Origin of the sequence: Paenibacillus sp. RC84, from assembly GCF_041260495.1 — a bacterium.
Classification (GTDB): Bacteria; Bacillota; Bacilli; order Paenibacillales; family NBRC-103111; genus Paenibacillus_F.
In genome coordinates this window covers 224,811-281,094 of the sequence record NZ_JBGBYL010000011.1, presented here as the reverse complement: position 1 = coordinate 281,094, position 56,284 = coordinate 224,811, and the positions used below count along the sequence as shown (strand labels likewise).

Below are 56,284 nucleotides of genomic sequence, written 5' to 3'. Positions count from 1 at the left end.
AATCGTTCATCTTGGATTTGATTCCGTTGATCATGCCATTAATAATGTCTTTGCCCCATTGGAGTGCTTGGTTGGGTAGATCCTTGATAAAGTCAATCGCCGCTTGCATACCTTCAACTACGGCTGTTTTAACGTTCCCTATTACGCTGCTGATGCCGTCCCGAAGGGAGTTAAACATGTCGATTCCATATTGCTTCAACTTGCCAGGCAACTCGGAAAAGAACTGAAGCATTGCATTCCACTCGTTTCGGATCCAATCGACCGTTTTCTTAACAATGGAACTAACAGTCTCGTAAAAGGTATTCCACGCTGTTGAAGCCGCATTATATATTGCGTCCCAAGCGGTTTTAAGGAAGTTGGTTACGGCAGTAATGACCGTAGTAACAACCGTTTTTATTTCGTTGAAGACTGTTTTGACATAGCCGCCTATCGCTTGGAGTGACCCTGAGAACACAAGCTTTATTGCCTCCCAGATCCGACCAAAAGCATCCTTCAGATTGTTCCAAATCTGTTCAGCATGGCTGCTCATATCTTCGAAATTCCCGGTCACGAGGTCTAAAATTAGCAAGATCGCTCCAAGGAAGATGTTCTTGATAATGTCCCAAACCGCCGTAAAATACATTTTGATTCCCTCAAAGATTTTTGATAAGCCCTCTTTCATGTTGTTGAATAAGGTCATAGCCCGGTCTACAAAGAAGTTTACAATTGCCATAACAGCACTAGACAAGGCATTCCAGACGGCTTCGGCTACGGACTTGATCCCGTTCCATGTGGCCGTTAGGAAGTCTCTTAACCCGTTCCAAAGGTTCATGAAGAAAGTTTTTATTCCATTCCAGATTTCTTGTGTGGTGTTCGTCATTGCCGCCCAGGTATCGCTGAAGAACTGCTTTAGCCCTTCCCAAACTGATATTGAGACGGACTTTATCCCTTCCCAGAGCCCAATAAAAAACTCCTTTATTGGCCCCCAATTTGTGATCACCAAGTAAGCCCCGGCAGCCAAAGCAGCCACAATCCCAACAATAATACCGATTGGCGCCGCCACTACAGACAGAGCAGCAAATCCGGCAGAGATCATTGGAATCATGCCGACAATCATTAGAATTGGACCAGCTATTAAAGCCAACGCTCCAGCAATAGCTGCGGACACAGCAATAACCGTTTGTGTGGTTGGTGAAAGTCCATTGAATGCGTCAGTTACTTTCCCCAAGCCTTCCGCCAAAGATTTAAGCATGGGAAGAAAGGCATTTCCGATTGAGATCATAGCCGTTTCAAATGACCCACTGAGCTGTTCAACGGCCCCCTTTAAGTTGTTCATCTTCTCAGCGGCAACTTGTTCAGACGTAACTTTCTTCATGGCGTCCGCCATCGCGTTAACGCCGTCAGCTCCCTCTTTATAAAGGATGTTGGCGGCACGGATAGCATCGGAGCCAAACATGACCTCAAGCGCATGAAGCCTTTGAGCATCGTTCAGTCCGGAAAGACTTGTCTTTAGCAATTCGGCTATCTCAGACATTGATTTAATGCTTCCTGTAGAATCGAAAAAAGCAGATTGCGTGAAGCTCAATTGCCTTTCCAACGCTTCCAACTCTTCGTCGCAATCCTTGTTCCATTTCTTGACGCCCATCATTTGTTGCACATATTTTCGCAGGGCATCACCAACGCCATCCACGGTATTAGACATGGGTTTCATGCCCTTTTCCCGTAAAAATTCGATTGCTTTGGTCGTGTCATAGGTGATCAACCCCAGCCGGTCAAATTCGTTAGTCTGGGCGCGCGTGCTTGGCTGTAGATTCATGATCATAGTTTTAAGAGATGTACCTGCGTCTGATCCTTTCAAGCCGTTCTGAGCGAAAACTGCGAGGGCATCCGAGGTATCCATGAAGCTTAATCCCGCTCCCGCCGCAACCGCTGATACTGCCGATAAACCAAATTTGAGTTCACCAACACTTGTAGCCGAAGCATTCGCTGCTCCGGCCAGTATATCTGCTGCATCCATGACTGAAAGGTTATCGTCTCTGAAAGCATTGAGCGCTGTTGATGCAATTTCAGCAGCGTCAGCCAGTTCCAATTCACCGGCGGTTGCAAGTGACAAAGCCCCGCTCAAACCGCCACTTAAGATTTGTTCAGTTGAGACACCGGCTTTTACGAGTTCTTCAATACCCTTGGCGGCTTCAGTCGCTGAATATTTCGTGTCCGCCCCCATTTGGATAGCAAGCTTTTGAAGTTCTCCGCCGAACTTCACAATCTCATCAGGAGCCATGACCGCTTTCACGTTACTCATCGCCTGTTCAAAATCTGCCGCTTTAGAGACAGCGCCGCCTAAACCTACCGCGATCCCCGCTCCAGCCGCTGTAATTCCCACACCGGCCTTTTTAATCACATCGAAGCTGTTGCCAATGGAGAGCTTTGCTTGGTCGAAAGACTCCTGATAATCTTTTCCCAGCTTTGCAACAAGAGAAGAATGCGACTTCAGTTCAGCGGAGGTTTGTTTCAGTTCCGTGTCCATCTTGTTCAGTTCAGCTTGAGCTTTGTTCAGCTTGACTTCAAGGTCCTGGGTAGCCTTAGCGTCTGTCCCTTTTGCTGCTGCTGACTTATCGTAGGCCGACTGCAGGGCATCCACTTTCTGCTTCTGGAGCTCCATTTGCTTTGTCAGGGAGTCAGCTTTAAGCTTTAAACCTTCCGTACTGTTGCCGAAATCTCCAAGCTTGGTAGCCGCAACTTGGAATTCACTCTGAACCACTTTGAGTTGCCGGTTTAAGCCAGACACTCCGTTTTGGAATCCCGTCCCGTCCAGCCCGACGCGGACAACTAGATTACCTACCTCTTCTTGTGCCATCACCTCACCCCCTACAGCACCTGATCAATGTAACCTAGCTGTTCTTTTGGTGAACTCTTATAAGCAAGCAGCTCAAAATAAAAAAGGATGTCCATGCGGTCGATCTCAGGCATGGTCCATCCTTGTTCAAAAAGAGAAATATACAGCTCATATATAAATTCAAGAGGATCGGCATCCTCAATTATACGTTTGGGTCCTGCAAAGGCTCCGTTGCTTTGTTAGTTTTGTTAATGACGCCGGATATGCTATTTGAAATAACCGGCACCAGTTCGGTAGACTCGACACCTGCGTAAAGCTCGTCTACCGTAAACTGGCCGCCGTAGAGATCAACAACAAACTGCACAAGCTCATCCAACGTCTCGGCGTCAAGGTCATTGATCTTGTTGGATTTCATGAGTTCCAGTGCCCGGCGGAGCATCAGACCGCTGATGAATGGTGCGACGAAAATCTTGTCGGCACCCTTGATTTTTAAAGTAAGTTGCATGTTATCTACTCCCATCAGGATAATTTGGCGTACAAACTGCGATACGTAAAGGTAAATGTGTCATTGACTGCAAGCGGCCCGACATTTAGAACAAAATAACGCCATGTCGACGAGCTAATCGTTAATGGATTGCCGTTCTTGGTCGCAGCAATGATATCTGACAATCGGAATATTGGTTTTGACAAAGCGAGTCCTGACCCAAGGCCTACCGTAATCGAAACGCCAGTCGGTTGAGTTGTTGCGTCGCATTGAATGGAATTAATTTTAGAAAAAGCCACATTGCTTGCAATCGTGTAATTGGCCCCGGCAGCTAGGCCAGTTTTTGCAGCAAACGTAACAATATCCTGAAGGAGCAATCCTTTGGCGTCATAACCCGTTATGGTCACAGTGCATGCCGCTATATCTACAGCCGCTGCGTTGGTGTTTTTAAGCGATACATTCAAGGTCCTTGGAATATCAGGCTGTGCGGTTGGAGTAAGAGCCGTTGATACAAGGGCCGTTTCCCCCAAGATGTTCGTCGTACCCGGAGCTATAGTCACCTTAAGAGTTTCCGTATTGGTGCCAAACCCCTTAATTGTTTTACGTTCCTCCGGCACACCGAAAATTTCCCCGAATGTCTTGAATTCAACCCCGTTGTCATAAGCGTATTGGCAGAATTGTTCTGTCGTAACTTTTATCTGATCGTCAAATTCATGTCCGTACACCACAACCCACGAGTGAGTGGCCAGAAGCCACCGGATATACTCATTTTCTGAGAAGGAATCAATTTTATCGAACAGAAACGACATTTGTGGACGGCCGCCGAACTGATCAATAAAAGGCTGCTTCGTAGATAAGGTTTCAGACACGAAAATATTCCGATACGCTCGAAACATGTCCCTGATTTTAAGATTCATCCTGCCATCGGTGTAATGCCGGGGGATGATCAAAAAATTGTATCCCGGCCCAAGTCCATGTGACTGAAGGTAATTGACGGAATAGGTCAGATCAAAATCTAACTCATCATCGGAGTATTCGGGAATTCGTTCTGTATGTGTGAATGTATGAGAAACCAGCTCGGCTCCCCGGTTGTACACCTCACGAAGCTGATTGAGCGACATGTACGTTGAGGTGTTTACATCGGTGTATCCGGCAATAACTCCGATACTCCCGCGATACCCATACTTACCAAGCATGCGCGGCATGTCCATTTGGCTCAACAATGCATCGTCAAGCTGATAACTAAAGGTGGGTTTCATGGCGACCGGCGTGCGTCTGATGTTGTCCAATCGGAAGCTTACTACCTTCCCAGGTGCCGGAGTAATTTTAATGGCTATGCGCTTGATTTGCTTTAATTCCGCTAACCCGCCGGTGCCAGAAATAGAATTATAAGAAGCCGGGGAAACCACAACGTTATGCCAGTGATTAGCCGTATACGTGCGGTTAACAATGCTTGTACCGTAAACTGGCGCAGTTGATGGATTCGCTTGCACGCACTGAAAATACATCGATGGAGAGAGCGAGTTGTATACGATATAGCGGATCTCTGCAAAATCCGACAGACTACCTTCTAGCTTGAGCCAAAAATCCAAGTTGAAGTGGTAAAAGTCGGTTGGGTGCGGTAAATCATAATTCAAAAGAACGGAGGTTCCCGCCGTGGATGTATACCTATGGCAATTTGCCCCGGTAATATAGTCACTGGTGACCAGTTCCCTTGTACCACCCGATACTGTCCAGCCGGTAAAGTCTTCGCAGTCGTTAATCACTTCAGGTGGAACGTTCAATTTCCGGTTCGTATACTTAACGCCATCGCTCTCACGGAATCGATATTCAAGGTGGTTAAAATTATCGATGTGAGTATCAACGGAGCTTCGGCTTACTTTGACAAAATTAATTGCTCTTTGGCTACCGGCAGTATTGCCTTGCATATTGCAATCCAGGTATCCGCCACGGATTACAATGCCGCTATTCCCGTTTACCTGATCGTCATTTGCAAAAAGAAACGCATCTGCATTCACTCCACTCGCGAGTTTTACAGTTGCGTTCCCAATCAATTCAACTTCCGTATTCGATTTAATCGCAATTCCTGCTGTAGAAGATTTGATATAAGTGCCGTTAAGCAAAACCACACGTCCACCGGCACCTTCATTCATGGCTTGCTGGATGGTTGTTTGATCGTTAGTCCCTGTGCAAACATAATCGGCGGTTAGCTTCAGCGGATTGGGGGAGTCAGTGGCAGCTACTACAATCGCTTCACGCTTGACCGGTCCGCTTCCACCTCCACCTCCTTTTGTTGGGGCTGGCCTAAACGATAACATACGAGACGCCCTCCCCTGCAATCGAGGCATCAAGGTAAAGCAGACTCGCGTTCGATACGGCAATATTTACGCTGTCCAGCGGCCCCAATTCAGCTCCAAACTTCGAACTGGATACATCAGCACCCCCAATGTAAATGAAGCCTGTATTGCCCCTTCTGGCGATAATCATGACTTCTCTGCACGGCACATTCGGAAACTTGATTCTGGTTCCAGGCGTGGAGACGTTGAGCAGTCCACTTTCTAAGGAATCGCTCCCCTTTATCTGGGTATAAGTTGCCCCACCAGATCCATGCAACGGTTCGAATTGCCCCGCTGCCGGATTGTAATACTGTGGTACCGGTAAAGCATCCTTATCACGGGCGAGTTGACTAGCATTAACTGCCATTGTATTCACCACCATTTTTTATTTTGTGAGAACGGTCTCCCTGTCAGATGCGGATTGTCTGGGATGGGGACAAGAAGACCGTTACGGGTTTGGGACCGTACCATGAGGATCGTAAACTTGGCTGAACCATGTATCACCGGCTGTAAATCCACTTACATCTTCATCACCCATGACTTGCCAGATATTGTCGTACTCACGCTTTACAAATTTCGCTTTTACCTTTGGCGTTTGGAACGATGGTTTGTCTTCCATCGTCTTAAATTCCTGTTCAGGCAGCTCGAATCGTCCTTTATAGAGCCAAACAAAGCGATAGTGGCCGTTTGTTTTTTTGGATTTAAAACCAATTGCCAGATAAGGTGCGGTATCATCTGCGTTTTTAATCAGTACTCCTTTGGACAGGGTGTGTCCAAGAACTTCGGCTTGGATCTCTAGCGGAAGGTCCTTGACTTCAAACTCCACTTCAATTTCTCCGAGCGCCGTTGCCGTTTCGGAGGGCCCGTCATCTGCATAAAGGGTTTCAGTATTCATTTTCGGTGATATCTTAGCCATAATCGAACCGGCAATCCTTTTCGGAGTCTCATAAACAGCCCCGCTATCGTCGTCCTTGGTCAATTTGGCAAAATGTAGGTTATTTAAGCCTACTTGTACTCCCGCCATCGTCAAACCTCCCTTGTCGTCGTGTATCTCATCGCCTTGTGATATATTTTTGTGTCAGCTTCGTATAGGTCTGCGGTTGAGGTTCGTTTAAATCCGATTTGCTTCATGGTGCGGTCCACCTCAGGAGCAATTTTTGATGTACTTCCCTTGCTCCATACATCGACTTGTACAAGGATTTCGCTCGCACTCTCCGTGTCGTCCGCATACTGACTGCCAAAGTTGCTCATTTCGAAAAATGTGATCCTGGGAAACTCATCTGCATTGGGAGCAACCAATTGATAGATCCGCTCGCCCCCCAGCAAAGCAGTAAGCGCAGCGTTATTCCTCAGCGCTTCGAGTATTTCGGGCTTTACGTCGATCATAAGCCAAGCCCACTCCTTACCACCCGCTTCATAGCCTCCAAGACACGTCCCTGTGATTCAGCCGCGGCAGGCCCCATAAAAGGATGGGCTGGCATCTTGGAGGTTCCGAATTCATGAAACTTTCCATAAAAAAACTCTGAGTTATCACCCAGAGTCGGCCCAACTTCTATGATTTTCATACCCTGCCGCCTTTTAACTTCACCCACAATAATATTGTAGGCCAAGTGGTCTTTACTTGCACTGCTTCGGGGTGCACGTTTGCTAGCCGCATCCTGGATAATCTCCGCACCCGAGAGTAGAGCTTCGTTTTCAATGGCGGAGGCTTTCCGGCCCATCAATTGCAGCCGGTTAAGGAGTTGATCCATACCATCTAACTGCATATCAGCCATTACCGGCTACCTCCTTGCACATCAAATGCAACTCTTTGTGACGCTCGAATGGGTCAATAGGCGGGGACTGAACCTCAAGTATACGCCCGTTATAAAGCACCCGCATATCAGCTGTGACGCCCTGACGATAGCGGATACGGACCTTTATCGTGCTCTCAGCATTTGCAGCAGCCGCAGCAAAATATTCCCGGCCTCTTAGCGGCTCAATTGCGGCAGAAACGGACGCAAAGTCTATCCAATTAACTAACGGAAGACCCTCGTCGTCGCTGCCTGTTTCCTTCTTTTGCAGGGTAATTCGATGCCTTAGAGCGCCAGAATTCATTTCTTCTCGTCCTTCTCAAGCTTTTCAAGAGCTTCGAGCGCGTTTTCCTTGCCCCGGACCTTCTCACCATTTGGCAGTTCGAAGTTGCCGCCGCCGACATGCTTTAGGCGGTCATCGCTAGGATCGCCTTTTATCTCGTCGCCGAGATGCCCAAGTGTTTGAAGCCGCTTGGCCCAAGCAGGGTCCTTCGTCTCGTATTCCGATTCAGCCGGATAGTATTCGTTCGTTTGATAGTCGATAAACTCTTCCAGCACAGAGTATTTCATGTTGCCACCTCACTTTAATTGTAAAATCAGGCTTTCCAGCGTGACGTTGAGCTTGTCGATCTTCATGGCCGGGTCCCTGTTCTCGAAATACAACGCGACATAAACCATGACCGCGAGTTTATACCGCGCTTGATTGGATTCAGGGATGCCGCCATTTAGCAAATATTCCTTTGCAGCCAACACCAAAAAAGCGAGAATGTCATCATCCTCACTGCCGTCGATACGGAGATATTTCTTCAGCTCATCCAGAGTAAGTTCCATATTTCATTAAGGCGTTGGTGCTGGAACGACCTTAGCGATGCGGAAAGCGGATTTCAGCAGGATTTGTTGGTCGAACCAAGCTGTTAAAACGAAGAGGTAATCGCCTGTTTTAACATCCTTGTCCGTCTCGTAAATTGGTTCCCCGTCATAGTTGAGCTGTGCCTTTCCAAAAGCACCAACGATCGGGTTAACTGCCGAATCAGAAAACTCAATTGGCTTTCCAAAGACACGCTCAGGTGCCGCCTCGTAAAAAGAACCGTTAGGGCCAGCTAGATCTTTGACCATCGAGATAAAATCGGTGTATCTCATGGTGATACTTGCAACTTCGCGATAATCTTCGTGAAGAGCAGCAAGAGCATTAATGATAGCATCATACATGGTTTTACCTGGGACCTGGGCAATTGCATTTTGTGTGGAATAGAAGCTCATGTGCTCCTCACCGGTTTTAGGAGTTACGGTGAAGGAAACCTTTTTTTCCTTAGCTGCAAGACCGGAACGTAGCGCATCCTCAACATAATTCACAAGGTCAAGGTCTGACCCGTGCATAACCGTATCAGAGATGGGGGCAAATACTTTAAATTTATGGCGTCCAAATGTTACTTTGTCACCGCTGAGTTTAAGCTCCTTTGCCATCATTTCATCCGTGATAAAGTCATCATCGTCAAGCGTAAAGGCGATCTTAGGAAGCTCCAGCCCTTTAATATTTGAAGTGCGGATAAGTTTGCGAAGTGGATTTTTGACAAGAGGTTCCGAGATGAGCTCATTTGTCATAGTTGTCGGCAAAAACTTATCTCCGCCTGTTGGATTGTTACCCGGGAGCGCTCGAAGAGCATTTTGTGCGTCTTGGGAGATGGGCCGCCCTTGGATCGTAGCCCGGATAAATTCCGCTTTAGCCGCAACAAGTTTTTCTTTATCATTTACCGCAAAGGCTGCCGGGTTATCGCGATTAAGCTTTGCTTGCTGTTCCTGCTCAGTCCGATCATGCTGCTCTTTCAGAAGGCTAAAACGTTCTTGCAGATCGTTTTTTTGGTTCTTCAGTTCGTTGATCTCAGTCATTGCAACTGCCGGATTAGCCAGCTTATCAAGCAACTGATTTTCAACCGCTTTGAGCTGATCACCAACCGTAGAGAGCTTTGCCTTAATATCATAGAGCGTGCCGCCACTGGCGAAGTTTTGAATGTCCAATTTCAGATAGAGCGTGCCGCCACTGGCGAAGTTTTGAATGTCCAATTTCAGACGGAATTGTTTTTTCATAGGGTTACATACCTCCCAGGATTTGATCTAACGTAAGGATGTTGGTTTTCGATTCTTCGATCAGCTTTTGTCGATCTTCTTGGCTCATTGCAGCCGATTCCGGCTTTTTAAGAGTTTGAATAAGCGACTCGGGAACGTTTGAGAACTTGGCAAGAATGTCCATGTCAGAGCATGCGGCAAGCTCTTTCGCTTCAACGATCACGTCACATAAACCATAATCAAAGCATTCTTGAGCTGTAAGCCAGGTTTCAGCCTCCAAGATTTCGACTAACTTTTCTCGGCTCAAAGATTCACCCGTTTTGCTAAGATAAGCCTCGATCAAGCTTTCTGTCCTTTTTTCAAGATCATCTGCTGTCTTTCGAAAGTCAGATGCATTTCCCATCGCTATTGTCCAAGGTAGATGTAGCATCATCATGGTGTTTTTTGGCATATAGATGGTGTCGCCGGCCATAGCAATTGTTGATGCAATACTAGCTGCCACTCCATCGACATAAACGTTCACATGAGCTTTATGTCGCTTGAGAATCGTGTGAATAGCTTGACCCTGTGCTACTTCACCGCCGGGAGAATTGATGTAAACGTTCAGTATCCGAATATCTCCCAAGGCTTGAAGGTCCTGATTAAAACTCTGGGCTGTGGTTTCGCTATCTTCCCATTTCGAAGAAGTAATCTCCCCATAAACGTACAATTCGCCAACGTTATTAACTGCATTTCGGAATTCCCAGAACCGTTTCTTCACTCGGTTTTCACCCCCTTCCTCTGCTCGACAGGTGTATCAATCGGGTAAAGGTCGCCGCTGATATAAAGTTTCTCGCCGCCCTCTTCAGGAGGCAGCTCTTCCCACGCTCGCGCTTCATTCGGCTTGAAAACCCCGGACCGAATCATTTTGAAATAGAACTCGCCGCGTGTTTGTGTGTCACCACGCAAAAGAGCGCCAAGATTGAACTTTAAATAAAGTCCTCTTTGGCGCTCTTGAGCGGTTAGCAGTTTTCGATTAAATTCCTGTTCATATTGCCTTACGATCGGAAGCAAGGTTCCTTGCACAAATTCAAGGGATAGCTGCTCCATGCTGCTAAAGCTTGATCCTTCGGTTTCCCCAACCATGTGCAGCGGCATGTTGAATACTGTTGCCACGCGGGATTTTGTTACCTTCTCGACCTCAAATACCTTAGTATCAAGGAAATTGCGATCAATTGGAGTGATTTCCGTACCAGTCTCCTGTATCAGGACGCCCCCGTTATCCCGGTAGAAGCTACGGAAGTTGTCCAGTATTTCTTTCTTCTTTTCTGGACTAAGGTTAGTCGCCATCTTGAGGATGAAGCTCGCCGTAATGGACATATCCATCTGATCCAGGCTAAATTTACGCACTTTGCTGTCAAAATCGACCGTATTGGCAAGCACGTCGATGGGATTTATACCCTTGTAGCCGGTTGTATGGATGTGCTTAACGTGGATCATGTCCATGTTGTGAACGAAATAAATTCCCTTGTCTCCGTTGATCTCATACCAAAGGTCCAGTGTGTCCTTTTCGATTACCGGCTCCACCTTGGCCGGGTCCAGGATCACAAGAGCTTCGACCTGATAGCGTGAGTCGTACTTTTTGAGCGCGTATCCATTACCATAGCTGTCCCGGTGTACCTCAAGCGTCCGAATAAAGTCAAAACTGGTCATATTACCATTTGGCGCATTGGAAATCAGATCGGAAATCGGGGTGCTAACGGGCTTGAAGTCCTTGTACAGCTTTAAAGGTAAGGTCCCCATCGCATTCGAGAGTCTTGAGATTGCGGCGAAAATCGTTTCATTGTTTGCAAGAGCGTTGCCACCACGTCCGATAAAGATGTTTTTAGGCGAAAACCACTTAGCAAAACCGCCGTAGTCAGAGGCTTTGTTCCGGACTAAATCCCAAAACATTCGTATTCGCTGCCGTAATTTGATTGCCATCACCTCCCCAGCAAGCTGCTCATTGATACATACTCGACTTTACCGGTCGGAGCCGGTACGGAAATTTTCTTCATGACTTCTACGTGAGCATTAATAAAGGCCGCGAAACCGTCAATTTTACGGTAGCGACCCTGTTTTTTTGGCAACCTGTCACGCTTCGGATCGTTGCCAAGCTTCACGTTATTTACATACCACCTAAATAGCCGATTCCTATTGAATATCACCTTGCCGTCAATAAACAGTTCTTTTGCATCGTCAACAGCCGGCCCTAGTGTGAGTTGCCCTTGCCGCACAACTTCCATTTCAAACCCGTAAGCTCTGAGCGCTTCGACGAGCTGGAATGCCTTGGCCGGGTCATACATGATTTTTTCGATTGAGAAGCGTTTTGACTGCTCCACAAACCAATCGTAGACGTACTCTTTTTTGACGTATTCACCCGGGACGATAGTGAGCAGCCCGGTTTTCGCAAGCTCTCGATATGGAATCTTCTCGTTGTCCATCCGCACTTTCGCTTCCGGCACCCAAGAATGCGAAAGTACAAGCACTTCTCCTGTTTCTTGAAATGGGAACTCAAGACAAGCGCTTGTAAGATCCTCACTGTCCGAAAGGTCGAATCCTCCGATGCAACCTTGGCCCTCAAGCTCTTCTACAGGAACCATTTTTTTATTCCTGTTCAAGATTTCAGGTGTGACAAAAGACTGTTCGCTGTTATTCATGAACAGATTGAATTGCTTGGTCACCCAGTCGTTATACTCTTGCGGTACGTGCCGATCTGTGTTGAAATCCTGAACTAATTCCGGGAGATTCAGCGTCACGCCAATATTCGGATTGGCCTTGATCCACATTGCCGGATTTTCGATTTCTTTCACGTCATCCAGCTCAGCCATGAAATAAAACTTTCGTTCCTGATCCGTTTCCCCGGCTAGTACGTCCGTAGCAATTTCGTAATACTCCATCAGCGGTCCGTCAAGCTGATAACCCGCCGTCGTAATGTAAATGACCATCGGCTGCTTACGGGCCGACCATGACCGCTTGATAACGTTTATGAGCTTAAAGTTTTTAAACTCGTGGATCTCGTCGAAGATTCCAAGGTGGGTGTTCAGACCGTCTAGTTTCTCGCTGTCTGAGGCGCGCGGTTCAATCTGGCTGAACGTTTTGGCGAAGAAAATACCCTTCTGGTTTTCCCTGAACCGCTTTTTCAGCGCTGGGGACTTCTTAACCATTGCTCGGGATTCGTCGAACAGCTCCCCGGCCTGCTGCTTGGTGTTCGCCAGAACGTAAACCCGTGCGCCTTCTTCCCCGTCCTTAGACGAGGAAAAGAGCGATACACCAGAGATTTTTGTCGTTTTCCCGTTCTTCCGACCAATAAAAATAAGCCCCTCGCGGAAGCGACGGAGCCCGGTATCTTTATGAATCCAACCATACATTGAACCTAGCGCGAAATGCTGCCACGGCTGGAGGACCAATTTATCATAATCACCCTTGGAGGGCTTGCAATACTTTTCGATAAACTTAATTGGTCGGTGACCATGTTCTTCGCAAAAAATGTAGGGAAATTCCTCTGTCCCTTGCCTTTTCAGGTCACTCAAGTGCCTTTGGCAAGCCTGAATGACTTTTTTGCAAGCTGTAATATCCCCCGCGACAACCCGCTCTGCATACCAAGTTGTAAGCAGACCTGGAGAAAAATCTACATGTATATGACGCTTCTGCACCTGTTCTCTGTGCCATTCCTGATACCACTTTTGAATAACTGTGGGACTAGAAGTCGTCGAAATCATCGCCGTCATCTGTATTCACACCCATTCCCACCTTTTTACGCTGAGCCGGTGTGAGCCCAAGAGATTTCAGCAGGTTGTTAAGCGTTTGAACAGTCTTTGTTAGCTCGATTGACAGGGGGTTTTTCACCAAATTTGTGGCCCCCGCCTTGTTCGTATACTCATACATAAGCTTGGAGTTTTTCACCTCAGCTTGAAGCCGCCTGTAAAACTGGTGAGTCTCCAGATAGAGCTTGATCAACTCTTCATCTGACTCCTTATATGAGTCGCCCAGGTATTCGCGAATCCGTTTTGCAGTAGGTACAGCCACCGGCTTTACCCCCCTTTCATGAAAAAATGGTCCGCGTAACGAACGAAGCACCGCCCCCGGTCCCTAGGGCCCCTCGCTTCCAGAATTAGGTACAGGGGGGCTTGTGACGTTATGGGAATGGGGATTTGTTCATCTGAACATCAAAGCGCCTTACAAGTCAATTCTGAGCGTCGAACATCCGGTCACCACCTCTCAATGTTTGCTTTCACTTCAATCACCGTCGCCTTGCGTTCATTACGCTCCGACTTCTTCCCTCTCCCCTTTTCGGGGTGCAGCTTGTTATGGCACGATGCACACACGCTTTCCAGGTTGGCCAGTGTTAGCCCAAGTTCCGGGTATCGCTCCAGCTCTTTGATATGGTGGACGATCTCAGCAGATACAAGTCGATCATTCTTCAAACACGATTGGCATAGATAGTTATCCCGAATCAATGCTACTTCTCTACACTTGAGCCATGCCGCGGTCTTGTAGAATGGGTTAACTTTCTTCATCGCACACTTTTCTGCATTCTGCCCATCCAGTAAGACTAACTATCTCCTGCTCACTGAACCTGCCGATTAACCTATCCCTTGTTGTTCTCACTCCATCGGGTGCGGATGACCTACCTCTAGGGTTGGACACGTAATGCCACTGGCTTCGTTTCAACCCTCGTTCTTGTGCAATACTTGCAGCTACACTGTATGTTCGGGTGCTGATAAGATAAGGGCACTCTAGGTTGTCTCTTATCTTATCCATAGGCCCACTCACCACATCCCATAGAGCTTGTTCAGCTCGATCCATATTTTCATACTTCCCGCTAAAGACCATTAGTTCCGCAAGTTCTTTTATCCTTGTTTTAATCACTCTTGGTTCGCCCCCTTGTTTAAAATAAAAACCACCTGATTAGGTGGCCGTGGTAAAACACTCCTGTAAAAAACTAATGATAAACAAAAAAAGCACATACTATGTGCTTTTTTGCTCTATTGGTCCCTCGAGAGCAGGGTGTATTAAATTTAGATATTGTTCAATACTTGTCGAAGTTATTAATGCTTTGATTTTAGCGTCTATAATCTCCAAAAAGCTATGGCCATTTAAAATTAGATGGAAATCACTAATATTAAAATCGAGGATATATACCTTTTCAGCCATTTTCTCTTTAAGAAGAAACAACTTTTTTGTCAGTCCTGTAGCATCCCTCCATTCCTTACCAGTAAATCCGTGATATGAAAATAAAAATCCATACCTCGTAGAATTGGAGACCAGCAGTGAATGAAATTTTCCAACCCATGTGACACTGACTTTACCTTTATAGTTTTTACATTCTGATAAAAACAATTGACCATCAAAGGGTAAATACTTTTCGAAATGTTTTCCACGAAAGCTCAGTTCGAGTATTTGATCTATTTCATTGGTATCTGTTCTGATATTAGTGTGGACTTCAAATAATCCAGTACTTTTTATGAGAAAAGTAACTAAATTCTCGAGTGCTTTTCCTTTTTGGGATTTTATATTCTCTCCTTGAGCTTCTGTTTTAGAGTTAACTTCAATAAGTTCATCAAGTAAAATTTTATAATCGTTCAACACTGAATCTTTTAGCCTTGTCAATTCCTTGTAAGCCTGTTCTTTATAATCCAATCTTTCAAGATATTCTTCAATAGAAAATCCCTGGTTATTCATCGCATAGTACCTTGAAAACTACAATACTTGAAGTTAAAGGATTAAGTGGCTTTACATCTTCACACTCAAAGCATTCTATTTCTTGAGGGATCTCGCTAATTGTCTCAAATATCTGTCCGGTAAATCTACTGCAGCTATGGCAATAAATTTCATAATTAACAGTCAAGATCCCATGGTTCATTATCACATTAAGTATTTGATATGCTAATGACATATCAATATTCAACTCTCTTATCAAGACGCCAGGATAGATATAGTTATTTTTTTTAAACGGCTGGATTATCACGAGCAGTTTCTCCAATTTCTTCTGCGATATCAGATTCAATCCTTTCAAGCTCTTTTCTATTATCGATAATATATTTGGTGACATAATCCATCTTCTCCATTATAGTTTGCCGCCCATAATAACTAAGTAAAGTATACCCTTTATTTTCATAATTATGCCTAAACTTCACTACAGTTCCTTCATTTTTATCGTCACCCTTCCACCTTAATGATATCCAGGGTAGATCAGAAGTGGACTCTGTTTCTGCAATGAACTTGTCCAATATATCTTTAATTTTAGGAGACTCTTCAAACAAATCTTCATGTAGACGAATCAACTCTTTTAGTTCTCCGAGTAGTGGGAGAACTGAATTTCCTGTCTGTCCAGTATAGAGTTCCGCCTTTGCACCAGTGCTCATACTCATCGCTTGAGAGTGAATAATAACTTCATCTTGATCCTTCTTGTTAATGAAATTGATTATTGCAGCAAGATTAATGTTTTCAAGTTCAAATTTCGCAACCTCTCTAAACCACTTAACAACAAACTCTACTTGATTGTGATAAAAAAGCTCATCTTCTTGTTGGAAAATATTTCTTACTTTATCAAACCTTATTTCTAAAACTCCCAAATGACTAAAGTATACGCCTAATACGTTATATTTGATCTGTCTTTTCTCGCCTGTTTGAGTATATCCGGTGAGCAGTTTACTGAATTTAAGAAGTGAGACATTCCCGATGCCTAACCGTGTTGGAATTGTCTTAGCTGATTCCAACTGGTTGTCAAATATAGCATCATGTTTGTAATCAGGAGATTTAAAATTCACGACTTTTGTACTTTTTTCGAGTTCCGTAAATATGTTATCGTCTTTTGGCGTAGCATTAAATATAGCAGCAAAATGATAAGACTTAAAAAACTCTCGCTTCTCAATTTCCTTAAGTACGTTATCACTTTCCAATCCTCTTATTAATTGATCATCTTCTTGAACATCTGTTAAATCTACTGCATCACTTGGTTTAGTCGCCTGATTCTTTTTCAATTTAACAAGGTCCAGTTTGTCCAGCTTGGCCAGTATCTCCTTTTGGATATATTTAGGATAAATTTCATTAACTGTCGCAATAACCTGTTGTTTATAGTCACCACTTGTATGCAAATCATCTGCCATGATAATCACCTTCGTTTATTTATTCTTGTACCAATATCTTACACCTAATATTGCATTTGAGCCATTACTTTCTCTTCCTAAACGCAACTTCTCTCACCGTCTTAACGCTATGGCATGTTGCACACAGCGGTTGCCAATTCCTTTGATCCCAAAACAGCACCATATCCCCTTTGTGTGGCACGATGTGGTCAACGACCGTGGCCGATTCTAGTTTCCCCTTTTCCCTGCAATGTACGCAGAGTGGATGTTGCTGGAGGTACTGCAATCTTGATTGCCTCCACTTATATCCGTATCCTCTCGATGCTGCTGTTCCTCTCTGTCGATCTTGTAGCTGCTGTTTCTCTTTGGCATGCTTATCGCAATATCGTTCAGTAGTAAGTTCTGGACAGTACGGAGAGTTGCACGGTTTTCTCGCTTTTGGCGGCATATCCTCACTTTCTTTCCAAACATATCCTTTATTTCGTCATCAGGCGAACATAATGCCGTCTATTTGGCGTTTTCTATCTCCAAACGACCATTCACATATCCAGCACATAAAACACCTTAGAATCAATTTTAAAGGCATGGCAAAAAGTCATGATCCGAGTGGTCATGACTATGTATGTTTTATTTAATTTAATTTCTTTTCTTTTGTGTAGTTAATGTATGCATTAATACCAGTTGAAGCGAGTTAATGTAGTAACACCATTGTAAATGGTCATCCTGATTTAGAGCAAAATACATATGTTTTATATATATTTCTTAGATCATTCTTGTTAGTTGTTAGAAGCCTGTTAATTCGATTGTTAATGCCTTTGTTGGTTCTTTGAGAAAGGAAACAGTAAACCCTTATTTATAAAGCATTGTGGCGTTTTCTAGCTTTGTTGGCTACATTGTTTATTATATTGTTAATTTTTGAGTAGATATTAGGAGTGGTATCGAGCATAAAAAAAAAGCGCCCGCAGGTGCTTCAGAGGCGAAAATTTAGTCGAATAGAAAGAATCGGTAGTTATCTTTTCCATGCTGAACTTCCGTAGTTAATGGATCGTCTGAAAAACAAACCCAGTATTTTTTGTGATTTAAGTTTATATCATACTCAAAGCTTTTAATATTTTTAATCGAAATTGAAGAATAAGTACCCTGCCCGTCTTTTAATGAGAAGTTAATAATAACTCCATGCCCATTACTCTGTACATTGGCGTCTATTAATGTGTAATCAATTTCGTTAGTTGGATAGTTAGCCGTTGTGCCAATTCTAATCTTCTTACCGATTGTATTTTGGATATCGCTTATCATATCCAGACAGCATCCAATAACCAACGGTTCAGTAATATGTCCCTTATATCCCATATATTTCCCCTCCTTTTTTAATAATAATTCCTTTTTCTCTTTTTCCACTCCTTCAAAAAAAGTTCTATTGTGACTTTTTTTTAAACAAAAAGCAGCACCGATCAACTCGGGCTGCTCTCTTTATTTCCTATGCTATAAATATAACACGTTCAAAGCCAAATGAGCGATTAATAAAATCTATTATTCGTACGAAAAAAGTTGTTTTATTGTCTTTCCCCTAACTCTATAATTTAAGTACACACCAAAATTATTACCCAAAGAATCGGGAGTGCTTATCCAATGTTAAAAAGAGAGTATCTGCTCGAACTTGGTATCGAAAACATACTTAACTATCTCAGAAAATCACGCCAGGATATTGAGCTAGAAAAACGAACTGGTGAAGATACGCTCAAATCACAGAAAGATTTAATGGACAGCGTACTCAATCCCCTTGGGATTCCCTTTGTCCAAAGAGCAGAGATCGGGTCTGGAGACAAAATTTCGACTCGCCCAGTTTTCCAAGGTGTTATTGAAGACTTGCGCGCCGGAATTTACCAAGCAATAGCGGTTAAAGAAATATCTCGTATGGGCCGTGGGTCTTATACAGACATGGGAATCATTTATGACCTCATAGTGGAAAGACGAATATATGTCATCACGCCTTGGAAAATTTATGACCCGAAAAATCAGGCTGATTTACGTCAAATTCGTTTTGAATTGTTTATGAGTCGGGAGGAATTCGAAACCACAAGGGAACGTCTATCGGGTGGACGCGTACTTAAAGCCCTAGAAGGTAAATGGATGGCTGGCAAACCTCCTTTCGGGTATTATCTCGATACTCAATCCACGAAGCTTGTAATCAACGATGAGGAGGCTGTGGTCGTTCGATTAATCTTTAATCTTTATGCTACTGGAATTCCATTGAGCAATGGTAAGACTAAAGACGCCGGTGTACGAGCTATTGCTACTTATCTAAGACGGATTGGCATAAAAACGCCACTTGGAAATGATGGCTGGCGTCCTGATAACATCAAATACATGCTGTCAAATGAGTGCTACATAGGGGTTATAAAATACCGGACTACTACAAACGTTGAAGGAAAAACAGTCCCTCGCCCTGCTGAAGAACATATTATTATCGTAGACGCTCATGAAGCTATCATTGATGAAACATTGTGGCTGAAAGTCCAAAGCAAGCTAACAGACCCAGGAACCTACAGGCCCCGAGTAAGGATGGACTACAGCGCGTATGAATTGACCGGACTTCCTGTTTGTAAGGTATGCGGTCTTAAAATGATACGACAAGTACAAAAACAACAGTACAAATCAAAAAAGACCGGCGAGATTACTACATACAATAAAGAATTTCTACGCTGTGCAACAAACGGTTGTGTAATGGTCAAATACAAATCAATTGAAGAGGATCTATTACATACATTAAAATACATACAAGAATTAGATTCAGAGTTAATGCAACCGATTCTTAATCAAATGATCGGCGAGAAAAAAACGGCAGGGAACGCCAATTTGGAGGACATATCGGGGTTTGTAGAGAGACGCACAAAGGAACTCTCAAATAGACTTAAATTCATCTACGAGAAATATGAGAGTGGAATCTATACAGATGAAATGTTCGTGGAGCGAAAATCCGAGATCGATAAAGAAATGTTGCGGTTAAAAGAAATGTCTAACCCTCAAGTACAGGAGCAATTAATTGAAAAGGAACCTCAAGTCGACTACGAAAAAATAAAGGATAAATTCGGATCCATACTTGAATCTTATCATGCTTGCGGTGAAGATAAAGCCAGTAAAAATTCCATATTGCGCAAGGTATTTGATCATGTCCAAATTGAGGTGTTAGAAAAAGGGCGGGGGAGTATCCCGGCTAAACATGTTATATATCCCGTGTTAAAATACGATATACTTAAATCTGATATTTTGGTTTTATGAGTACTTATATGACAAAACGACGAAGGATATCGCACAGCAGCTTTTTATCAGCGAGAAGACCGTGCGTAACCATATCTCGAATGTCATGCAAAAGTTGAATGTAAAAGGTCGTTCACAGGCGGTAGTCGAGCTAATCAAGCTCGGGGAGCTAAAAATCTGACGCAGCCACCCTTGCCAGGGCACAGAAAACCTTCCGGTCATCCTCTAAGGATAACGGAAGGTCTTTTCTTGTTTGGGGTTGTGTTTTTTGGGGGGTTAGTTTTAAAACATGATTAAGGGCTGCTGTCGGAAACCCAATGAGTTTTTGTTGACATTGATAAGCTTGAAATCCTTAAATTCGTGCATCTCGTCAAAGATTCTAAGATGCTTATTCACACCGTTAGGCTTCTCGCTGTCTGAAGCTCATGGCTCCATTTGACTAAATGTTTTGGCAAGGAAGATACCTTTATGATTTTCTCTGAATCAGGGATTTTAACAGATTATTAAGCGTTTGAACGGTCTTAGTTTGCTCAATTGACAGGGGGTTTTTCACCAAATTTGTGGCCCCTGCTTTGTTCGTATACTCATACATGAGCTTGGAGTTTTTCACCTAAGCTTGAAGTCGCCTGTAAAACTGATGAGTCTCCAGATAGAGCTTGATCAACTCTTCATCTGACTCCTTATATGAGTCGCCCAAGTATTCGCGAATCCGTTTTGCAGTAGGTACAGCCACCGGCTTACCCCCCGCTCATATAGAAATGTTATCCGCGTAACAAACGAAGCACCGCCTCCGGTCCCCCCTGCCCCTCGCTTCCAGAATTAGGGGCAGGGGGGGCTTGCAACGTTATGGGAATGGTATTTATTCCTCTGAACATCAGAGCGCCTTACAAATCAATTCTGAGCGTCGAACATCTGGTCACCACCTCTCAATGTTTGCTTTCACTTCGATCACTCTTGCCCTGCGTTTCTTAACATCAGGCTTCTTCCCTTTTCCCTTCACTGGATGCAGCTTGTTATGGCACGATGCACATACACTCTCTAGGTTATCCAGTGTTAGCCCAAGCTCCGGGTATAGCTCCAGCTCTTTGATATGGTGGACAACCTCAGCAGATACAAGACGATCGTTCTTCAAACACGACTGGCATAGATAGTTATCCCGAATCAATGCTACTTCTCTACACTTGAGCCATGCCGCGGTCTTGTAGAATGGGTTAACTTTCTTCATCGCACACTTTTCTGGATTCTGCCCATCCAGTAAGACTACATATCTCCTGCTCACTGAACCTGCCGATTAACCTATCCCTTGTTGTTCTCACGCCATCAGGTGCGGACGACCTACCTCTTGGATCGGACACGTAAAGCCACTGGCTTCGTTTCAGTCCTCGTTCTTGCGCAATACTTGCAGCTACGCTGTATGTACGGGCGCTGATGAGATACTTGTACTTTATGTCGTCTCTTACCTTATCCATAGGCCCATTTACCAAATCCCATATCGCTTGTTCAGCTTGCTCCATGTTTTCATACTTCTCACTGAAGACCAACAGTTCAGCAAGTTCTTTTACCCTTGCCTTAATCATCCTTGCTTCGCCTCCTTACAAAATAAAAAGCCACCCTTTCGGGTGACCTGCTCATATACTTGTGAAAGCAAAATAGACGACTGCGCAGATTACAAGAATCATGTAACCAATTAACAGGCCGAGCTTTATGTAATACCGGAAGTTAGGGGGCTTACGGCGTGTATATCGGTTATTCCTGAATACATTGGGATCATAGTTCATGGCTTCACCTTTCATGGAACTTTTTCCCAATTGTACAACATAAACTTATACGTTTCAACGTTTAAAACTTATAGAATGCTTATGCTCCCCTTAGCTTTTGTCTACACTAGCCTACAGGGAGGTTAGCAACTTGGACATTTTAAAACTAACAGGAGCCCGTATCAGGGAATTACGTAAGCTTCAAGGACTTTCTCAAGAAGCTCTTGCTGAACGAGCTGGCTTACACATGGTTTACCTCGGCGGCATGGAGAGAGGCGAACGTAATATCACTCTCGAGAACCTTGCCAAAATAGCTCAAGCTCTTAACGTTGAAGTCATGGAGCTTTTAAACTTTAATAGTAGCGGAACAGAAGATGACGATATTATCGTTGCCGTTACTGCCGCCCTTCGGGACAGAAGCACAGAAGACAAACGGCGTATTCTGCAGATAATTAACCTGATACCGAAAAGCGGTGAGTGATACAACTGCGGGTAGGGATTTGCACCCTACATGATGGCTTCCTCTCGCTAACGGGTTTTTATCGTGGACCCGTACCAACTTGGAGCCTTATACCCGCAAGCCCATCAGCGTACTGTTTACCATAGCGAAAGTACGTCTACCTATTCCGTCACCGCAGTAAATAAAAAAGCCGCCCAGATTGGACGACTTTGGTTTGATATATGCGATTGACGTGTTTTGAGCTGCATTTAAACAATGGCGGCCGTCACCCTCCATCAACCTTTAAATTGCTTACTCTTTTTATCTTTCGAAATATATTTGCTTATCTTATCAACAACCCAGACCACACCGTAAGAAATAACTAAGATAATAACAAAAAAATAAAGGCTAACGGTTTCTTTGACAAAATAGCCGGCTATTGTTATAAGAATTGCGGTTGCTAGCCCGATTATTACGTCTTTCACGATAAAACCTCCTCGCGTATCGAATCAATCAGCCCAACCCATGAACTCAGTCTGTACATGGGTTGGAGTCGTATAGCTGGAGTCTGTATACGATACTTTCGTTGCGTAATAAGCATATCTATTGTCACTAGTATAAACTTTTCTGGTCAATATTGTGCAGTATTCAATTTGCCTGTTTTTTAACCGAGCAATTACATCACTTAAAAAAGCTTGAGTAACTGTAGTCAACCAGTAATTTCCGATTCTCTGCGTTATTAATCCTGATACACCACGGATAGAAGCTTCTATGGCGAATTTAGTTACGGAACTATCAAATACTTTTCTTACTGGTCCTTCAATAACTTCGCCGTCACCGAGATCTGGTATTGGTATGGAATTTGTTCCATTTCCATTGGGTACAGCAAAATTCGAAAAAATTGCTTTTTCATCCTCACTAAGCGGGTGAAGATCATTGACCGTTATTTCTACACCATTCTCCACCCAAGAAGTTTCAACTTTTGTACCCGTATTCTGACTTTGTGTATTGTTGTTGGCGTATAGCGGACTTACTGACGTCAAAAAGATACTTGCGGACAATACTCCTACAAACAATTTTTTCATAAAGCCTCCCTATTGAATGTCCTTCATATAAATTTTACCATATATGTTAATAGAGAACAATTTTTGTAATAGGGAGGCGTACAACAGAAAGGCGAGAAGATATCGTTCTGTTGTCAGTTCTGGACAGTATGGAGAGTTGCATGGTTTTCTCGCTTTTGGTGGCACATCCTCACTTCCTTTCCAGTATCATCCTTTAATCGATCATCAAACGAACAGAATGCCGTCTATTTAACGTTTTCTATCTCTCAACGACCATTTACATATCCAGCCCATAAAACGTCTTATAATCAATTTTAAGACATGGGAAAAAGTCATGATCCGAGTGGTCATGACTATGTATGTTTTATTTAATTTAATTTCTTTTCTTTTGTGTAGTTAATGTATACATTAATGCCAGTTGATGCGAGTTATTGTAGTAAAAACGATACAGTAACCATTGAAGAAGTGTCGTTAATGTATACAGAAACCCTAGTTAATGTTAGCAGAAACTAATACGTTTTGTGACTTTTAATCATTGTGTAAGCAATAAATGAATAAATCTTTGTTTACGGATGTTTAAAGCGTCTTACTCGGTATGTTGCTTAGCGTTTAAATATTTCACTGAACTTAGTGTAATCTTCTTCATATATGAAAATATTTCTTTTATATTCAATCGTGTAGTTAAGATGCTCAGTTTCTCGATCTTTTCCAACCCAAAGCATAAAATAGGCTATCACTTGTTGCTCAAAAAAAGAAATCTGTGATTGCAATGTTTTTATATATTCATCTTTTGTACCCTTCAGGCTCTCCTCCGAATAAATTATTTCTGCGATTCTTCTTAAGTTCCTGAGATATGGAGCCAGAAGCACATAGTAATTGTCTTTAAATACTAAATTAAGGGCGTCTTGCAAATTTTCAGGTTTTTTGTGCTCTTTTATAATATCAAGCGCAATTTTCTCGAAAACATATCTACCATCGAACTCCCTGCGCTCCTGTTCAATTGTAAATTTTGTAATATGATGATTTACCGGTGCTGGTATCTTAATTGATAGAGATTTTACAATATCATGATGTAAATTTATTAAATTAAAGAACGTAGTCTCGAATCTCTGTGTTATAAAAACTTCACGTGTTAATTTAGACTCTTCGCGCTGCAGTTTTAATTCTTCTCTTTGAAGCTGAAATTCTTTCTTTTGAATAAATATAGTGTAAACGATACCTGCTAATGCCATTCCCGAGAACAATGCATTTACCGATCCAAACATATCACCGAAAGTACCTGGACTATCAGGTACTCCTAAATAAGACACAATAGTAATAATCCCAGTTAATAGCCATAACACAATAGGAATTGTCATTAATAATCCAAACCTAATAATCCTGCCATTTGGTGCTGTATCCGGCTGATTTTCAAATGACCATTTTTTAAATTTTCCCACACCCACGTTTCCTCCAATACATCTGTACTAGGCAGTTATTATATTGGTAAAATGTCACAAATTCAATCATGATTCTCTAAAGATTTACAAATGCTGAAAAAGGACTTTTCCGAAGGAAAGGCCCTATGTTTTATATACATTCTTGTATCTTTCTTGTTCATTCTTTACATTCTTGTTTATATTATCGGGTAGTCGTTGCTTTCGTACCCTTTTCGTCGTTGCTTTCGTTGTTGCCTTCGCAAGATTTAAAACGGCTGAATCCCTTGTTAACATTGGACTTTTAACATACGAGTGCGTTGCCTTCGCTGTTGCTTCCGGCGTTGCTTTCGTGGGGGCTTCGTTTCAGAATCATTTTGTGCCTTCATTTTCCTTAATGCGTTAGTCGTAATAATCAAGGTCCATGTCAAAATTGGCTTTCATCATTACGTCAAAATCCTCAATCTCTAGTGAGTATTGTTCTATGCCATTCTCATTTATTGTGAATCTAAAATCTGCAGATAATCTGCTGTAATCCTTCCCAATTACGTATCCCTTGCTATAATCGTCATATATAGAAGCTGTTACAAGAGTAATCACGTTAACTATTCCACTCACCAAAATTTTATCATCTACTGTCTTACTCTCAATTTCATCTGCACCTATAAAATCAATTTCACCAACTGTAAAGTCTATGTACTCATGATCAAAATATTCTGCGCTGAGCAAATCATCCATTTCTATTCTTGCCAGGAAACTTTGAAAAGCATTTTTCATTGGTCCAGATAGAGAATTCTGAAACAGTTCTTCTACATACTTACTATCAATAATTATTTTGAACTTCCAGTCTTTATTTGCTGAAATGTATTTTTCTATTTTATCCTCGTTTTTCAAGAAATCCGCCGAATTTAAATAATGTTTAAACCTCTTAGAGTCCTCTAACAAATCCGGATGTAAAGTATTCTGTATCTTATTTTCACAAAAATCAGCTAAATTATTTGTCAATAGGAAACAGTTCTCGATATCATTTGACTCTGCATAATTCACATAAGACAACCAAATAATAGCATCTCTGAATTCTTGCTTTTTGTCACCAAATGGCTTAATTCTTCTAATCGACCTTTCAACCAATACAGGCAAAATATCATTTGAGTATTCAATTATTTGAATAATCTTTCGACCTATCAAGTCGTTATAAAAATCATCGAATTCTTGCATAAAATTTTTTAGTGAGCAATTCAGCACTTCAGTATTTATTTCCTTGGGATGATACTTATTTAGATCCAAAAGTGACTTGTCAAGTGCAGTCATTTTACTAGCTACATTTAATTCAAATTTGCTTCTGGTCTCTTGAAACACTACTCTGGACATATATATTGGTATATTGTGAGTTTCGGTCAAATTAATAAGCTGACGATTGTAATTTTTTTTAAAAAACGGGTCATCGAATGTTAGGGTTGTATCCAAAAAAATGTGAAGCGCTTCTTTTCCCATCATTTCCACCAACTTTGTCAGTTCTGTTGTTCGCTAAGATATACGGCATAAATTAAACAATTCCTTCTATTCAGGATTGTTACTATAAAAATGAGCAGCTCCGATCACCTCGGGCTGCTCTCTTTATTTCCTATGCTATAAATATAACAGGTTCAAAGGCAAGTAACACAACGTTTACCCTTGATTTTGGCGATTCATTTCCGTTTGATTTCCTAAAATAAAAAGAGACACATCTGGCTGCTGTTTTTCATATGCATTATTAAAATGAAGCGTAGCAAGGGTTTATCTCTTGTGTGCTTGAAAACATATTACGAATGTCATGCAAAAGTTGAATGTAAATGGTCGTTCACAGGCGGTAGTCGAGCTAATCAAGCTCGGGGAGCTAAAAATCTGACGCAGCCACCCTTGCCAGGGCACAGAAAACCTTCCGGTCATCCTCTAAGGATAACGGAAGGTCTTTTCTTGTTTGGGGTTGTGTTTTTTTAAACATGATTAAGGGTTGCTGTCAGGGACCCATTGAGTTTTTGTTAACATTGATAGATTGGGAATCCTTAAATTCGTGAATCTCGTCAAAATGCTAGGATGCTTAATCGGATCGTTAAGCTTCTCGCTGTCTGAAGCCCTTAGCTCGATTTGACTGAATGTTTTCAGGAATTTTAGCAGGTTATTAAGTGTTTAAACAGTACTAGCAAGCTCAATTGACAGGGGGTTTCTCATCAAATTTTGTGGCTCCTGCTTTATTCGTGTACTCGTACATGAGCTTGGAGTTTTTCACGTCAGCTTGAAGCCGTCTGTAAAACTGGTGAGTCTCCAGATAGAGCTTGATTAACTCTTCATCTGTTGTCATTCGTTCGCCTGATATAGTATCTCTTTACAACCAGCGCAATTTGTTTGGGTGCCGCTTACGGTAGGGATTACAGAAGAAGTCTTGTATCGAGGCTTTTTGTATAACTTTGGTGTTGAGCAATGGGATTCATCTGACTAGCAAGCGCGATTATTGTGGGCGTCGCATTTGGTCTCAGTCACTTTGCACAGGGACCTTCCAATATTATCACATTGTTTATATTCAGTCTGGTAATGGCCTAGCTCTACTTTATAACGGACACTCTGCTGCTGCCAATCTTGTTGCACATTTTATATGATTTTAAGATCATTGCCATACAACGGCCATAAACAACTAAATCACGTACAAGCACCTCCATGACCAATCTATTCGTCAGAGGAGCTTGTGTCGATTCCTTCGTTGAAATTTTGATTTTATGATCTATTCTTATCCGATTAAGTCGTTTAAATCGATTTATCGAAATATTTATGATTCCCATCCTTTATTGTCCTAATATTGTTTAAATGGTATAGTTTGGTTATATCTACATATTATTTTGTAAAAAGCAAAAGGAGTACATTTCTTGACTAGAAAAACAATTACTACAATTCTCTTAATACTAGTATTATTATTTTTTGGATTTTACTATCAAAAAGTTTTTAGTAAAACAATAGCTGAAGTAAGTATAACTGAAAAAAATAATGAATACGTTATTGTAAAATTTGTGGATGGCTCAGAAAAAAAAGTGAATACTAATAACCAAGAAATCAATTCTATAAACATAGGTAACAAATACTTTGTTGTGATTTATGAAAACTTATTACGCAAGCCTTTTTTTCACGAAATAAAAGCTATATAAAAATAAAAGCGCTCACGAATTAGTGAGCGCTCCTTTTCTTATTTCCCGATTTCAAATGTATGTCTGAGGTTATACTCGTCGCCAACATATTCAGGCCATGTAATGCTCAGTATACCGAGTATGGCACGCAGTAAAGAATTAACATACGGATGTGCATAAGATGATATGTACGTTCCAGTATTACCTTTTTGGCTCTTAGGGATTCGAATGTCGTCATGCAAAGCTATTCGGAATCCATAACATTGTATTGAAGATAGCGCCGTTTCCACTCGAAAATGCCAAATTCCCCGAAAAGTTAAGCGGGAGGTGCATTCGATTAACAAGCGACCCCGCGCTTCGGTCTGCCTGTACGCCCGCTTGGGACTGTGCCGTTCGAACATCTTCCCGCGCTTCCTTGTAATTTCCGTCGATCTCATGCAGCTTTTTGATTTCGCGTAATACTTCCGCGCGTTTAGCATTTACTGTGGCAAGTTGTGTTTCGAAATCAACGAATAGTGTATCGCCATATTCCGTTACTTCCGCTTCGACGTCTTTAAGCGCCGCCTGTAACTTTTGTTCGTGAATACGATCGCACGCTTCAAGGCGATATGTTGCCGAATCAAGCTTATGCCCAGTTTCACGAATCTGCGCGTCAATTACGATCGTATCGTCAAGATTGGCAATCGCTTCATCACGTACAACGTTTAGCGCTGCTAATTCGTTTTTGATCGTGTGTACTTCGTTTTGGAACGCTTCTTTCTGCGTAATGAATTGTTCGCGCACATACACAAATGTAGCGCTCAGGCTCCGTTCTTGTCTTTTGTTATCGTTTTCTTTTTCTTGGATATAATAAATTGTTGCGTAGTTAACTGCTCTCATATGCCAATACTCTATTGCTAAGTCCATATAACGAATAACATCATCCGCTGTTTCTATAGATTTTTCGCCATTTTCAATTAGACGATCAACAAAGCCCTTATTTTCTATATAATAGACTTTATTGCAATAATGATAGACATCATTGAAGAAACCTAAGAAAGTTTTCAAGCGTTCGTGAACTTGAGGAACTGCCTTTGACAAAACATACTCATCTTTCGCTTTATAAAATTTAGATAAGTGGTACAAAAAAATATCCAGTCTATCATGCTGACATTTTCCCCCCTTAAAACCCTGCAAATTTCCTGTCCTCGGCATGAATGAGAAATTGACCAATGCATGATGGGATTTTTTACAGAATTCAAGCTTTTCTTTTGCATTTTCTAAAGACTTCCCTTTTAAGTCTTTTTTTAATTTTTTTTCAAAAATAGGTTCTTTTTTCTCATTAAAATTAAAGTCTGTATCTCCAGACATGTAAAAATCATCCTGAAAAACATTTGAATTTGTTTGATCGCCTTTTCTGAAAGCATCATTAAGATTAAAGCATAAACGCCACACTTCATTTTTAGAAATTTGAGGGTTTCTATAATCAAAGATTTTTTCAAACTCAGGATAAATTTTCTTGTAATGCTCAAATGTTTCTGGGCTCGCATCTGGATCATATTCGATTTTTTCTTCAATACCAATTACTAACTTGTAGAATTTTTCCAAACCTGTTGTATTCATGATGTTTCCTCCCTATCCTTTGCTTTAGTCTTGATAAAGAAAAATAACCACAAAGTCAAGCAAAAAATTATGAAGATATAATGCTGAACGCAGAGACCGCCTAGACCGCTTCGCGATAATGTCTTCTGATTTGTGTCGTTTGTGTACAATGTCCTTACATTTGTGCATTTTTCTTCGACAGAGGAGTTGGGACATATATTGTTTCCCCTATTTTCTCGAGACCGTACTCACTTTTGAAAATGGCGCCAATGCCCACGGTCCACTGCTGATGACGGTTAGCTCTTACCCATTTTCAGGTTCATTCGCAATATTCGGCTTGATATTCCCCTTATCGGGAATTGAAGCTGCGAACTAGAACACATATGAAGAGCCCCTACCCGGCTGAATTCCGGACAGAAGCTCTACGTTATTCACGACTATACTTTAATATCAATACTATTCTTGGGTATCGTAAGCGCGCTCTTCTGCTGTTGACCAATATTCAGAGAAGAAATGAAGCTGTTCCAGTCCTCTAGATTCGCATCTCGTACCTGGTTTGCAAATTCAAGCTTGGCCTCTGGACCTACATCCCCTTGCATACTCGGTGCTGATATGAGGCTGTGATGCAGACTATTGAAGGCGTTCATCAGGCCACTGAGAAGATCTTCCGGCTTCTGATTCAATAATCCCTTCATGCTCTCCCACATGATCGTTCCTACAGACTTCTTGGCATTAAGGTCTTGTAGATGGGCGCTGTACTTTCGCTTTATTTCCAATGACATTTCTTGATGTGAAGCAAATTGTTTGCGGAAGGAAGGCGTTGAGATAAGAGAGAATTTATAGTCGTCATATTCTGCGATTCCCATCTTGGTACTCATTGCCTTATCTACGGACTGCGTGAATTGCTCCTTAATCGCTGACGACATAGGCGATTGTTGCAAATAAAGATCCAGCTTGAGACGTGCGGTCCCTAAATTGTTAGCCATCCATTCCGTATCAAAAGTAAACGTGTTCATAGCTTTAGCTGTTGTGTGTACCAGTGCATCGAATACTCCTGCTACATCACGGTAACTAATATCTTGAAAAGAGGTAGATTCTCCTACAGAGGCTTTACTTGCCTCCTCCTTCAGTAAATCCCGAAAGTCTGTAATCCCCTTGCCGCCTTGTTCCATGATCTGCTTCCACTGGTCCCCCTGCTCCTCCTGTAACTTGCCCAGAAGCCGGGACTGTTCCTGTAGCATATTCTTAATACGATCGGTCAACTCATCCTTGTCGAAGATCGGCTTATAGGTGGAGAGGAACTCTCCTTGTGTCTCCTTGCTACCTCCAAAAATAGAATCATTTTCAAAATTCAAATATTGAGACAAAGTGCTCGCTGTTGTCTGCGCGATATCCTCTATTTTGAGTTGAACTTGCTTATCGTATTGCTCAAGATGCTGACTCAATTCGTCTCCTGTGTAACGCTGAAGCAGTAGATCACGCTCATATGCGCTTTTTACCAAAAACCCGCCTACATCATCCAGAAAATTCTTTGAGTAGTCCGTACCTTGAACTGATGTAAATTCCCTTCCAACAATCCACTGGCCTCCCAATGCACGAAGCTCTTGTTGTCCTTCATCAATCACACTCGGGGTGTACATCTCTACTGCATCAGAAGCATTATTACTTGCAGGGACAAGCACTTTAGTAGCAAGCTGGTTATTCTTTGCTACTATAGTGCTTGGAGTTGATAATGCGTAAATACCATTCGTTTGCATCGCGGACCTCTCTCTTCATTGAAGTATATGTTATTTGTAATATATCGGCGTAATAAGTAAATAGTTAACTCCGATTCCAAAAAAAATTCATTAAGTTTCATTGCAGTCCTACATAAAGTCATTCAAAATGTTCTTCATATTGGCGGGGGGCAGTCTGGTAATATTGGTTAATTCCTCCCCGGTACGCTGTAAAGTGCATTGTTAAGTAGTTGACTTATTTTCTCGTCGTCTAGCCCGAATGCGGTACGAATACGCCTTTCGACGCTATTCGAAATCGGCTTCGCATTCGTTTCGATCTTTGCAAGTAGTGCGCGTGAAATCCCGACAATTTTAGCAAATTGTACTTGGTTCATTTGCGTTTCTACGTTCTCGGTCTGCATCGCCGAAATCCTTTTCCCATTCCTCACCCCAATTAAAGGATTTATGCTCGACGTCTTCCTTAACGACCTGGGGTAAGTGTATATTGTTGTCGTTGGCATTTTCCGAAGGAATAGATAGATAAGAAAGCTTGTCCTTTCTTTCTTCTTTTATTGGTTCTTCTTCTTGGTTCTTCTTAAATACTGGTTCTTCTTTGTGTGAAGCTGCGACAACATCCGAGACGTTGAAATTGTTCACGTTATTCGTACTGTTTTTCAACATTAGCGCGTGCTTTTCTTCAACGTGTATTTCGCTAACGTGCGATTCTTTAACGTCAATACTTTTAACGTCTTTAGAATCGCGCTCCATTGATACGCCGCAAGCCATGTTGACTTTATATACAGACTGTTTCCCAACGCCACCGCCTGTGCGATTTCTCCACGCTCGTTCAAGGACAGGTATACCGTCGTCAAGCTTCGTTTCTAACAACGTGTGGATACGCTTAATTACGGTGAAGCGGGTAACACCCATCATTTCGGCAAGTGTTTCTTGCGTCGGATAGCATACGCCGTCTTCGTCCATAAACGAAGCGATCGTTGCAAGCGTTCCAAAACCGTCTGCCCCGATCTTGGCGATTATGCCGCCGCGAACCGCCAATACATCAACCTTGAAGAAAATACGCTGCTCGTCGTGCCGTTTGTTTCGTAGTTCATTAGTGTTCATTTGATTGTCCCCCATTGAATGTAGTTTCGTTGCGCTTGTCTTGCGCAAATCAATATGTCGCCGGGGGAATGCGTTGTGTGACGAATGAAGTGAAGAATTGTTAACGTTATAGGAAAGTCACGTTGTAGGGAAGCGGGCGGGGGACACGCTGAAACCGTCAAAACCGCGCCGTGACTGGGTTTTAACTATGCGTGTTACAAAACATATTACGAATGTCATGCAAAAGTTGAATGTAAAAGGTCGTTCACAGGCGGTGGTCGAGCTAATCAAGCTCGGGGAGCTAAAAATCTGACGCAGCCACCCTTGCCAGGGCACAGAAAACCTTCCGCTCATCCTTTGGGGATAACGGAAGGTCTTTTCTTGTTTGGGGGTGGTTTTCGTATAACGCACAAAAAAACATGGAAATCGTCACTTTCTGCTGTTAAAGGAGTATCGTTTGTAAGAGTCTTCTTACCTGACTTCTTTTTAGTTGCATAGTCCACCAGCATTAAAAATAGTGACAAAATCAAGAAGGCGGTAGACTATGAGAAAAATTTTTATGTCAGCTTTACTTTTGGTTCTTTTGTGTGTTGGTTACCTTTTTTGGTCTGGAACAGCTCAATACACGATTTCGCCAGAAGGGTATCCCGTCCCTCGTAACGCCGTTCTCAAAAAAACCATTCCGGATTCAGTAGGCACAATACATGTTTATACAGCTCCGGGCATTCATCAGACAGATGGCTTGAAAAGCAGCTATAAGAGACAAATCGAAAAACATGGCTGGACTTATGCAGGGGATCAAAGTATGGGCGCAACGTACATTTTTAACAAATCAGACGGAACCTTATTGAATGTTTCTATTTACGAAGGCGAGTTCTCCATTGGTCAGTTACAATCGAAAAACAATTCTTGAATTTGCAAGATTAATTCTCGCTCTCTGGCCGTTGCCTATGTGGCCCGTTTTTTTTATCCGTCTCTGGCTGCCCCTCACGAAAGCGACGGAGCCCTGATTCTTTATGGATCCTCCCATACAGCCAACCAAGTGTAAAGTGCTACCACGTTTCCTATGCAGGGGGACGGCGGCTGGGACTTGATCGGCTCGGGGATCGGCTTTGCTTTCTTCCTGTGCTTTTCACCACGAATGATTGCCCTCCTTTTCCTCAAAAAGTAAAAGCTCTGTACCGCCTGAACCCCTTGCTTGGCGTTCATTTCCGGAATCCCTTACATGAGCACGGTTGGATAAATAAAAAAAGCCGCCCAGATTGGACGACTTTGGTTTGATATATTCGATTGGCAAAGCTATTATAACGAGCTGCTGAAAAGCGTGTCAAAGTGGCCCGATGATAAATTTCCTAAATTTAATCCATCACCCTTCCTCAACCTTTAAATTGCTTACTCCTTTTATCTTTCGAAATATATTTGCTTATCTTTCCAACAATCGCAGAAACCCCGAAACAGATAACGGCGCAAATTATGAAAAAATAAAGGCTAACAGTATTCTCGACAAAAGAGGAGGCTATCATTACGAGTATAGCGATTAATAGGCCGGTTATTACGTCTTTCATAATATCAAACCTCCTTCCGATAATCGAATTAATCAGCCCATCCCATGAACTCGGTCATAACTTTCTGTGGAGTCGAAAAGCTAGAGTCCGTGTACCGAACTTTAGTCATATAATAAGCATATCTATTATTGCTAGTATATACTTTTCTGGTAAGGAATGTGGCATATTCGTATTGGCCGTTTTTTAAACCACTAGTTACGTCGCCCAAGAAAATCTGTGTGAGTGTTGTCAACCAGTGATTTCCAATTCTTGATGTTATAATTCCAGAAACACCACGAATAGCTCCTTCAATGACGTATCTGTCTACTCTTCTATCAAAAACATGCTTTGTTGGACCTTCAATAACATCACCATCCCCGAGGTCTGGTATAGGGATAGAATTTGTTCCGTTTCCACCAGTTCCATTGGGTAAAGCAAAATTCGAAAAAATTGCTTTTTACTCTGTACTAAGAGAGTGAAGATCATTGACCGTTATTTCTACACCATTCTCCACCCAAGATGTTTCAACTTTTGTATCCGTATTCTGACTGTTTATATCGTTTTTGGCATATAGCGGATTTACTGATGTTAAAAAGATACTTGCCGATAATACTCCTACAAACAATTTTTTCATAAAATCCTCCCCTTTGATCTTACGACCATTTAAATTTTACTATATATGTTAATTTAGTACAATTTTATGGGTCGAGATGCATTTAGCGTAAAGGCAAGAAGAGAGCCGTATGTTCATGCACTTTCACCTTGATTTAGAGCAAATGCAATAATATTCTACCCTCTCCTTTATTCATAAGAATATGTGCCTTGTACAATTTCCATTAACTTATCGTCCTCAATTACAAAAAAAAGAAGCGCAGCAAGGCTTTAATCCTTTTGTGCTTCAAATTATATCTCGAATGTCATGCAAAAGTTGAATGTAAAAGGTCGTTCACAGGCGGTAGTCGAGCTAATCAAGCTCGTAGCTTTCTCCTAATAATCCAATAGCGGACCATCTAACTGATATCCAGCCGTTGGATTGTATACGATTCTGCTGCGGAGAATTAGACTCTTGCTTCTTCCCTTTGCCCTTCTCAGGATATGGTGAACGATCTCGGCAGGTATAAGCCTCTCATGCACAGGCGTGGCTGGCAAAGGTGGCTGTCTCGGATCAACACCTCTTCTCGGTACCTTAGCCATGCTACGGGCTTGTAGAATGGATTAACCTGCTTCAGACCTGTCATCTCCCCACATATCGCCTCCATGTCCAAATAAAAAAGGCCACTCGTTGGAGTGACCTTAGTTTGTATCGTGGTAACGTTGCTTAAATATGTAATGAATGTGTATTAAGATCCTGGAGTCAATTCAGCTGTAGCAGCCTTAGGGTTTGCTACATTCTCAAGCGAAATAGCGTACTCACAAGAATTTTTGAGCATTACAGGACCCGAGGAATAACCCGCAAATTCTCGAGTAAAGCTTTCTACCTTTTTCCATCCACCCGTACCATCTCCACAGGTTTCCCAAACAGAACCAGTTACAAAACCACCAGCAGCACTAGTTGTTACTTTAAAATTTCCACTCTTCCCATTTCCGTAAAGACCGTCATTCCACTTATAATCTCCAGCGTTTGCTGTAAGGGAGAGAGTTGGCACCCCTAAGGCAACAGATGCAGAAGTTAAAGATATCATAGCCGTTAAAGCAAACATCACAACTTTCTTTTTCATCTTAAAACCTCCAATATTAGGTTTATAATCCACATATATTATATTATACGAGTTTACTAATATTGTAAACTCTTTAATATGTCTCTAAATATAGTTTATTATTTGCTTTTTTTACTTTCTCGGTTATATGGAGTGACTTGGAGTGAATAGAAGTAATTAACATTATCCCCCTTGAAGGGCAGCTACCATAAAAACAAACCCTTACTCATAAATCATGAACGCGAAGTCTTTGAATTACTCGTACAGGACAAATGCCTCAGGGCCACTCGCTAGAGTGGCCCTGAGGCGTTCCCTTCGCAACCCTCGATCCATTCATATGTAAGCAAGCAAAAAAAGGATTATAGTGTCTCTTTGTCGGTATGCTTGCGCAGAATCAGGTGCCCGTTGCTATCCAAAGCAGGAGGAGATTGAATGTACTTATCGTCCCTATATATGTAGAGATACGTGACATCGGGTTCGTCCGCGAATTTTACATAGATCGGATACTTCGGCATCTTGCTGATTTTTGCCTCAATGCTGAGGATTTCCTCCTCCTGGTAGTGTTTCGTTTCGGTTAAATAAGCCAGAATTCCTCTTTCGAGTTTATAAAGGGTGTACCGGGAATAAGCAAAGGGGGAAAGCGCAAGCAGCAGGATAGCGGTCCCGATGATCACAGAGGATTTTTTGATTCGGACAGAAGGCATGAATTCCGCTCCTTTTCGCCCAATAAGGCCAGGCTAAGATAATTTCATGCTAATGGTACAACAGAGCAATGTCAAATATTGGATAACGCATTACTCCCCCTTCTACTTGCTGTCTATAAAAAATCCCAACCCAAAAAAGCCCCCCGGTCCATACCGGGGAGCTTCACCCAACCGCTCAAGCGGTGGTTTGTTTACGCCTGCAAAAACTCAATGATCAGACCCGCCGTCTCCTCGATGGCTTTGTCCGTCACGTCAATGACCGGGCAGCGGAGCCGCTTCGCAATGCTGCTAGCATGCTCCAGCTCCTCGTTGATCCGGTTCATGGTGGCATACTGGGAGCCGAACGGCAGGCCCAGCGTCTTCAGCCGCTCGATCCGGATCTTGAACAGCTTCTCCGCGTTCATGGTGAGGGCCACGATGCGGCTGCCGGGGAACTCGAACAGTTCCTTCGGAAGCTTCACTTCGGGCACGAGCGGAAAGTTCGCGACTTTGTAGCCCTTGTGCGCCAGGAAGATGCTGAGCGGCGTCTTTGAGGTGCGGGACACGCCGATCAGCACGATGTCGGCTTTCATCATCGAGGTCGTATCGCGCCCGTCGTCGCATTTGACGGCGAATTCAATGGCCTCGACCCGCCGGAAATAGGCATCGTCGAGTTCGTGCATGAGCCCGGGCTTACGGCTCGGCGCGCCGTCGAACGTGTCGATGTACGCCTGCATCATGGGCCCCATGATGTCGATGGCGCGGACGCCCAGGCGGATCGCCTCTTCTTTCATCATTTCCCGCAGTTCAGGCTGGACGAGCGTATAAGCGACGAAGCCGCCTTCGCGATGCACTTCCTCCATAATCTCGCGGATTTCATCTTCATGCTTAATGTGTCCGATGCGCCGCATCTTGACGTTGTGGCCGTTAAACTGGCGGATTGTGGCGCGTACGACCGTCTCCGCCGTCTCTCCGACAGAATCGGAGCAGATTGTGATCGTTTGTTGCGCCTCATGTGCATCCTGAACCATCCGGTATGTGTTCCCCTTCCTTACCACTTCCTGGCTGCGTCGAGCAGCACTTTGGTCATTGTTGTTTTGGAGATGCGCCCTACCACTTCCAGAGACGGCGTATCGCTGCCGTTCTCATGCGGCACGACCACAGGCAGCATATCGACCTGGTTCTCCGCCATTTTACGGGCGGCTTCGATGACGTCGTCATCGGGAGTCACCGTAACGAGCTGCGGCTTGCGCGTCATGACCAGCGAAACCGGCATGGAGGCGGCCGCAGGGTTGCCCAGTGTCACTTTCAACAGGTCTTTCGGCGAAATCACGCCAAGCAGCATGCCTTCTTCATCCGCTACGACAAGCCCGCCCACGTTATCTACAAAAAGGGCGACGACGGCGTCGCCCACGGTAGCGGTTTTGCGTACGATGACAGGCATGGACTGCACCTGTTTGACTTTCAGTTTCAGCCCGCCCGCCTGTTCTTCGCGAAACGACTGGTTCGGAAAATAACCGACCTTCGGCTTCGCGTTGATATGGCCGAGCATCACCAGAAGAGACAGATCCGAACGGATGGTCGGACGGCTTACGCCAAGCTGTTCGGCAATCTGCTCCCCGGTTATGGGCGCTTGCTTATGAATGAATTCCAGAATTTCCATCTGGCGCTGAGACAGCTGTATGACTCTCACTCCTCACGGGCGGATTCCCGCAGGTGAATCGGGTATATCTCCATGATATATAAAATGCGGTCAGGATACAATCCTTTGCTGCCCGGAGGCGGCTTTTTCCGCGGCCATCTCGATTTCGGCCTGCGCGGCCGCTATGCGCGCGAGCGGCACGCGGTAAGGGGAGCAGGACACGTAATCGAGCCCGGTTTCCCGGCAGAACCGGATCGACTTCGGATCGCCGCCGTGCTCGCCGCAGACGCCGGTTTTGAGCTTCGGCTTCGCGGCGCGCGCGCGGGTAACGGCCAGTTCGATCAGTTGGCCGACGCCGTCGCGGTCGAGCACCTGGAACGGATTGTCCGGCAGCAGCTTGCTGTCGACGTAATGCGTGAGGAACTTGCCCTCCGCGTCGTCGCGGCTGTACCCGAACGTCATCTGAGTCAGATCGTTCGTGCCGAACGAGAAGAAGTCGGCGTGCTGCACGATCTGCGGCGCGGTCAGCGCGGCCCGCGGCACCTCGATCATCGTGCCGACACGGTAATTGACCTGGGCACGCAGGTCGCCGAGCATGCGGTCCGCGACCTCGTCGACCAGCCCGCGCATAATGCGCAGCTCGTTGGCGTGACCCACGAGCGGGATCATAATTTCCGGCGATACGTCGACGCCGTCGTTCAGGCAGGCCAGGGCCGCCCCGAAAATCGCTTCGATCTGCATGCTGTAAATTTCGGGGAACAGGATGCCCAGCCGGCAGCCCCGCTGCCCCAGCATAGGGTTCACTTCGTGCAGACCGCGGACTTTGCGGATCAGGAACTCCAGCTTCTGCAGCTCGGCATCCGGAACCGAAGCCCCGGCGCGAGCCGCCGTCAGCTGCGCATGGCGCGCCACAAGCTCCTCCAGATTCGGGAGAAACTCGTGCAGCGGAGGGTCCAGCAGCCGGATCGTCACGGGCAGGCCGGCCATCGCGCGGAAGATGGCGTCGAAATCGCCCTGCTGCATCGGCAGCAGCTTCTCCAGCGCGGCTCCGCGGGCCGCATCCGAGTCGGCCAGAATCATCTCCTGGACGATCGGCAGCCGCTGTGGGGAGAGGAACATGTGCTCCGTGCGGCACAGGCCGACGCCTTCCGCTCCGAAGCTGCGCGCTTTCGCCGCGTCTTCGGGATTGTCCGCGTTGGCGTACACCTTCATCTGCCGCACGTCGTCCGCCCACTGCAGCATCAGCTGAAGCTCGGCGGACATATCCGCTTCCTTGAGCGGCACTTCGCCGATCATGACGCGCCCGGTGGCGCCGTCGATCGTGAGCCAGTCGCCTTCGCGGATCGCTACCCCGCCGATGGAGGCCTGCTTCTCCTCGCTGTCGATGGCCAGCAGCTCGCAGCCGCATACGCACGGCTTGCCCATGCCGCGCGCCACGACCGCCGCATGGCTCGTCATGCCGCCGCGGGACGTCAGCACGCCTCGCGCCGCGAGCACGCCGTGGATATCTTCCGGCGTCGTTTCCGTCCGGACGAGAATGACGGCTTTGCCCGCACGGGCCCAGGCGTCCGCTTCGTCCGCCGTGAAAACGGCCTGTCCGCAGGCCGCCCCCGGCGATGCCGGAAGGCCCGTCGCCAGCGCGGCCGGAGCTTCGCTTTCATCCAGGCTCGGATGAAGCAGCTGATCCAGGTGCGAAGGCTCTACGCGGAGCAGCGCCTCTTCCTTCGTCAGGATGCCCGCCTGGACGAGCTCCACGGCGATTCTCATGGCCGCTTGAGCCGTTCTTTTGCCGTTGCGCGTCTGGAGCATGTAAAGCGTCCCGTTTTCAACGGTGAATTCGATGTCCTGCATATCCGAGTAATGCCGCTCCAGCAGCTCCGCCATCCCGACAAGCTTCTCGTAAACGGCGGGCATGTCCCCCGCCAGCTTGGCGATCGGCTGCGGCGTGCGTACGCCCGCGACGACGTCTTCCCCCTGCGCATTCGTCAAATATTCGCCGAACAGGACTTTCTCTCCCGTGCTCGGATTGCGTGTAAACACAACGCCCGTGCCGCTTTCTTCGTTAAGATTGCCGAACACCATCGCCTGGATGTTGACGGCGGTTCCCTGTTCGTCCGGGATTCCGTTCAGCCGGCGGTAAATTTGCGCGCGCTGGTTATTCCAGGAGCGGAAAACCGCTTCGACGGCCAGCCGGAGCTGCTCGTAAACGTCCTGCGGAAACGGAACGCCCGCTCTTTTCAAAATAAGCGCTTTATACGTGCCGATCAGCTCCTGCCAGTCCTCCGCCCGGATATCCTGGTCGGAATCCGTCCCGGCGGCCTGTTTCAGCGCGTGAAGTTTTTTCTCGAACCAGGCCCCCTCGATTCCGAAAACGACGCTGCCGAACATCTGGATCAGGCGGCGGTAGCAGTCATAGGCGAAACGCGGGTTTTTCGTGGCGGCGGCCAAGCCTTCCACCGTGTCGTCGTTAAGGCCCAGGTTTAGAATCGTATCCATCATGCCCGGCATGGACGTCACCGAACCCGAACGGACCGAGACGAGGAGCGGCGAAGCCGCGTCCCCGAAACGCTGTCCTTTGCGCTGTTCAAGCTCCGCCATCGCTTCGCGCACTTCCGCGAGCAGACCGTCCGGCAGCCGGCTTTCTATATAGTAAGCTCTGCAAGCTTCCGTAGTCAGAGTGAACCCCGGGGGAACGGCAAGCCCCGCCCGGGTCATTTCGGCCAAATTGGCGCCCTTGCCGCCAAGAAGTCCCGCTAGTGATTGATTTCCCTCATAAAAATGCATCAGCCATTGCTTGCTCATTGTGTCCCACTCCCTCTTTGTCTACGGCTGCCCGGCAGGCGCCATCTTTACATTGCGTGTAATACAAGGTCACTTTCTCCGTATCCAATTCCCCGACGATCTCGTTGCACCATTTGCAGAGCAGAGTTCCCAGCATGACGTCCGATTTCGCCTTGCTCATTGTTTTCATCGCTCCTCTGTGATTGGTTGTTGGTTCTTAATGAAGATATATGACGTCATAATCCCGTTCATGATGAAATCCCTTTCATTCTTTTAAAAAAGAGGAAAGTTCGTCCCATCATGTGCATAACATGCAGCATTTGGGCTGCACATTTCAAAATAATCCTCAAACAAGGATTGATTTCACTTATTTTATATCATATATTATTATATAGTACAACACATAAATTCAAATATGAGTCACATTAAACATGTGGAGGGAAAACAGAAGATGCAGAGAGAACTGTCTTTGGAAATCGTACGTGTGACGGAAGCCGCCGCTCTTGCGGCCGCCCGCTGGATGGGACGCGGGGATAAAAACGAGGCGGACGGCGCCGCAACCGCCGCTATGAGGGAGTCGTTTCGTTCCGTTTCCATGAAAGGAACCGTCGTGATCGGCGAAGGCGAGATGGACGAGGCGCCCATGCTCTATATCGGGGAGAGCGTAGGCAGCGGGGACGGACCGGAAGTCGACATTGCCGTAGACCCCGTGGAAGGTACGGAGCTCGTTTCCAAGGCGCTCAACAATGCCCTCGCGGTTATCGCGGCCGCAGATAAAGGCAAACTCCTGCACGCGCCCGACATGTATATGGAGAAGCTGGCCGTCGGACCCGCGCTCTGCGGAAAGCTGAGCCTGGACGAGCCGCTGGAGAAGACGCTGCGATCGGCGGCCCGCCTGCTCGACAAGAACATCGCCGATCTGACGGTGTCAATTCTCGACCGCGAACGCCATGCGGAGCATATTGCCGTGCTACGCCGCGTCGGCGTCCGGCTCAAGCTGCTCAGCGACGGCGATGTGGCCGGGGCGATGGCGCCGGCGTTCCCGGAATCCGGCGTCGATCTCTACATCGGCTCCGGCGGTGCGCCGGAAGGCGTGCTGGCCGCGGCCGCGCTGCACTGTCTGGGCGGCGAGCTACAGGGCCGCCTCATGCCGTCCGGCGAAGAAGACGCGGCGCGCTGCCGCGCGATGGGCATCGACGATCCGGCGAAGCTGCTGCGCCTGCCGGATATGATCGGCGACGACGATGTCATCTTCGCCGCAACGGGCATTACGCCGGGCGATTTCCTGGGCGGCGTGCGTTTTCTCTCCGCGGAGCGGGCCGAGACGCACTCCATCGTCATGCGCGCGAAAACGCGGACGATCCGGTACGTCCGCTCGATTCACCATCTGCCGAGCAAGCCGGTGGCCGTGGCGGTGGTGGGCTAGGTTTAAACGGGTTTCGGGCTACGGGCTACGGGCTACGGGTTTCGGGTTGCAGGTTTCCACTTTCGCTCCCGGCTGACGTACGACTCTCCAGGCGAGGATGCCCGGCAGCGGCACCGGATGCGAAACAACGATACGGGAAGCTTGACGATTGCTCTCTCTCCGATTCCCGGTGGCCGGTGCAATCCCTCTACTCCTGACAGGAACGCCCCTCCCTTGCACCAATAAACATCAAAAAAGGACGCGATCTGATGATCCGCGTCCTTTTTGATGTGTCCGGCTGCTGCCGGCGAAAAAATCGGCCGTTTTTCTTGTTCGATCCAGGCGAAAACAATCCCCGTTTCTCATCCGTCATAGAACCGCCGCAGCTTCCGCCCAAGCGGCCTTTCTATTATCGTCTACTGCCGCCGCTGGCCACGCCCTGCTTATAAACGCCGAACACCTCCCTGAAATCGCGGAATCCGATTTCAGGGAGGTGTTCGGGATGCCAGGCATCGCCCTAAGTCCGAAACAGCGGAGGAGCTTCACTCCCCTTCTGCCGGACCTGCGGGACTTTATGCCGCGGCCGTTTACTTCGACGGCTTAGCCGTTACCTTATAACCGGCTTTGACCGTGACGGAAGCTTTCGCTTCGGTCATGACGGCCGGATACATTTTGTCCGGGTCGGGCTTGCGCAGCGTGTAGTAGGCTACGGCTTCCGAATCCGACACGTAGTCAACCCGGTCAATGGTAATGCTGTAGCCCGGGTTAGGCTGAAGACCGCGGGAGAGCGTTACCTTGTTAAGCTCATCGCTCTGTTTCTCCACGATGACCTTGACCCCTTCTTCCTCGGAAGGAGCTGTCGCAAGATCCTCCGCTTTGCTGTGCTTGGCGACGAATTCCATCGCGTTATAAGCCATTACAGCCGCTTCGCCGCGGGTAACGGGCTTCTTCGGATTGAATTTCGACGCATCGTCCAGCTTGGCGATCTTGGTCAGGAGCAGAACCTGAATCGCGTTCATGCTGCCTGGCGTTACTTCTGCCTGATCCGCGATGTTCACGAACATGTTCACAACCGGATAAGGACCTGTTTTCTCCACCGCGGCATGAAGCCATTCGGCAAACTGCTCCCGTGTCAGCGTCTGCTGGGGATCGATATCCCGGCCGATCGGAAGACTGTTCATAGCGGCAATGATGAACGAATCTGAATACCAGACGTCATCCTTGGCTTTCGTGAAGCTGTCGCTCGCTTTGGGCGCGCGGACGAAACGGATTTTTCCCAGATTCAAATCAAGTGCTTTAACGATCAATTGTACGCCCTGAGCCGCCGTCATCGATGTATTCGGTGCAAATCGGTCGCCGTCCATTCCTTCAACGATTCCTTTCTCTTGCAGAGATTGAATGGCCGCCTCATCGGGACTGCCCTTCAAATCGGAAAACGCGAAGGCCGAGGAACCGAGCGAGAACACGAGCAACGAGGCCAACAGGACGATATTCGTCATTTTTTTCATAATGTTCACCTCCACTCTTTCTGACGAGCCGTTCATGCGATATGTTGCATCTCTTTTACCTATTTTAACCGATTTCATAAATTCCTTCTATAGATAAAGGAGCGGCTTTCGACAAAAAGAATGGAGGACATCCGGCTCTTAACGGACTCCCTTTATAACGTCGCCCTGCTTGGGCGCGGCTCCCCCCTCGAAACGGATGCGGACCGACTTCGACCCGGACAAATCCGCTCCGTCCGCAACGTGAAAATGGATGTGGGGCTCGCTCGTATTGCCTGAGTTACCGACACGCCCTAGAAGCTGGCCCCGTTCGATTTTGTCCCCGGGTTTTACCGTGATCGTGCCTTTTTTGAAATGGGCCAGAAAGCTATACTCTCCGTTCCCGTGATCGATGACCACGTGATTGCCGGCGGGATTGTTCTCGTCGGTCTTGCCGATTTCGTTATCCGGTTTGCCGTTCTCCACCGCCTTCACGATTCCGGGAGCCGGAGCCGTCACTTCCTGGTTGTACGCATAGTAACTCTCCAGCTTGCCCGGATCGCCCGTGTAGCTGGAAGTTCCCTTGATTTGCACAAGGTCGTAGGCGTACCGCTGGGATTCATGCTCGTAATGGTAATTCAGAAGCACGTTCGTTCCGCCCCAGAACACGGTCCACTCCCCCCGGAAAGGAAGGGAAAATTCCGTGCGGCTGAATGCTTCGTCCGAAGCCGGATACGTCTTGAGAGGCACGAATTGAAGCCCCCGGATGATCCCCTTGCCGTCGATAGCGGCCGTCAGCCCTTTTTGCCCGGACTCGTCCGTCCATACGTAACGATCCCCCTCCCCGAGAGGCAATTTGCTCTGAAGCTTATACGCGCGGACGTCTTTATTGAAGTCCCCGGCCAGTTCGCTTAACTGCTCCAGACTCACGTCTTTCTTGAATTCAGGGCTGAAGCGGCTGTAAATCTCTTTGATTTTCCCCTGCAAAAATAGGGCCGCAAGGTTATCCGGCTCAAACTTCGCCTCTTTCTCCGCTTCCGGCGAAGCTGCCAGGGGCGCAGGTGAAACGGCCGAGGAAGGCTCCGTCCCGCCGCAGCCGGCAAGTCCCGGAAGCAGCAGCAGTACCGCTGCCATCCCCCAGATCGTCGTTGTTCGTTTCATTTCTCCCTCTCCTTTACGATTTTTTTAAGAACTCGGAGCCTCTGTCTCGTCTGTCTGCTCCGGCACGTTTAGCGTACCATGCGGACATTACCTCAGCCGAAATGCCGCATTACCGGAAGCTTATTTTCAAAACCTTCCTCTTCCTCGTTCGTTAAGGTTCCGTTAAGGTGTTGTTTCAGACGGGTTCACCCGATCGTGATATGATGGGAACAAGATTGGAATAAAGGAGCGGTTTTGTATGAAAGAAGCCCGGCTGTTGATCGTCGACGACGAACCGGCTCTCTTGCATATGCTGGAGAAAGTTCTTGCCAAAGAAGGTTTTACGCGGATTAATACCGTCTCAACCGCCGAGGAGGCTCTGGAGGCCTGCAAGCGGCAGACGTATGATCTGATTGTTCTGGATGTCATGCTCCCCGGAAAAAGCGGTTTCGATATTTGCCCCCTGCTGCGGGCCGAAACGGATGCGCCGATTCTTTTTCTGACCGCCAGGGGCTCGGATCTCGATAAACTGACCGGTTTCGCCCTGGGGGGAGACGATTATGTGACGAAGCCGTTCAACCCTCTGGAAGTAGCGGCACGCGTCAAAGCCCGCCTGAGACGAAATGTCCGAACCGCGCCGGAAACCGGGGGTCCGAGAGCTGCCTATTCGTCGGCGGAAGAAACTCCCGAACACTATGACTACGGACGTTTCCAAGTTCATGTGCAGGCCGGGGAACTCCGGGTGCAGGATCAAAGCCTGCCGTGTCCGGCGCTCGTGTTCCAACTGCTAGTGTTTCTGTGCCGTCATCCGAACCGGATTTTCAGCAAGCAGCAGCTGTATGAGCAGGTATGGGGAACGGACAGCTACGGGGACGACAATACCGTGATGGTGCATATTCACCGCATACGCGAAAGAATCGAGGAAAATCCCGGCGATCCCCGCTTTCTCGTGACTGTGCGCGGACTCGGCTACAAGCTTGTACGCCCGGCGGCCCCGCAGGAGGTACGCGTACCGTGACGGTCCGAAAACGGCTGATTCTCCGTTTTGTCATCCAGCTTGTCACTGTGAGCGGTTTTATTCTGCTGCTGATCGGCGGAGCCGTCGCCTACATGCTCACCGGCATGGCGAAGCTCGAAATGAACCGTGATTTCAGCAAAGCCGGCATGTCCATGCTCGTCCAATCGGTCCGGACAGAGAACGGGAAGCTGATCTTCGACGAGGCTCTGCTGGACAAAACGCTCCGGTTCGGCGGCTGGCTGCAGGCGGTGGACGAAACCGGGGCGGTTATCCAGTCCTACGGGACGCCTGCCGACGTTCCGGCACAGTACGAGCCCGGGCAATTTATCGATTACTGGACGGGAAATAAGCCGTTCCCTTATTCTCTTTTTCTCTGGATCGAAGAAAAAGACGGCCGGACCTATACGCTGCTCTACGGAAAACGCAGCGTCGAAAACGTTCTGCTGGACGAGATTCTCGCCGCAGGTCCGCCCGGAGACAAGCAGCCGGAGATACCCGCTTCCATCCGGGAGCGGCTGGACCGATCCGGCGCCGTTCTCCAGCTTCTCGACCGCAGCGGCAAGGAGCTCGCTTCGTACAACCGGCCGGATTCGATCCCCGCGGTCTATACGCTGCAGGATCTGGCGCTCCGCCGCCAATACAGCGAGCGTTACGGGTTCGCCTCCGCTTCTCGCAGCCTGGAGGACGGCCGCACCTGGATCGTCCATGCCCCCGCGCGCGGCGCGGAGCAGAACGTCTTCCCGGCTACGGAAGCGCAGGTCATGCTCACGGCATTCGTCGGCCTGGCCGCCGGGCTGCTTGTGCTGCTCGTCGGAGCGGCGTTCTGGTACGGTCACCGCTTCGGCACGCCGATCGTGCATATCCTCGCTTGGCTGCACCGGCTCAGCCGGGGTGAATATACGGAGCCGGGCGCGGCGAAAGGAAGATCGGGGAGCCGGCGCAGGGACGGGCGCCTGAAGCGGCGCTACCGCCTTTACGGCGATGTGATGCAGTCAATGGAGCATCTGTCCGACGCTTTAAGCTCCGCCGAGGAAGCCCGCGAGCATCTGGAGCGGACGCGGGACGAGTGGATCTCCGGCATCTCGCACGATTTAAAGACACCTCTGGCTTCCATCAAGGGGTATGCCCATATGCTCGAAACGCCCCACTACACGTGGACGGAACGGGAAATCCGGGAATTTGCGGCTATCATCAAAGATAAGGCGGATTTTATGGATGAGCTGATCGGCGATCTCAGTCTGACTTTCCGTCTCAGCAACGGCGAGAGGCCCCAGGCCGCGGAACAAACCGAACTCAACGAATTCGTGCGCCGCTGCATTCTGGGGGTTGTGAACGATGCGGAGTTCGCCCACGCCAACGTGTCGTTCGAGCCGGAAAAAGAAGCGCTTGTCCGTTCCGTTGACCGGCAGGCGCTCCGTCGCATCCTCGACAACCTCGTTGCCAATGCCGTCCGCCATAACCCTCCGTCCACGCAGATCCGGGTAATCCTTCGGGAAGCGCCGGAGGGAGGCGCTTCTTCGCCAGGAGGGTTCACCCTTCGAGTCGAAGATAACGGAGTCGGCATGGATAAGCAGACACTGGGCAAGCTGTTCGACCGCTATTACCGCGGGACGAACACGGAAGGCACCACCCGCGGGACCGGCCTCGGCATGGCGATCGCCAGGCAGCTGGCTTTGCGACTCGGCGGCTCCATTGCGGCGGAAAGCGAGCCGGGACGGGGGACGGCCGTAACGGTGACGCTGTAGGAGCGGCAGTCACGGCTAAAGCCGCGGGGCCGCGACAGCGGCGCAGGCGGGTGGCGCAGCTGGGCGACGCGAGCGGGCCGGCAGCGCAGGACTGCGCCGCTGCGGGAGTGTCCGTCGGGCGCCACGCCAAGGGCCCCGGGGCGACATGCCTGCGGCTCACGCGTCGGCGATGGTGCGCAGGCGAGCAGGCCGCGCGAGCCGCAGCCGTTGACGCCGCTGCGCAACCGCCCCTGCCGCGCGGCAAACAAAAAAAGCCTCTGACAAAGGAGATGCGCATACAACGCATCGGTCTGTCAGAGGCTTTTGTACATACGTACGGCTTATATCGCGGTGGCGTCTTTTTTACGTGCGGAACGTTCCCGGTACAGAAAAAACTGCTCCAGGACGATACAGACGAGCATACCCAGCACAAGCCCGTTGTTGGCTACTGTGCGGACCAGACCCGGAAGCTGGGCAATCGCCGAAGCGGGAACGAACAAGCTGCCGATGCCGATCATAAGCGACACCCCGATAATAAAATAATCGCGGTCGCCGCCCTTGAGCGAATGATATTCGCGCAGCGCGAGGCCGATCATCGAAGCGAACGGCACGAAGATGACCGCATAGCCTACCGGCATCGGAAGGGAAGTGAAAATGGCCGTGACCGGCGGGAACAGGCTGATCAGCACCATGCCGGCGGAGGCCAGCACAAACGGCAGCCGCTGAACCAGCCCCGTCGTCAGGATGAAACCCGCGGTTCCGGAAATCGGCACGCAGCCCATCGCGGAAAACAAGCCTCCGAGCGCCGTCGAGACGCCCATCATCAGGCTGGTGCGGTTGTAGTTCACGGGGGCTGCGGCCGCGTTTTTGTCGCCGGATACTTTTTCCACGACCTGAATGCTTGCAATGAGGTTCGCGAGCAGCAGCAGACCGATCAGGACGGACGTCGGCAGAATGCCCGCATCCCACTGGGGAAGTCCCCACTCGAAAATTCCCGGCAGGGCGAACGCCGCATCCGAAGCCGGCACGTCCGGCGCGATACCCAGCAGCATAAACAGGACCCAGCCCGTCAGCAGCGAAAGCAGAATCGAGTAATTCCGGAGAAAGCGGCTGCGGGTCCGCGGCAGGAGCATCGAAAGCAGAAGCACGGCGAAAGCCGGCAGGGCAACCCGAGAATCCACGGCATCCTGCAGGTAGCCGATTCCAAGCAGTCCTTTCATAAAAGAGCCGCTGAGCTGGGCGACCAGAATCAGCAGGTACGTGCCTGTAACGAGAGGCGTGAACAGCTTGCGGATTTTTCCGATCCACCCCAAGGCACCGAGCAGCAGGAACAGCGCCCCCGTCAAAAGCATGCCCATTTCAAGCTGGCGAAGACCGTCCGCGAGCGCCAGGGCACCCGAAGAGATCAGGCCCGCGTACACAACGAAAATACCCCACCACAGGCCGGCGGGGCCTTCCATCATCGGCAGTTTGTGGCCAAAAAGCGTTTGCAGCAGGGCGGAGACGCCGATCAGCAGAAAAGTCCGCTGCATAAACGTCGCGATATCCGCGGGCGGCAGGTGCAGCGCATTGCCTACGGCAAGCGGAGCGACCAGGCTCCCGGCCAGAATAAAGGCCAGCCACTGAATCGTAGAAAAAAACAATTTCATCGGAACAAGACTCCTTGTCGGGCTCGACTATAAACAAATCTTTACAGTCTTAAGGTATGTTAAAAAAATAATCATATCCCACCCGGACAAAGTTTGGCAAGAAATCGGAAAAAAACTTTTTGCCGGGTCATAGACGAGTCCGTCCGTATTTGAAATAGAAATTTCACGGGAAGTTAGCCGATTGACAGAGGGGTCTTTTTTAGTGTACATTAATTTTAGTACCTGGTACTAATATCAACTACTATAGATTGATGAGGTGATCGGATGAACTCGAAAGCACGAATTGCCGCGGTCGGCAGCTATGTTCCCGAGAAAAGATTGACGAACTCCGACTTGGAGCGCCTGGTGGAAACGAACGACGAATGGATCGTCCAGAGAACCGGCATGCGGGAAAGACGGATTGCCGCTCCCGGAGAATACACGAGTCACATGTGCATCTCCGCCATCGATAACATGATCGCCGAATATGGGGTTTCTCTGGAGGATGTGGATCTGATCCTGACGGCGACCAATACGCCGGATCTTCCTTTTCCGACGGTATCCTGTCTCGTACAGGCGCACTTCGGCATCCCGTCCACGGGCGCTCTCGACCTGAACGCGACCTGCGCGGGCTTCGTTTACGCGCTTCATACGGCGAACGCTTTTATTACGGCGGGCCTGCACCGCAAAATTCTCGTGCTCGGCGCCGATCACATGTCGGCCATTACCGACTATACGGACCGTACCACGTGCATTCTGCTCGGCGACGGTGCGGGGGCCGCTCTCGTTGAAGCTGCGGAGGGCGGGGCTCCCGGCGCTTTCCTTGGGCACCATCTGGGATCGGACGGTACGGGCGGCGTGCATTTGTACCGATCCGGACTGGCGGACCGTCTCGGGGAGAAGATCTTGGAGGGTGCCGGGAAGCTTGTCCAAAACGGCCGGGAAGTGTACAAATTCGCCGCCGGCACGGTCCCCAAGGGGGTAAGCGCACTGCTGGATTCGGCCGGTATGGCGATGTCCGAGGTAGACTGGTTTATCCCGCACAGCGCTAATCTGCGCATTATCGAATCCGTCTGCGAGCGCATGGATTTCCCTGTCGAGAAAACGCTGTACAGCCTGGAGTATTACGGCAATACCTCGGCGGCCACCATTCCGCTGTCGCTTCATATGGGGTTGAAAGAAGGCAAAATCAAACCGGGCGATCTGCTGCTTCTTTATGGCTTCGGCGGCGGACTGGTACATGGCGGACTGCTCGTGCGCTGGGGATGAGAAACCCGCTGCCTGCCGCATCTGCCGCATCTGCCCCTTCTTCATCCTCATCTGCCGTCAGACCGGCGCAGCGCCCGCTTCCGCACCAGCTCAAGCTCTAGCGCTTTTGCTTGCGCGTCCGCTGGCTCCTGCTCTTGCCCCCGCTTTCCCGCTCACACCGGCGCGCTATGCCGACGCAAGCGGCGGCTCCCGCTCCCGCCGGGCTCAACCGGCCGGCGCGGAAGCCGCCGCTCCTTCAGCGTTTCCCCCGGGCTCTTCCGCGCCGGGGCAGACAAGCGCCCGCGTGCCCGACCGGACCCGCTGCCGCGTGTTCAGCCACGGCTCCGCGGCGGTCTTCGACCGGCGGCGGCGCGGCTGCAGCAGCAGGTCGATTTTGCGCTGCAGCACGAAATGATAGGCGGCCAGCGTCTGAAGAAGCCCGCTGGCCGCGGAATCGGGCCGCCGGCCGCCGGGAAACTCCCCCGGCTGAAGCAGCAGATCGGCGGGCTGATTGACGCCCGCCGTAGCCGCTTCTCCGCAAGAGGAGTCCGCGTCCGGCACAGCGGCTCCCGGCAGTGCGGCCGCCGCCTCGGTTACGCGCATCATTGCCCGCTGGCTGCGGGCCAGAGCCTGCAGCATCTCGAGCTTCCAGGCATCCTCCGTCAGGCGCGGGTTCATTTGTTTCCGCCTCCGAGCAAATCGGAGTAATCGCCCATACCACCGCCCTGATTTTCCTGTTCCCCGATTACAATCTGCAGATGCTTGCCAAGCGACTGTTCCATTCTCGTCATCGCCTCGATCAGCTCGATCAAACCGTCGTGAACTTCCAGCGGCTGCTGCACTTGATCCTGATGCGTGGCAAACTGCTGCGCCGTCAGATGACTGCATATCCACGCTTTCGATTTCTCGGCTTCCGCCGCCTTCGCTTCCAGTATCGACGCGATACTCACCTGCATTTGCGCCACGGACTGGAGAATCCGTACATAGGAGACTTCCCTGCTCACAAGCTCCGCCCGCCTTTCTTTTTCATGCCTTGCGTACTCTGCCGTATCCGCCCTCCGCCTCTTTATGCTTCGGCTTTCGGCATACTTCCGACGTCCGTCTTTCAGCTTACGGCTCCCGTCTTCCGGAGGCTATTCGTTCTCTTCGCGGCTTTCCAATTCCTTCACGGCGAGCCCGAGGTTGGTCGCCAGCGCTTCCTCCAGATCCGCGAGCGAGGACAAGTAACTCGTCACATTCCGTGTGACGTTAACCGATTGGTTCATAAGCGTTTCGATATCCGCAAACGCCGGGTTCTTATCCGGAATTTGACCGATCAATCCCGCCATATGCGCGGCTACCTCGCTTTTATAGTGAAGAATTTTGGCGAGCTCCAGATGGGATCTGGAAATATGCCGCACCAGCGTGTCTTTTTCGCGCTCCATCCCGTACCTCCTTTCCTGTACCATCCGAATTTCTTTATTCAAAAGTATATGCACGGAGAACCGCCGGTGTCCGCGGACAAGCGACGGCGCTTGCAGTCGGACCGGACTCGGCGGACCCCGCTTCCTTAATTCCCGCTCAGATGCTTTCCCGTGAAGAATCTCCCGAAACGGACGGCTCCTCCGCTATACCCGGGGAGTCCGCACCCGCAGCGTAACCCCGGCGGCGCCAGTTGTCCGGATAGAAAAGCCGCGGACCGAGCCTTTCCATGGCGAGTCCGAGCGCTTCCAGGTGGTCGGACGCCCGGCTCCGGTCCAGCCAGGCGAAAGGCCGGACGCCCCTCGCGGCCCGCGTATCCCCTCCGGAAAGCCGCACGGAAGAAACCGCGAGGCCTTCGATCAGAGCGGCTCCATGCGCCCTGGCGGGATGGGCAAGCTCCGCGCCGAGCTTCGTCACCGCCTGACGGGACAGAGCGTGGGGCAGCACGGTCAAGCTGTCCGCCTGCAAATCCCGTCGGCCCAGCGCGTAGTTGACGAACTGCTTCGCCACGACTTCGGGCGGGCGCTTGTGAAAGAGAGGCAGCTCCGCGGAAACGCCGCACAAGGCGGCATCGCTCCCTCTGGCGATCACACCGGCAAGCGCCGCTATTTCCTCCGCCGCAGAAGACACGGACGCATCCAGGAACACCAGGATATCGCCTTCCGCCGCTTCCGCTGCCGCCGGCCTTTCTTCTCCGCCCCCGGATGCGATCCCGGCGGACACGCCTCCCGCGCCAACAAGCTTCACTTCCGCTCCAAGGCGCGGGGCCGCAAACGATTGAACCAGCTGCGGGGTAACCGCCTCGTCACGCGAAGCGATAATTACCTCGTGCAGAGCCAGCCTCTCCAGCTCCCCGAGCAGTCTCAGCAAGGGCGAATCCTGCACAGCGAAGGCTTCCGGTCCCGCGCCGTGTAAAAGAATGACGGCGGAAACCCGCTGATCCGAAGGAAACGGAAACCAGCCCTTGTCCGGCAGCCCCGCTCTCTCGCAATAGCCCTGCGCAAAAGCCGACGCGGCAGCCGCATATTCCGGTCCCGCGGGATTCAGACCGCTCAGCACTCCGCCGTGGCGGGCCCAGAGATCGTTCATCTGTCTGCGCGCCGCCGCTTCGTCCGTCCGGCAGGAGCCCGCTTCGTCTCCGTCTACGGAAGCGGACCGGACCGGTAAGCCTGCGGCCAGCAGCCCCCCCAGTCTCCGTCCGGCTGCCGCAAGCTCGGCAATCCGCCGTCCCTTCAGGGACGTTCCCGCTTTTGCCTTCGCGCCGGTTTTCCCAGAACTTCCGCTGCGGGTCCGCATCCGGTTTCGCGGCTTCTGCCCTCTCGCTGTGCCGGACGGCTTCTTCTTAGTCGCCAGCCGCTTCATCCGCTCCCTCCTTCCCTGTCTCTGTCCGGAGAGGCTCGGCCGCCCCTTCCGAAAACGCCGCGGCCTCGATCCAGGCATGCAGCGCTTCCAGGTGATCGCCTAGGATCAGATCCCCCACGGGATCCCTTCCGGCGCTTTTTCTCCTCCTGGGATTCTTGGCTCCCACGGCCGCATATACCGCGGCCTTGACGTTCAGCCGCTTACGCAGCGCAAGCGCAAGCGCCTTGGGCGGGACGGCGAGCGCCTCCGCCCCGATCTCGCTTATCGCCCTGCGGCTTAACGCGTGCGGAATCGTCGTCAGCGACGTTCCCGCCAGGTCCGGCCGGTCCAGCATGGCGGTCAGCGCATGCTTGGCAAGGATAACGCGGTGGACGCTGTCGCGCTTGACCGGGCCGATGTAGGTGTTCATGGCCACATCGGCCCCGTTCTCCACGGCTTTGACGAAAGCCGAGAGCTTTGCGGCGGGAATCACGATATCCCCATCCGTAAAAAGCACAATATCGCCTCGGGCCGCCCGCGCTCCGACGGCCCTGCCGACATCATGGCCGAGCGCCGTATCGAACGCGATCATCCTCGGCCCCATTTTCTCCACGATACGGCGGGAACCGTCCGTAGAGCCGTTTACTACGGCTATTACCTCCACGCTCGGATGAACGCGGTACGCTTCCCTTATGACAGCCGCAAGAGACCGCCGCTCGTTATAGACCGGAATCACCACGGACACTTTCGGAGCGGGATCGTTGCGGTACGTGTGCAGGCTTCTTCCGCCCCTGCTTTGCGCAGGCGTTGTCTTCCGTCTCTTCTTCACCTGCCGCTCACCTCCGTCCCCTTCTCTGCGGCATCTTCTGTCATATCGTATGGGCCGGGTCGCCGGATCGGGAGGGCGGATGTGGAGACTCGCAAAAAAAAGGGCTGTCTTTTCCGCAGGAGTAGGCGGGGCCATGCCCTTTGAAAAGAGCCTGAACACCTGCCGTGCAGGACCGGCAGCGAACTGCCGGCACAACCCCCTGAGAGCGGACGGCTCTGTAGGGACCGCCGGTCCCCGGGTTCAGCCCAGGCTGACGTCTTTGAAAAGCGTATCCCAGCAATCCGGGTTGATGCTGTAGCAGCCGACCGCGCACGTCCGGGGGAGGGGCCACTGCAGGTCTGTGATGCCGTCGGTGTTGCTGTGATTGATCAACAATACCCGGTAATCGTAATTCACCAGCCCGTTCAGCACCCGCTCCAGCTCCCGCGCCTCCTCGTAAGACGCGTTCGTGCGGACAAACAGCAGCCGCTTACCGTACGTCAGGTAATGCAAGGTCCGGTAGATGCGGCGGTCAAGCTTGCTCCTGAATTCCGGATATGAAGCCAGATGGAAAATATGATTTTGATTTTGCGGAAAATCATGAGCTGAAATAATCCGGGATTTTCTATCTTTAACCAGAAAATTGCCGCCTGCGTAATCGACCCCGATCGCTTTCAGATTGGGGAGCTCCATAAAGCCTTGGAATCTGTTTTCCAGTACCCCGCTTATGTCTTCCAATTCGGATATCATCCAGTCGAATACACCCGAAAACGAACGCAGGTTCATTCTTTTCAACTGAATGGAAGGGGTACAATTCTCTCCCAAGCTGTAAATCAAATCGTATTTTCCGGCTATCCCGCTTAAATCCATGGACGCCACGTCTCCCTTCTACCGCGCCTTATTTCAAGCTGATATCGGCAAAAAAAGTATCCCACCAGCGGTCGCTGTTAAAATTCCAGATATCCGCATAGGGAACCTGGACGGCGCACGTATGCCGCAGCGGCCAGTCTAGCTCGACCAGGCCCGGTACCTGTTCATATTCCACCAGCAGGATCTTATATTCATGCGCGACAAGCCCGTTCAGCACTTGCTCCAGTTCGGCCGTCTCCTCGTACGTTCCATGCATGCGAATGAACAGGATCCGCTTTTCCTCGCTTAATTTTTTTAAAAACCGGTTAATCCGGCGGTTCAGCTTTTCCTTGAATTCTCCGTAGGTGAAAAGCTGTTCCGGCGAATTCCGGTTCACCGGGAAATCGTGGACGGATATGACGCCGTATGCGGAATCCTTCACCTGATAATTCGGCTGAAGGGTAACCGGCTCCACCACGCTCATATGGGCAAGCTCCATGAATCCGTCAAACCGTCTGCCCAGCAGCCGGTTCACGTCCGCGAGCGAATCCGACATCATCCAATCCAGCACCCCTGCGGAAGAACGCAGGCCGTGCTTTTCCATTTGAATCGCCGGCAGGCAGTTTTGTCCAAGGCTGAATACGGAGTCGTAGCTCCCCGCCAAGTCTTGTAAACGCATCGTACTCCCTCCTTTTGGCATCCTCTTGTATACAATGCGCGAAGGGGACGTTCAGCGTGGACCCCCGTCCTTGCCCGGAAAAATGGACGCGCACATCCAATCCCCCGCCGCGTCCCGGCATACTCTGTTAGAAAGGATGTGAGCTGCGAGCATCCGGGACACGGAGGTAAACGTCATGTACAAGTACTATCAGAAGGTGGAAATAGATCCGCATACCCATGCGCTGCCGCTTCAAGCGGGCGATCAGGAAGTGTTCCTGTGCCCCCTCTATTTGTACGGAATTACGCCGGGCATCCGGATTCTTTTTAAGGTGAGCATCGCCTGGAGCAACCCCGTCACTTACGACATCGGTGAGCTGGAAATCAAAATACGCCGCGACCATCCGGGCGGACCTGTTGTCGAGAGCAGCGAAGATTCGCGCTTCCGCGGGGGGACGGCCAAGATGGAAGGGGAAGACGAAGGGGGCGCGGCCGAAATCGCGGTTTATTACCTGACCGTGCGTTCGCCCGGAGGCAAAGCGCTGATCGAAGGCCCGATTGTGTTCGAGGGATTTGTTCTTGAAGAGGACTGACTCCCGTGAATTGGTTGTTTTTACCGGGCTACTTGTCCGTTTCGAAAGAGTCGGTGAGTGAATTTACTAATCTTGCAAGTATAATTTTTTCAGAAGGGGATGACATACCATGGCTACCATTTTGGACTATCAGACTAATGATGCTCTCATAGGCGGAGGTTCCCTGCCTTTTCCGGTGACGAATCCGCTGCTGGGCGGCGTCGAGCTCGAAATCGCCACGATTAACCTGACGCCTGCGGCGACTACCAATCTTCTCCGTTTCGAGGGAACGATCGGCTGGCAGCCCGACCTTCTTCTCCTCACTCCGCTGCTCCCGGTTCTGCAGGTCAGAATCCGTGTAGGCAGCCCGACGGGAACTGTCATTTACGAGACGGACGATTCGGCTCTGATCGGTACCGGCGTTCTGACGACCATCACGGACAACATTTTGACGGTTTCGTTCCAGCATTCGATTCAAGCTTCGGTCGTTCCGGCCGGATCGCAGTCCTACTTCTT

At 48.5% G+C, this 56,284-nt stretch carries 57 protein-coding genes and 7 pseudogenes (2 of these 64 only partly in view); 15 read left to right on the top strand and 49 right to left on the bottom strand.

Annotated features, from left to right (window positions below; translation table 11 throughout):
- The 20 genes from ABH899_RS24530 to ABH899_RS24435 form a co-directional block, all read right to left on the bottom strand.
- On the bottom strand, positions 1 to 2,836 hold the 5' portion of the coding sequence (locus tag ABH899_RS24530; RefSeq protein WP_370001274.1) for a phage tail tape measure protein. Its footprint begins 398 nt before the window's first position; 2,836 of the gene's 3,234 nt are visible here — the first part of the coding sequence; it begins with the start codon at positions 2,834 to 2,836; its stop codon lies off the left edge, out of view.
- Between the two features lie 181 nt (positions 2,837 to 3,017).
- Positions 3,018 to 3,320, bottom strand: a complete 303-nt coding sequence (gpG, locus tag ABH899_RS24525) for a phage tail assembly chaperone G (RefSeq protein ID WP_370001272.1) — start codon at positions 3,318 to 3,320, stop codon at positions 3,018 to 3,020.
- A 14-nt stretch (positions 3,321 to 3,334) separates the two neighbouring features.
- Positions 3,335 to 5,617: a polysaccharide deacetylase family protein gene (locus ABH899_RS24520; RefSeq protein ID WP_370001270.1), complete on the bottom strand. Its 2,283-nt coding sequence runs from the start codon at positions 5,615 to 5,617 to the stop codon at positions 3,335 to 3,337.
- Positions 5,604 to 6,002, bottom strand: coding sequence for a hypothetical protein (locus ABH899_RS24515; RefSeq protein WP_370001268.1), 399 nt, complete (start codon positions 6,000 to 6,002; stop codon positions 5,604 to 5,606). Before ABH899_RS24515 ends, ABH899_RS24520 begins: the two co-directional genes overlap by 14 nt.
- Positions 6,003 to 6,083: 81 nt before the next feature.
- Complete coding sequence (locus tag ABH899_RS24510) at positions 6,084 to 6,659, bottom strand: major tail protein (protein WP_370001266.1); 576 nt, start codon at positions 6,657 to 6,659, stop codon at positions 6,084 to 6,086.
- Positions 6,660 to 6,661: 2 nt separating this feature from the next.
- Positions 6,662 to 7,021 carry a DUF3168 domain-containing protein gene (locus ABH899_RS24505; protein WP_370001264.1) on the bottom strand — a complete coding sequence of 120 codons (360 nt, stop codon included), beginning with the start codon at positions 7,019 to 7,021 and terminating at the stop codon, positions 6,662 to 6,664.
- On the bottom strand, positions 7,018 to 7,410 hold the full coding sequence (locus tag ABH899_RS24500; RefSeq protein ID WP_370001262.1) for an HK97-gp10 family putative phage morphogenesis protein: 393 nt from the start codon (positions 7,408 to 7,410) through the stop codon (positions 7,018 to 7,020). The genes ABH899_RS24505 and ABH899_RS24500 overlap by 4 nt, the downstream gene beginning before the upstream one ends.
- A complete protein-coding gene (locus ABH899_RS24495) occupies positions 7,403 to 7,732 on the bottom strand; it encodes a phage head closure protein (protein ID WP_370001260.1) in 330 nt (109 codons plus the stop codon). The genes ABH899_RS24500 and ABH899_RS24495 overlap by 8 nt, the downstream gene beginning before the upstream one ends.
- The gene (locus ABH899_RS24490; protein ID WP_370001258.1) at positions 7,729 to 7,998 is read right to left on the bottom strand and encodes a hypothetical protein; all 270 of its coding nucleotides are present in this window, start codon (positions 7,996 to 7,998) and stop codon (positions 7,729 to 7,731) included. Before ABH899_RS24490 ends, ABH899_RS24495 begins: the two co-directional genes overlap by 4 nt.
- Positions 7,999 to 8,007: 9 nt before the next feature.
- On the bottom strand, positions 8,008 to 8,259 hold the full coding sequence (locus ABH899_RS24485) for a head-tail connector protein (RefSeq protein ID WP_370001256.1): 252 nt from the start codon (positions 8,257 to 8,259) through the stop codon (positions 8,008 to 8,010).
- A 6-nt stretch (positions 8,260 to 8,265) separates the two neighbouring features.
- Entirely contained in the window at positions 8,266 to 9,513 is a 1,248-nt protein-coding gene (locus tag ABH899_RS24480; protein ID WP_370001254.1) for a phage major capsid protein, read from the bottom strand.
- 4 nt (positions 9,514 to 9,517) lie between these two features.
- On the bottom strand, positions 9,518 to 10,252 hold the full coding sequence (locus tag ABH899_RS24475) for a head maturation protease, ClpP-related (RefSeq protein ID WP_370001252.1): 735 nt from the start codon (positions 10,250 to 10,252) through the stop codon (positions 9,518 to 9,520).
- Positions 10,249 to 11,454 carry a phage portal protein gene (locus tag ABH899_RS24470; protein ID WP_370001250.1) on the bottom strand — a complete coding sequence of 402 codons (1,206 nt, stop codon included), beginning with the start codon at positions 11,452 to 11,454 and terminating at the stop codon, positions 10,249 to 10,251. Before ABH899_RS24470 ends, ABH899_RS24475 begins: the two co-directional genes overlap by 4 nt.
- Positions 11,454 to 13,232 (bottom strand): terminase large subunit, encoded by a 1,779-nt coding sequence (locus ABH899_RS24465; RefSeq protein WP_370001314.1) that lies wholly within the window; start codon positions 13,230 to 13,232, stop codon positions 11,454 to 11,456. Before ABH899_RS24465 ends, ABH899_RS24470 begins: the two co-directional genes overlap by 1 nt.
- Positions 13,213 to 13,539 (bottom strand): P27 family phage terminase small subunit, encoded by a 327-nt coding sequence (locus ABH899_RS24460; RefSeq protein ID WP_370001248.1) that lies wholly within the window; start codon positions 13,537 to 13,539, stop codon positions 13,213 to 13,215. Before ABH899_RS24460 ends, ABH899_RS24465 begins: the two co-directional genes overlap by 20 nt.
- A 182-nt stretch (positions 13,540 to 13,721) precedes the next feature.
- Positions 13,722 to 14,030, bottom strand: a complete 309-nt coding sequence (locus ABH899_RS24455) for an HNH endonuclease (RefSeq protein ID WP_370001246.1) — start codon at positions 14,028 to 14,030, stop codon at positions 13,722 to 13,724.
- 451 nt (positions 14,031 to 14,481) lie between these two features.
- Positions 14,482 to 15,195 (bottom strand): restriction endonuclease, encoded by a 714-nt coding sequence (locus ABH899_RS24450; RefSeq protein WP_370001244.1) that lies wholly within the window; start codon positions 15,193 to 15,195, stop codon positions 14,482 to 14,484.
- 266 nt (positions 15,196 to 15,461) lie between these two features.
- Complete coding sequence (locus ABH899_RS24445) at positions 15,462 to 16,622, bottom strand: hypothetical protein (RefSeq protein WP_370001242.1); 1,161 nt, start codon at positions 16,620 to 16,622, stop codon at positions 15,462 to 15,464.
- 64 nt (positions 16,623 to 16,686) lie between these two features.
- Complete coding sequence (locus ABH899_RS24440) at positions 16,687 to 17,049, bottom strand: HNH endonuclease (protein ID WP_370001240.1); 363 nt, start codon at positions 17,047 to 17,049, stop codon at positions 16,687 to 16,689.
- A gap of 536 nt (positions 17,050 to 17,585) precedes the next feature.
- Positions 17,586 to 18,056, bottom strand: a complete 471-nt coding sequence (locus ABH899_RS24435; RefSeq protein ID WP_370001238.1) for a hypothetical protein — start codon at positions 18,054 to 18,056, stop codon at positions 17,586 to 17,588.
- Positions 18,057 to 18,230: 174 nt separating this feature from the next.
- On the opposite strand from ABH899_RS24435, the gene ABH899_RS24430 reads away from it, so the two are divergent.
- Positions 18,231 to 19,880: a recombinase family protein gene (locus ABH899_RS24430; RefSeq protein ID WP_370001236.1), complete on the top strand. Its 1,650-nt coding sequence runs from the start codon at positions 18,231 to 18,233 to the stop codon at positions 19,878 to 19,880.
- Between the two features lie 10 nt (positions 19,881 to 19,890).
- Positions 19,891 to 20,040: pseudogene (locus ABH899_RS24425) on the top strand (helix-turn-helix domain-containing protein); the annotation flags it as partial.
- Between the two features lie 104 nt (positions 20,041 to 20,144).
- Here the strand turns inward: ABH899_RS24425 and ABH899_RS24420 are convergent.
- The 4 genes and pseudogenes from ABH899_RS24420 to ABH899_RS24405 form a co-directional block, all read right to left on the bottom strand.
- Positions 20,145 to 20,339: pseudogene (locus ABH899_RS24420) on the bottom strand (terminase large subunit); the annotation flags it as partial.
- Positions 20,326 to 20,592: pseudogene (locus ABH899_RS24415) on the bottom strand (P27 family phage terminase small subunit). The pseudogenes ABH899_RS24415 and ABH899_RS24420, both read right to left, overlap by 14 nt.
- Before the next feature lie 183 nt (positions 20,593 to 20,775).
- Complete coding sequence (locus ABH899_RS24410; RefSeq protein ID WP_370001234.1) at positions 20,776 to 21,084, bottom strand: HNH endonuclease; 309 nt, start codon at positions 21,082 to 21,084, stop codon at positions 20,776 to 20,778.
- Positions 21,071 to 21,436 carry a hypothetical protein gene (locus ABH899_RS24405; RefSeq protein ID WP_370001232.1) on the bottom strand — a complete coding sequence of 122 codons (366 nt, stop codon included), beginning with the start codon at positions 21,434 to 21,436 and terminating at the stop codon, positions 21,071 to 21,073. Before ABH899_RS24405 ends, ABH899_RS24410 begins: the two co-directional genes overlap by 14 nt.
- Before the next feature lie 331 nt (positions 21,437 to 21,767).
- Here ABH899_RS24405 and ABH899_RS24400 point away from each other — a divergent pair, with 331 nt between their 5' ends.
- Positions 21,768 to 22,097 (top strand): helix-turn-helix domain-containing protein, encoded by a 330-nt coding sequence (locus ABH899_RS24400; RefSeq protein WP_170318612.1) that lies wholly within the window; start codon positions 21,768 to 21,770, stop codon positions 22,095 to 22,097.
- Positions 22,098 to 22,351: 254 nt separating this feature from the next.
- Here ABH899_RS24400 and ABH899_RS24395 read toward each other — a convergent pair whose 3' ends face one another.
- The 4 genes from ABH899_RS24395 to ABH899_RS24380 all read right to left on the bottom strand — a co-directional run bounded on the left by ABH899_RS24395 (position 22,352) and on the right by ABH899_RS24380 (position 26,028).
- Complete coding sequence (locus ABH899_RS24395; protein WP_370001230.1) at positions 22,352 to 22,540, bottom strand: hypothetical protein; 189 nt, start codon at positions 22,538 to 22,540, stop codon at positions 22,352 to 22,354.
- Positions 22,541 to 22,564: 24 nt separating this feature from the next.
- Positions 22,565 to 23,140 (bottom strand): hypothetical protein, encoded by a 576-nt coding sequence (locus ABH899_RS24390; protein WP_370001228.1) that lies wholly within the window; start codon positions 23,138 to 23,140, stop codon positions 22,565 to 22,567.
- Between the two features lie 581 nt (positions 23,141 to 23,721).
- Positions 23,722 to 24,558 (bottom strand): putative phage abortive infection protein, encoded by an 837-nt coding sequence (locus ABH899_RS24385; RefSeq protein ID WP_370001226.1) that lies wholly within the window; start codon positions 24,556 to 24,558, stop codon positions 23,722 to 23,724.
- Between the two features lie 378 nt (positions 24,559 to 24,936).
- On the bottom strand, positions 24,937 to 26,028 hold the full coding sequence (locus ABH899_RS24380; RefSeq protein WP_370001224.1) for a PIN domain-containing protein: 1,092 nt from the start codon (positions 26,026 to 26,028) through the stop codon (positions 24,937 to 24,939).
- Between the two features lie 304 nt (positions 26,029 to 26,332).
- Between ABH899_RS24380 and ABH899_RS24375 the strand changes: the two are divergent.
- Positions 26,333 to 26,422, top strand: a pseudogene (locus ABH899_RS24375) (helix-turn-helix domain-containing protein); the annotation flags it as partial.
- A 300-nt stretch (positions 26,423 to 26,722) separates the two neighbouring features.
- Here ABH899_RS24375 and ABH899_RS24370 read toward each other — a convergent pair.
- Complete coding sequence (locus tag ABH899_RS24370; protein ID WP_370001222.1) at positions 26,723 to 26,875, bottom strand: hypothetical protein; 153 nt, start codon at positions 26,873 to 26,875, stop codon at positions 26,723 to 26,725.
- Positions 26,876 to 27,434: 559 nt separating this feature from the next.
- Between ABH899_RS24370 and ABH899_RS24365 the strand changes: the two genes are divergently transcribed.
- Positions 27,435 to 27,710: a hypothetical protein gene (locus ABH899_RS24365; protein ID WP_370001220.1), complete on the top strand. Its 276-nt coding sequence runs from the start codon at positions 27,435 to 27,437 to the stop codon at positions 27,708 to 27,710.
- A gap of 213 nt (positions 27,711 to 27,923) precedes the next feature.
- On the opposite strand, the gene ABH899_RS24360 is transcribed toward ABH899_RS24365, so the two are convergent.
- The 3 genes from ABH899_RS24360 to ABH899_RS24350 all read right to left on the bottom strand — a co-directional run bounded on the left by ABH899_RS24360 (position 27,924) and on the right by ABH899_RS24350 (position 32,107).
- Entirely contained in the window at positions 27,924 to 29,291 is a 1,368-nt protein-coding gene (locus tag ABH899_RS24360) for a hypothetical protein (RefSeq protein ID WP_370001218.1), read from the bottom strand.
- 416 nt (positions 29,292 to 29,707) lie between these two features.
- The gene (locus ABH899_RS24355) at positions 29,708 to 31,027 is read right to left on the bottom strand and encodes a hypothetical protein (RefSeq protein ID WP_370001216.1); all 1,320 of its coding nucleotides are present in this window, start codon (positions 31,025 to 31,027) and stop codon (positions 29,708 to 29,710) included.
- A gap of 330 nt (positions 31,028 to 31,357) precedes the next feature.
- Entirely contained in the window at positions 31,358 to 32,107 is a 750-nt protein-coding gene (locus ABH899_RS24350) for a helix-turn-helix domain-containing protein (RefSeq protein ID WP_370001214.1), read from the bottom strand.
- 193 nt (positions 32,108 to 32,300) lie between these two features.
- Between ABH899_RS24350 and ABH899_RS24345 the strand changes: the two are divergent.
- Positions 32,301 to 32,399: pseudogene (locus ABH899_RS24345) on the top strand (LuxR C-terminal-related transcriptional regulator); the annotation flags it as partial.
- Between the two features lie 231 nt (positions 32,400 to 32,630).
- Positions 32,631 to 32,999, top strand: a complete 369-nt coding sequence (locus ABH899_RS24340) for a hypothetical protein (protein ID WP_370001212.1) — start codon at positions 32,631 to 32,633, stop codon at positions 32,997 to 32,999.
- Between the two features lie 1,088 nt (positions 33,000 to 34,087).
- Here ABH899_RS24340 and ABH899_RS24335 read toward each other — a convergent pair.
- A complete protein-coding gene (locus ABH899_RS24335) occupies positions 34,088 to 34,264 on the bottom strand; it encodes a hypothetical protein (protein WP_370001210.1) in 177 nt (58 codons plus the stop codon).
- 267 nt (positions 34,265 to 34,531) lie between these two features.
- Between ABH899_RS24335 and ABH899_RS28610 the strand changes: the two are divergent.
- A pseudogene (locus tag ABH899_RS28610) lies at positions 34,532 to 34,621 on the top strand (hypothetical protein); the annotation flags it as partial.
- 349 nt (positions 34,622 to 34,970) lie between these two features.
- Here the strand turns inward: ABH899_RS28610 and ABH899_RS24330 are convergent.
- A complete protein-coding gene (locus ABH899_RS24330; protein WP_370001208.1) occupies positions 34,971 to 35,348 on the bottom strand; it encodes a hypothetical protein in 378 nt (125 codons plus the stop codon).
- 171 nt (positions 35,349 to 35,519) lie between these two features.
- Between ABH899_RS24330 and ABH899_RS24325 the strand changes: the two are divergent.
- Positions 35,520 to 35,609: pseudogene (locus ABH899_RS24325) on the top strand (helix-turn-helix domain-containing protein); the annotation flags it as partial.
- 77 nt (positions 35,610 to 35,686) lie between these two features.
- Here the strand turns inward: ABH899_RS24325 and ABH899_RS24320 are convergent.
- The 5 genes from ABH899_RS24320 to ABH899_RS24300 all read right to left on the bottom strand — a co-directional run bounded on the left by ABH899_RS24320 (position 35,687) and on the right by ABH899_RS24300 (position 40,614).
- The gene (locus ABH899_RS24320; protein ID WP_370001206.1) at positions 35,687 to 36,031 is read right to left on the bottom strand and encodes a DUF3139 domain-containing protein; all 345 of its coding nucleotides are present in this window, start codon (positions 36,029 to 36,031) and stop codon (positions 35,687 to 35,689) included.
- Positions 36,032 to 36,222: 191 nt separating this feature from the next.
- A complete protein-coding gene (locus tag ABH899_RS24315; RefSeq protein WP_009675440.1) occupies positions 36,223 to 37,041 on the bottom strand; it encodes a pyruvate, water dikinase regulatory protein in 819 nt (272 codons plus the stop codon).
- Positions 37,042 to 37,061: 20 nt separating this feature from the next.
- A complete protein-coding gene (locus ABH899_RS24310) occupies positions 37,062 to 37,673 on the bottom strand; it encodes a helix-turn-helix transcriptional regulator (protein ID WP_009675446.1) in 612 nt (203 codons plus the stop codon).
- Between the two features lie 90 nt (positions 37,674 to 37,763).
- A complete protein-coding gene (gene ppdK, locus ABH899_RS24305) occupies positions 37,764 to 40,454 on the bottom strand; it encodes a pyruvate, phosphate dikinase (RefSeq protein ID WP_370001203.1) in 2,691 nt (896 codons plus the stop codon).
- Positions 40,423 to 40,614, bottom strand: coding sequence for a GapA-binding peptide SR1P (locus tag ABH899_RS24300; protein ID WP_009675441.1), 192 nt, complete (start codon positions 40,612 to 40,614; stop codon positions 40,423 to 40,425). Before ABH899_RS24300 ends, ppdK begins: the two co-directional genes overlap by 32 nt.
- Before the next feature lie 270 nt (positions 40,615 to 40,884).
- On the opposite strand from ABH899_RS24300, the gene glpX reads away from it, so the two are divergent.
- Positions 40,885 to 41,859, top strand: coding sequence for a class II fructose-bisphosphatase (gene glpX / locus ABH899_RS24295; RefSeq protein ID WP_009675444.1), 975 nt, complete (start codon positions 40,885 to 40,887; stop codon positions 41,857 to 41,859).
- 566 nt (positions 41,860 to 42,425) lie between these two features.
- On the opposite strand, the gene ABH899_RS24290 is transcribed toward glpX, so the two are convergent.
- The gene (locus ABH899_RS24290) at positions 42,426 to 43,346 is read right to left on the bottom strand and encodes an S-layer homology domain-containing protein (protein ID WP_370001200.1); all 921 of its coding nucleotides are present in this window, start codon (positions 43,344 to 43,346) and stop codon (positions 42,426 to 42,428) included.
- A gap of 138 nt (positions 43,347 to 43,484) precedes the next feature.
- The gene (locus ABH899_RS24285) at positions 43,485 to 44,483 is read right to left on the bottom strand and encodes a M23 family metallopeptidase (RefSeq protein WP_370001198.1); all 999 of its coding nucleotides are present in this window, start codon (positions 44,481 to 44,483) and stop codon (positions 43,485 to 43,487) included.
- A 238-nt stretch (positions 44,484 to 44,721) separates the two neighbouring features.
- Here ABH899_RS24285 and ABH899_RS24280 point away from each other — a divergent pair, with 238 nt between their 5' ends.
- Both ABH899_RS24280 and ABH899_RS24275 read left to right on the top strand, forming a co-directional pair.
- Entirely contained in the window at positions 44,722 to 45,480 is a 759-nt protein-coding gene (locus ABH899_RS24280) for a response regulator transcription factor (RefSeq protein WP_370001196.1), read from the top strand.
- Complete coding sequence (locus ABH899_RS24275) at positions 45,477 to 47,225, top strand: sensor histidine kinase (RefSeq protein WP_370001194.1); 1,749 nt, start codon at positions 45,477 to 45,479, stop codon at positions 47,223 to 47,225. Before ABH899_RS24280 ends, ABH899_RS24275 begins: the two co-directional genes overlap by 4 nt.
- A 320-nt stretch (positions 47,226 to 47,545) precedes the next feature.
- On the opposite strand, the gene ABH899_RS24270 is transcribed toward ABH899_RS24275, so the two are convergent.
- Positions 47,546 to 48,853, bottom strand: coding sequence for a purine/pyrimidine permease (locus ABH899_RS24270; RefSeq protein ID WP_370001192.1), 1,308 nt, complete (start codon positions 48,851 to 48,853; stop codon positions 47,546 to 47,548).
- Positions 48,854 to 49,117: 264 nt separating this feature from the next.
- Here ABH899_RS24270 and ABH899_RS24265 point away from each other — a divergent pair, with 264 nt between their 5' ends.
- Positions 49,118 to 50,101: a ketoacyl-ACP synthase III gene (locus ABH899_RS24265; RefSeq protein WP_218228168.1), complete on the top strand. Its 984-nt coding sequence runs from the start codon at positions 49,118 to 49,120 to the stop codon at positions 50,099 to 50,101.
- A gap of 204 nt (positions 50,102 to 50,305) precedes the next feature.
- Here ABH899_RS24265 and ABH899_RS24260 read toward each other — a convergent pair whose 3' ends face one another.
- From ABH899_RS24260 to ABH899_RS24230, 7 genes are all read right to left on the bottom strand, one after another.
- The gene (locus ABH899_RS24260; RefSeq protein ID WP_218228167.1) at positions 50,306 to 50,758 is read right to left on the bottom strand and encodes a hypothetical protein; all 453 of its coding nucleotides are present in this window, start codon (positions 50,756 to 50,758) and stop codon (positions 50,306 to 50,308) included.
- Positions 50,755 to 51,084, bottom strand: coding sequence for an alpha-helical endospore appendage domain-containing protein (locus ABH899_RS24255; protein WP_009676935.1), 330 nt, complete (start codon positions 51,082 to 51,084; stop codon positions 50,755 to 50,757). The genes ABH899_RS24260 and ABH899_RS24255 overlap by 4 nt, the downstream gene beginning before the upstream one ends.
- A gap of 129 nt (positions 51,085 to 51,213) precedes the next feature.
- Entirely contained in the window at positions 51,214 to 51,504 is a 291-nt protein-coding gene (locus ABH899_RS24250; RefSeq protein ID WP_218228166.1) for a hypothetical protein, read from the bottom strand.
- A gap of 136 nt (positions 51,505 to 51,640) precedes the next feature.
- Positions 51,641 to 52,903, bottom strand: coding sequence for a hypothetical protein (locus ABH899_RS24245; protein ID WP_370001189.1), 1,263 nt, complete (start codon positions 52,901 to 52,903; stop codon positions 51,641 to 51,643).
- Positions 52,884 to 53,711 carry a glycosyltransferase family 2 protein gene (locus ABH899_RS24240; protein WP_370001187.1) on the bottom strand — a complete coding sequence of 276 codons (828 nt, stop codon included), beginning with the start codon at positions 53,709 to 53,711 and terminating at the stop codon, positions 52,884 to 52,886. Before ABH899_RS24240 ends, ABH899_RS24245 begins: the two co-directional genes overlap by 20 nt.
- A 240-nt stretch (positions 53,712 to 53,951) precedes the next feature.
- Positions 53,952 to 54,560, bottom strand: a complete 609-nt coding sequence (locus ABH899_RS24235) for a DUF1796 family putative cysteine peptidase (RefSeq protein ID WP_218228163.1) — start codon at positions 54,558 to 54,560, stop codon at positions 53,952 to 53,954.
- 28 nt (positions 54,561 to 54,588) lie between these two features.
- Positions 54,589 to 55,218: a DUF1796 family putative cysteine peptidase gene (locus tag ABH899_RS24230; protein ID WP_370001184.1), complete on the bottom strand. Its 630-nt coding sequence runs from the start codon at positions 55,216 to 55,218 to the stop codon at positions 54,589 to 54,591.
- Positions 55,219 to 55,393: 175 nt separating this feature from the next.
- Here ABH899_RS24230 and ABH899_RS24225 point away from each other — a divergent pair, with 175 nt between their 5' ends.
- Together ABH899_RS24225 and ABH899_RS24220 are read left to right on the top strand one after the other, a co-directional pair.
- Entirely contained in the window at positions 55,394 to 55,789 is a 396-nt protein-coding gene (locus ABH899_RS24225; RefSeq protein WP_218228161.1) for a hypothetical protein, read from the top strand.
- Between the two features lie 109 nt (positions 55,790 to 55,898).
- On the top strand, positions 55,899 to 56,284 hold the 5' portion of the coding sequence (locus ABH899_RS24220; protein WP_218228160.1) for a hypothetical protein. 79 nt of this gene lie beyond the right edge of the window; only the first 386 of its 465 coding nucleotides appear in the window; it begins with the start codon at positions 55,899 to 55,901; its stop codon lies off the right edge, out of view.

Excerpts from the sequence above, each read along its gene's own strand:
- ABH899_RS24445 (WP_370001242.1), bottom strand. The coding sequence starts at position 16,622 with ATGGCAGATGATTTGCATACAAGTGGTGACTATAAACAACAGGTTATT.
- ABH899_RS24465 (WP_370001314.1), bottom strand. The coding sequence starts at position 13,232 with ATGATTTCGACGACTTCTAGTCCCACAGTTATTCAAAAGTGGTATCAG.
- ABH899_RS24300 (WP_009675441.1), bottom strand. The coding sequence starts at position 40,614 with ATGAGCAAGGCGAAATCGGACGTCATGCTGGGAACTCTGCTCTGCAAA.
- ABH899_RS24265 (WP_218228168.1), top strand. The coding sequence starts at position 49,118 with ATGAACTCGAAAGCACGAATTGCCGCGGTCGGCAGCTATGTTCCCGAG.
- ABH899_RS24480 (WP_370001254.1), bottom strand. The coding sequence starts at position 9,513 with ATGAAAAAACAATTCCGTCTGAAATTGGACATTCAAAACTTCGCCAGT.
- ABH899_RS24360 (WP_370001218.1), bottom strand. The coding sequence starts at position 29,291 with ATGAATACAACAGGTTTGGAAAAATTCTACAAGTTAGTAATTGGTATT.
- ABH899_RS24225 (WP_218228161.1), top strand. The coding sequence starts at position 55,394 with ATGTACAAGTACTATCAGAAGGTGGAAATAGATCCGCATACCCATGCG.
- ABH899_RS24455 (WP_370001246.1), bottom strand. The coding sequence starts at position 14,030 with ATGAAGAAAGTTAACCCATTCTACAAGACCGCGGCATGGCTCAAGTGT.
- ABH899_RS24410 (WP_370001234.1), bottom strand. The coding sequence starts at position 21,084 with ATGAAGAAAGTTAACCCATTCTACAAGACCGCGGCATGGCTCAAGTGT.
- ABH899_RS24310 (WP_009675446.1), bottom strand. The coding sequence starts at position 37,673 with ATGGAAATTCTGGAATTCATTCATAAGCAAGCGCCCATAACCGGGGAG.
- ABH899_RS24285 (WP_370001198.1), bottom strand. The coding sequence starts at position 44,483 with ATGAAACGAACAACGACGATCTGGGGGATGGCAGCGGTACTGCTGCTG.
- ABH899_RS24245 (WP_370001189.1), bottom strand. The coding sequence starts at position 52,903 with ATGAAGCGGCTGGCGACTAAGAAGAAGCCGTCCGGCACAGCGAGAGGG.
- ABH899_RS24330 (WP_370001208.1), bottom strand. The coding sequence starts at position 35,348 with ATGAAAAAGAAAGTTGTGATGTTTGCTTTAACGGCTATGATATCTTTA.
- ABH899_RS24430 (WP_370001236.1), top strand. The coding sequence starts at position 18,231 with ATGTTAAAAAGAGAGTATCTGCTCGAACTTGGTATCGAAAACATACTT.
- ABH899_RS24280 (WP_370001196.1), top strand. The coding sequence starts at position 44,722 with ATGAAAGAAGCCCGGCTGTTGATCGTCGACGACGAACCGGCTCTCTTG.
- glpX (WP_009675444.1), top strand. The coding sequence starts at position 40,885 with ATGCAGAGAGAACTGTCTTTGGAAATCGTACGTGTGACGGAAGCCGCC.
- ABH899_RS24335 (WP_370001210.1), bottom strand. The coding sequence starts at position 34,264 with ATGAAAAAATTGTTTGTAGGAGTATTATCGGCAAGTATCTTTTTAACA.
- ABH899_RS24350 (WP_370001214.1), bottom strand. The coding sequence starts at position 32,107 with ATGAACACTAATGAACTACGAAACAAACGGCACGACGAGCAGCGTATT.
- ABH899_RS24380 (WP_370001224.1), bottom strand. The coding sequence starts at position 26,028 with ATGGGAAAAGAAGCGCTTCACATTTTTTTGGATACAACCCTAACATTC.
- ABH899_RS24370 (WP_370001222.1), bottom strand. The coding sequence starts at position 26,875 with ATGACAACAGATGAAGAGTTAATCAAGCTCTATCTGGAGACTCACCAG.
- gpG (WP_370001272.1), bottom strand. The coding sequence starts at position 3,320 with ATGCAACTTACTTTAAAAATCAAGGGTGCCGACAAGATTTTCGTCGCA.
- ABH899_RS24340 (WP_370001212.1), top strand. The coding sequence starts at position 32,631 with ATGAGAAAAATTTTTATGTCAGCTTTACTTTTGGTTCTTTTGTGTGTT.
- ABH899_RS24355 (WP_370001216.1), bottom strand. The coding sequence starts at position 31,027 with ATGCAAACGAATGGTATTTACGCATTATCAACTCCAAGCACTATAGTA.
- ABH899_RS24235 (WP_218228163.1), bottom strand. The coding sequence starts at position 54,560 with ATGGATTTAAGCGGGATAGCCGGAAAATACGATTTGATTTACAGCTTG.
- ABH899_RS24290 (WP_370001200.1), bottom strand. The coding sequence starts at position 43,346 with ATGAAAAAAATGACGAATATCGTCCTGTTGGCCTCGTTGCTCGTGTTC.
- ABH899_RS24470 (WP_370001250.1), bottom strand. The coding sequence starts at position 11,454 with ATGGCAATCAAATTACGGCAGCGAATACGAATGTTTTGGGATTTAGTC.
- ABH899_RS24250 (WP_218228166.1), bottom strand. The coding sequence starts at position 51,504 with ATGGAGCGCGAAAAAGACACGCTGGTGCGGCATATTTCCAGATCCCAT.
- ppdK (WP_370001203.1), bottom strand. The coding sequence starts at position 40,454 with ATGAGCAAGCAATGGCTGATGCATTTTTATGAGGGAAATCAATCACTA.
- ABH899_RS24320 (WP_370001206.1), bottom strand. The coding sequence starts at position 36,031 with ATGCCTTCTGTCCGAATCAAAAAATCCTCTGTGATCATCGGGACCGCT.
- ABH899_RS24440 (WP_370001240.1), bottom strand. The coding sequence starts at position 17,049 with ATGCCGCCAAAAGCGAGAAAACCGTGCAACTCTCCGTACTGTCCAGAA.
- ABH899_RS24405 (WP_370001232.1), bottom strand. The coding sequence starts at position 21,436 with ATGATTAAGGCAAGGGTAAAAGAACTTGCTGAACTGTTGGTCTTCAGT.
- ABH899_RS24515 (WP_370001268.1), bottom strand. The coding sequence starts at position 6,002 with ATGGCAGTTAATGCTAGTCAACTCGCCCGTGATAAGGATGCTTTACCG.
- ABH899_RS24485 (WP_370001256.1), bottom strand. The coding sequence starts at position 8,259 with ATGGAACTTACTCTGGATGAGCTGAAGAAATATCTCCGTATCGACGGC.
- ABH899_RS24450 (WP_370001244.1), bottom strand. The coding sequence starts at position 15,195 with ATGAATAACCAGGGATTTTCTATTGAAGAATATCTTGAAAGATTGGAT.
- ABH899_RS24500 (WP_370001262.1), bottom strand. The coding sequence starts at position 7,410 with ATGGCTGATATGCAGTTAGATGGTATGGATCAACTCCTTAACCGGCTG.
- ABH899_RS24520 (WP_370001270.1), bottom strand. The coding sequence starts at position 5,617 with ATGTTATCGTTTAGGCCAGCCCCAACAAAAGGAGGTGGAGGTGGAAGC.
- ABH899_RS24495 (WP_370001260.1), bottom strand. The coding sequence starts at position 7,732 with ATGAATTCTGGCGCTCTAAGGCATCGAATTACCCTGCAAAAGAAGGAA.
- ABH899_RS24505 (WP_370001264.1), bottom strand. The coding sequence starts at position 7,021 with ATGATCGACGTAAAGCCCGAAATACTCGAAGCGCTGAGGAATAACGCT.
- ABH899_RS24315 (WP_009675440.1), bottom strand. The coding sequence starts at position 37,041 with ATGGTTCAGGATGCACATGAGGCGCAACAAACGATCACAATCTGCTCC.
- ABH899_RS24510 (WP_370001266.1), bottom strand. The coding sequence starts at position 6,659 with ATGGCGGGAGTACAAGTAGGCTTAAATAACCTACATTTTGCCAAATTG.
- ABH899_RS24260 (WP_218228167.1), bottom strand. The coding sequence starts at position 50,758 with ATGAACCCGCGCCTGACGGAGGATGCCTGGAAGCTCGAGATGCTGCAG.
- ABH899_RS24490 (WP_370001258.1), bottom strand. The coding sequence starts at position 7,998 with ATGAAATACTCTGTGCTGGAAGAGTTTATCGACTATCAAACGAACGAA.
- ABH899_RS24270 (WP_370001192.1), bottom strand. The coding sequence starts at position 48,853 with ATGAAATTGTTTTTTTCTACGATTCAGTGGCTGGCCTTTATTCTGGCC.
- ABH899_RS24390 (WP_370001228.1), bottom strand. The coding sequence starts at position 23,140 with ATGAAAAAATTGTTTGTAGGAGTATTGTCCGCAAGTATCTTTTTGACG.
- ABH899_RS24230 (WP_370001184.1), bottom strand. The coding sequence starts at position 55,218 with ATGCGTTTACAAGACTTGGCGGGGAGCTACGACTCCGTATTCAGCCTT.